Raw genomic sequence first — 57,671 nt, 5'->3', positions numbered from 1 at the left:
TGGCGTCGAAGTCATAGCACACCGACTCGCCAGCGGCTGGCAGCGCGAAGGTCCAGGCGGCCTTCTGTGTGAACTTGCTGGTCACGGCCGGCGGAGGGGCAGGGTCGTCGCTGGGTGAGCTGCCACCGCCACCGCCACCGCAGGCGGCAAGCGCCGCAGTAGCCAGCGCGGTCAGCAGGCAATGCAAGGGACGGGCAGGATGCATGGAAACAGTCTCCTCAAAGGGTTTAGACAAGGACGGGAAAAGGCAGGAGTCAACGGCCATGGCCGAACGAAACCTTGGCGCCGACATAGACGAAGCGCCCGGCGACAGGGCTGAAGTCGGCCGGGTCGGCGAAGTCGCGCTGGCGGCCCGCGAGGTTGTTCACGCCGGCGAACAGCGTGGTGGCGCGGCCGATACGGTGATTGATGGCCACGTCCAGTGCGGCCCAGCCGGGCGAGCGTGCGCGGCTGGCGCTGTCGGCCAGCTCGTCGCCCTGCCAGCGCGCGCGCAGCGTGAGCGTGGTGGCCGGCTGCATGCGCCAGTCCGCGCCCAGGCGCGCCATGTGGCGCGGGCGGCGCGTCAACTCCAGCCCCGTGGCGTCGTCGCGCGTGCGGGTATGGGTGTAGGCGCCGGTGAAGTCCCAGGCCGCGCTGGCGCGCCAGCGCCCGCTCAGCTCCAGCCCGCTGGTGCGCGCGCGTGCCACGTTGGCATAGCTGTAGTAGGTCAGGCCATCGATGGTGGTGGCGCGCGCCAGGTCGGTCTGGATCAGGTCGCGCACGGAGTTGTGAAAGGCGTTGGCTTCCAGAGCCAGGGCCTCGCCGCGCGTGAGCGTGCCGCCCAACTGCCAGCTGGTGGACGACTCAGGCTTGAGGTTGGGGTTGCCCACCACGCGGTAGCCCAGGGCACTGTGGTCGAACAGGTAGTGGCGCTCCTTCAGATTGGGCACGCGGTAGCCACTGCCAACGCTGGCGCGCAGCACGCCTTGCCAGTCCCCGCCGTCCCAAACGTTGCCGCGCACGCTGACTTTGGGCGCCCAGTGGCCGCCGAAGTCCGAGTCGTGTTGGCCGCGCAGTCCCAGCAGTAATTCCCAGCGGTCGCTCAACACGATGTCGTTTTGCACGAAGACTTCGTTACTGGTGCGCTCGGCATTGCCCACGCCCAGCAGCTCGGAGGCACCGTTGCTGGCCTGCGCCAGGCTCTCGCGGTGCCAGTCCGTGCCCAGCATCCACAGCTGGCGCCCCCAGGCAGGCAGGTCCACCTGGGTGCCTACATGCTGGGTGCGCATGCGAGCGCGCCGCATGGTGGCGAGCACATCATTGGAGTAGCCGTCAGAGCGACTGTCGTAGTCCTCGTGCACGCCCTGTACCTGCGCGCGCAGGCCGTTGCCGAAACGCCAGGACACGCCAGCGCTGGCGCGGTCGCGCGTGATGTCCTCACGCTTGTTCTGCGCCACGTTGACCGGGGGCACGAACCGGTAGTACCGCTGGGTGTCGTCCTCGGTGTAACGCGACAGTTCGGCCCAGGCCTTCCCATGCGGGCCGGGCAGCCATTCGCCACGCGCGCTGAGCTGGCGGCGGGCACTGGCATCGCCCTGGCGGGGATAGAGCGCCGGGTCTACACCAAAGCCGTCGTCGTCCACCATGTCGCCCGACAGCGCCAGACGCCAGTGCTCGCCACCGCCGCCTAGGGAAAAGCGCGCATGGCGGGCATTGGCGTCGGTGCCCCTGCCGCTGTCGTTCTGCCGACCGTAGCTGCCGATGTCCACGGAAGCCGTGCCGCCGAAACCCGCCGGTGTACGCCGGGTGATGACGTTGATGACGCCGCCCATGGCCGAGCTGCCGTACTGCGAGGAAGCTGCGCCCTTGACGACTTCGATGCGTTCCACCTCCGACAGCAGGTACTGGCTCAGGTCTACCGTAGAGCTCGTGCTGGCAGTGATCGGCAGACCGTCGATCAGTACCAGTACCTGGTCGGCGCCCAGACCCTGCAACGAGAGCTCGTAGCCCGACTTGCCCAGCACCTCGCGCAATTGCAGGCCGGGCACGTTCTCCAGCGCCTGCTTGAGCGTACGCGCGTGGGTGCGCTCAATCTCCTGGCGTGTGACCACCTCGGTGCGCACGGGGATTTCGTCAATGGCGCGCTCGCTGCGCGTGGCCGTGACAACCAAAGGTTGCAGGGTGGCGGCCTCATCAGGCTGCTGGGCCTGGGCGGGCAAGGCTGCCAGCAGAGGTAGAAGCCACAGCGGATTGTGGGCAGGGAGGGCTGGCATGAAAGAGTGAAAGAGGGTTGGCCGGATGCAAACGCTTATCTTAATGCAAATGATAATGATTCTTGATAAAAGTCCTGGGTTTGGATTCCCGGACGTTTGCCTGCCAGGTCCGCACTGGCTGGCTCCGCGCTTTTCCTCAATGCATGGATGCCCGAGCGCGCGCAGCAGGTCGAAAGGCCGCTGATCGCGGCGTTCGGCGCAGGAAGGCCAGCAGCCGGCGCTCGGCGGCCGCCAGGCCCCTGGGGCTGGAGCCGGTTCCAGCCAAGCGCTGCCACAGGCGCCGCAACCGGGGTGCGACGACTGCCTCGTCCAGTCCCTCGCCCAGGGCCAGCACGGCGGGGTGGATGTAGGCTTTGCGGCAGACCGCAGGCGTGTTGCCCAGGCGGCGCGCCACTTCGGTCACGATCCGGCGGGCTGCGCCACGCGCCGCTGCGGCGGCATCGGCCGTGGCGCGCAGGGCCGCCGCGCGCGTCAGCTCCAGCGCCTGCACCGTGCCATGCCAGGTGCGAAAGTCCTTGGCGGTGAAATGACCGGCGTCGCCCGCGATGTCGGCCAGATAGGCGTTCACGTCGCCCGAGCCCAGGCAGTGCAGGGCGCCGTCCTCGTCCTGGTAGCGAAACAGTTCCTGCCCGGGCAGCTGCCGGCAGCGGCGCACCACGCGCGCCACGCGCGGGTCGTCCAGCCGCGCCTGGTGCATGACGCCGCTCTTGCCGCGAAACTGCAGCAGCGTGCTGCTGCCCTTGACCTGCGCATGCCGGGCGCGCAGCGTGGTCAGGCCGTAGGAGCCGTTGGCGACGGCGTATTCCTCGTTGCCCACGCGCAGGAAAGTCGTGTCCAGCAGCCGCACCAGGGCGGCCAGCACCTGTTTGCGCGTCAGGGCCCGGCCGCTGCCCGCCAGGTCGCGCGCCACGCGGGCGCGGATGCGCGGCAGCACCTGGCCGAAGGCGCGCATGCGCTCGAACTTGGAGGCGTCGCGCAGCACGCGCCACTGCGGGTGGTAGCGGTACTGCAGCCGCCCGCGCGCGTCGCGCCCGGTGGCCTGCAGGTGGCCGTTGGGCTGGGTGCAGATCCACACGTCGGTGTAGGCGGGCGGAATGGCCAGGCGGCGGATGTGCGCGAGGTGCGCCTCGTCTCGCAGCCAGGCGCCGTCGGGCAGGCGGTAGTCGAAGCCGCCCTTCACGCGCACGCGGGTGATGCCGGGCTGACTGCGGTCGGCATGGACTAGGCCGGCGGGCAGGGGTGTGTCGGGAGCGGGCGGGGCGGCATCGGGCATGGCGCCGATCACACCCCAGGGTCGGGCGCGCGGCTGTCGGTGAGGATCAACCGCGCGCGTGGGCGCCTGGCCTGCGATGGGCGCGGGGCGGCCCAGGGGGCGGCGGCGTCAGCTGCCGGTTGCCGCGGCGCGGGCCTGCTCCAGCCAGCCGTCGAAGGTCTTCTGGTGCGCGCGGATCCACGCATCGGCGTGGCGCTCGATGTCGGCGGCGCTCTTCTCGCCCTGGTGGATCAGGCGGTTCTGCGCGCTGATGTCGGCCAGCGGGATCTGCATGACCTCAAACAGCTTGCCGGCGGCCGGGTTCTTCGCCACCCAGTCCTTGTTGGCGACGATGTATTCGTTGTTCAGCGGGAAGCCGTAGTTCTTGCCGTTGGGCAGCTGCGTGTCGGTGCCGGCCTGCACGCCCGGCATGGCCGAGTAGGGCACCTGCAGCCAGACCACGTCCTGGCCGGTCTTCAGCACGTTGCTCAGCCAGTGCGGCGTCCAGGCGTAGAACAGCACCGGCTTGCCGGACTCATAGCGCGCCAGCGTCTCTGTGATGAGCGCCGGGTAGTTGCCCTGCACATAGTTGACCGTGGAGCGCAGGCCGTAGGTGTCCAGATGGTGCTCGACCACGGCCTCGCCGCCCCAGCCGGCGTTGGGGCCGACCAGATCCGCCTTGCCGTCGCCGCTCATGTCGAAGAGCTTGGCGAGCTTCGGGTCCTTGAGCTGGTCGATGTGCGTGATGTTGTACTGATCGGCCGTCTTCTTGTCGATCATGTAGCCCTGCGCCGCGCCGGCCGAGTACACGCCCTTGCGCGAGAGCTTGGCGTCACCGCCGGCGGCCTTGTAGAACTCGGAGTGGTGCGGGTTCCAGTGGTTGGCGATCAGCGTGGCGTCGCCGTTGGCGACGGCCATGTGGGCCAGGGGGTATTCGACTTCCTTGTACGGAGCGACGTCGTAGCCCAGCGCCTGCAAGGCCTTCATGGCGACGACGGTCTGGAAGGATTCTTCGGCCAGCGAGCTCTTGAGGATGGTGACCTTGACGCCCTGGCCGGGCTGGGTGGTGTTGGCCAGGGCCGGGCCGGCGGTTGCCGCCGCCAGCGAGAAGGCTGCCAGCGCTGCGCCGCGGCGCAGCAGGGAGGGGAGGGAGGGGAGGGAGAAGAGGGTGGTTTGCTGAGTGATGTGCATGTGTCTTTCTAGGATTGGCGCGCTGCGTGCAATGGTTTCGGTAGCGTGCAACGCTTGATGGACGCTGGTTTTGGCCCCCTCTCCCGCGTGCGGGAGAGGGTTGGGGTGAGGGTCGACGAAACGGGTGCCGCCCTTGAACCGCCCCCTCACCCCTGCCCTCTCCCCCGAGGCGGAGAGGGAGTGAAAAGAGAGGGCGGGGCTTGCCGCGGCTTACTTGGCCGCAGCGCGCGCCTGCGCCAGCCAGCCGTCGAAGGTCTGCTGGTGCGCCTTGATCCAGCCGCTCACGTGCCGCTCGATGTCGGCCGGCTTGTTCTGGCCCTGGCTCATCAGGTGGTTCTGCGCGTTGATGTCGGCCACGGGCAGCTGCATGACCTCGAACAGCTTGGCGGCGGCCGGGTTGGCCTCGGCCCAGGCCTTGTTGGCCAGGATGTGCTGGTTGTTCACCACGAAGCCGTAGTTCTTGCCATTGGGCAGCTTGGTGTCCATGCCCTTCTGCTCGCCGGGCAGCGAGGAGAACGGCACCTCCAGCCACACGACGTCGCGACCGGGCTTGAGTTCGTTGCTCACCCAGTAGGGCGTCCAGGTGTAGTACAGGACAGGCTTGCCTTCGCGAAAGCGCGTGATGGTGTCGGCGATCAGCGCCGAGTACGAACCCTGGTTGTGCGTCACCGTGTTGCGCAGGCCGTAGGCGTCCAGCTGGTGCTCGATCACGCCCTCGCAGCCCCAGCCGGGGTTGCAGCCGGTGAGATCGGCCTTGCCGTCGCCGTTGGTGTCGAACAGCTTGGCGATCTCGGGCTGCTTCAACTGCTCGATGTTGGTGATCTTGTACTGGTCGGCGGTCTTTTTGTCGATCAGGTAGCCCTGCGCAGCATTGCCCGAGAAGATGCCCTTGCGGTAGAGCTTGGCCTCGCCGCCGGCGTTCTTGTAGTAGTCGGAGTGCAGCGGGTTCCAGTGGTCGGCCAGGAAGGTGGCGTCGCCATTGGCAATCGCGATGTGTGCCGTGGGGTACTCGACCTCCTTGATGGGCTTGACGTCGTAGCCGAGCTGCTCCAGGCCCTTCATGACCAGCAGGGTCTGGAAGGTTTCCTCGGCGATCGAGCTCTTGAGCGGCTGCACGGCGACGCCCTTGCCGGGCTGGTCGGCGGCAAAGGCCGAGCCGGCGAGGGCCAGGGCCAGGCCGGCGGCCAGGGTGGACAGGCGGGTGCGCAGGGCGGGGTGGGTGGTTGTCATCCTTGGGATTTCCTTTCGTGGGTGGGAAAAATGACTTGCGGGAGTTCAGCTCCCTCCCCCTCTGGGGGAGGGTTGGGGTGGGGACCGGCGACGGTGGCCGCGCGACACGGCGCGCCAGAACCCGCCGGCCCCCATCCCCGCCTTCCCCCAGTGGGGGAAGGAGCAAGACAGGGAAGGGTCAGACCGCCGGCTGGCGGCCCATGGCGGGCAAGTCGGACGTGGTAGGCTTGCCGGCTGGGGCCTGGGGAGGGGTGGCGGCAGCGGGCGTGGCCGGCTGGGCGGCGGTCTGCACCGGGGCGGTCGCCGGGCGGCGGCGCAGCGTGCGCGTCAGCAGGCCGGCCGGGCCGGTGTGCCACCAGCGTTCGCCACCGCGGCCGGGCTCGCCCATGGCCTGCGTCAGGCGGTCGAGCACGATGGCCAGCAGCACGATGCCCAGGCCGCCCACGGTGGCCAGGCCCATGTCGAGGCGGCCAATGCCGCGCAGCACCATCTGGCCCAGGCCGCCCACGGCGATCATGGAGGCGATGACCACCATCGACAGCGAGAGCATCAGCGCCTGGTTGATGCCGGCCATGATGCTGGGCATGGCCAGCGGCAGCTGCACCTTCCACAGCAGCTGCCAGGGCGAGGCGCCATAGGCGCGGCTGGCCTCGATCAAATCTGGGCGCACCTGGCGGATGCCCAGGTTGGTGAGGCGAATGAGCGGCGGCAGGGCAAAGACAATGGTCACGATCACTCCCGGCACGTTGCCGATGCCGAACAGCATGACCACCGGCACCAGATAGACAAAGGCCGGCGTGGTCTGCATGGCGTCCAGCAGCGGACGGGTGATGCGCTGGGCGCGGTCGCTGGCGGCCAGCAGCACGCCAGCGGGCAGGCCGAGCAGCACGCAGAACAAAAGCGAGGTCAGCACCAGCGCCAGCGTGACCATGGCGTCGGGCCAGATGCCCAGCAGCATGACCAGCGCCAGCGACACCGCCGTGCCAATCGCCATGGCGCGGCCGGCGAACTGCCAGGCGACGAGGGCCGCCAGCGCGATCATGGCCGGGGCGGGCACGACCAGCAGCGCGTCGGTCACGCCGGTCAGCGTGGTGTCGATGGGCGTGCGCACAGCCTGGAAGAAGGGGCGGAAGTTCTCCACCACCCAGTGCAGGCCGTCGTTGATCCAGCCCTGGATGGGCAGGCCGTCGGTCTGGATCTGGTGCCACAGGGCGGCGATGCTGTTGCCATCGCCGTCCGGCGCGGCGCTGGACTGCGCGGCGCTGCTGAGCCAGTCGGCACCGGCGGCCGGGTCGGCCGAGGCGGCGTCGCCGCCCCAGGGGTCGCTGGCCGCGGGGGCGGCGGCGTCACCGCCCCAGGGGTCGGCTTGCGCGGCCGTTGCCGCGGCATCGCCACTCCAGGGGTCGGCCGGGACGGCGGTGGCGGCGACGTCGCCGCTCCACGGATCGGCGGCAGGCGGCTGGGTGGCCGGCGCGGCGTCGGCCGACCAGGGGTTGCTGTCAGGGCGTTCAGGAATGCCGGTGGGGGGGGTCGTTGCGGTTTCTTGCATGCGGGGTCTCCTCCTCGGGTCAGTGCGCCGCCAGGGCCGGGGCCACGGGGTCGGCGGTCTGCGGGAAATGCGGATTCAGTTGCAGCGGGGCGCGCTCCTCCTGCTCGGGCGGCAGGGGCGGCGTGTCGCGGTCCAGGAAGCGCATCAGGCCGGTGCGGCTGACGACGCCCAGGTAGCGCCCGGATTCATCGACCACCGGCAACGGACAGGGCGCGCTGGACAGCGGGCCGTACAGGTCGGACACGGGCATGGCAGCCTCGATGGCCGGGGCGTCGGGCAAGAAGGCATGGCGCAGGCCCAGCGGCCCCTGATGGCCGTGCAGCGCGCGGCGCAGCGACGCGGACGACACCACGCCCAGGAAGCGCTGGTCGCTGGTCAGCACATAGGCGTGCTCGCGGTCCGAGTCCTCCAGGATGCGCAGTGCCGCGCGGCAGCCCCGGTCGCCCTGCGCCGAGACCACGGTGAGCGCCTGGCGCGCGATGTCGGCGGCCTTGAAGACGGCGGCGGCATCGACCCCGCGCACGAAGCTGCGCACGTAGTCGTCGGCCGGGCAGCGCAGGATTTCGTCGGGCGTGCCGACCTGCACCACCTGGCCGTCCTTCATGATGGCGATGCGGTCGCCGATGCGCATGGCCTCGTCCAGGTCGTGCGAGATGAAGACGATGGTGCGCCGCTGCTGCTCCTGCAGGCGCAGGAGCTCGGACTGCATCTCGGTGCGGATGATGGGGTCGAGGGCCGAGAACGCCTCGTCCATCAGCAGGATGGCCGGGTCGGACGCCAGCGCCCGCGCCAGACCCACGCGCTGCTGCATGCCGCCCGACAGCTCATCCGGGTAACTCGCGCCCCAGCCGGCCAAGCCCACCTGGGCCAGCGCCTGCTCGGCCGCCTGCTGGCGCTCCTGGCGCCCCACGCCGGCCAGCTCCAGCCCGAAGGCGGTGTTGTCGAGCACGGTGAGGTGCGGCATCAGCGCAAACGACTGGAACACCATGGAGATGTCTTTGCGGCGCAGGGCGCGCAGGTCGGACTCGCTCAGGCGCCCGATGTCCTGGCCATCGACCAGGATGCGCCCGCTGGTCGGCTCGATCAGACGGTTGAGCATGCGCACCAGCGTGGACTTGCCCGAGCCCGACAGGCCCATGACGACAAAGATCTCGCCGGGCTCGATGGTGAAGGTGGCGTCGAAGACGCCGATGGAATGCCCGGTGCGTTCCAGGATCTCCTGCTTGGACAGGCCCTGCTCGACCAGCTGCAGCGCCTGCTGCGGCTCGTCGCCGAAGACCTTGAAGACGTGATCGATGACGATCTGTTTGGCCATGTTGTGGCTCCTCCCTCATTCCAGTTCAATGCGCGCGAAGGTCCCCAGGGCTGCACAAGGCGCCCGGGGCACGAAGACCGAAGCACGGCATGGCGCACGTGCACACGCAAACCAACACCCCGATGCGACGGCGCAGCCCGTGCAACGCTACCCGGACGGATGGCGGCACGACGGACTTCGCCGCGAATGCGGACACAGGAAGAGACAAGCAACCAGTGACCTGGTCGGCCCGAATGGCACCCGAACATGGTGCGCAAGGGCCTCAGGGAACACGTGACAGCGAAAGTACCCCAAGGGGCTTTCGAAGCCAGTGCGGGCGCCGCAGCGCCGCGCTCAAGCGCGGCCGGGCACCACAAGCATCAGGGCCGAAACCTCGGCCAGGGCAGCAAAACGCCCGCATAAAAGACGGGCCGCTGCCGCGATCCCCTTCCGTCCGGCGGCTCCGATGGGGCGCCTGAAGAAGGGGATTACCTGCGTGGCAGGTTGTAAAACATCACGAAAGTATATAAATTGATGCTGTTTGAGTCAAAACAATGGTTATTGCTTCCGTGATAAGAGAAAAATGAAGATTGCAGTGCTTGCACTGCGTTATTCATAGCGCAGAGGCGAAGCTCCGCAAGGGCTTGGGCCTCATTTCATCCAAAAATCGGACGCGGTGGGTCCCCTCGCGCTGCAGCACCTGCCCGCCCTTCAGGGCGCGTCAGTGGCCTGTAAGTCCCGAGACGGACAGTTGCGTCCGAATTTTTCGCTTTGTGCAGGAGACAAGACCCATGAGTGCAACCCCTTCCGCGATCGAGTCCGTGCTGATCGAGAACCGCGTCTTCCCTCCGTCCGAGGAGACGGTGCGCGCTGCACGCGTCTCCGGCATGGAGGCCTACCAGGCGCTGTGCGCCGAGGCAGAGCGCGATTTCGAGGGCTACTGGGCGCGCCTGGCGCGCGAGAACGTGGTCTGGACCAAGCCCTTCACCCAGGTGCTTGACGAGTCCAACGCGCCGTTCTACCAGTGGTTTGCCGACGGCGAGCTCAACGCCAGCGCCAACTGCCTGGACCGCCACATGGGCACCGAGGTCGAGCACAAGACCGCCATCATTTTTGAGGCCGACGACGGCGCCGTCACCCAGGTCAGCTACCGCGAGCTGCTCGAACGCGTGGGCCGCTTTGCCAACGCCCTCAAGGCGCGTGGCGTGAAGAAGGGCGACCGGGTGCTGATCTACATGCCCATGACCATCGAGGGCGTGGTGGCCATGCAGGCCTGTGCGCGCCTGGGCGCCACGCACAGCGTGGTCTTTGGCGGCTTCTCGGCCAAGGCGCTGCAGGAGCGTGCCATCGACATCGGCGCCGTCATGGTCATCACCGCCAACTACCAGCTGCGCGGCGGCAAGGAGCTGCCGCTCAAGGCCATCGTGGACGAGGCCCTGGAGATGGGCGGCTGCGAGGCCGTCCAGACCGTGCTGGTCTATGAGCGCACCCCCACCGCCTGGAAGCGCGTGCAGGGACGCGACATCAGCTTTGCCGAGGCGCTGCAGGGCCAGCCGGCCGAATGCGCGCCCGAGCCCGTGGGCGCCGAGCACCCGCTGTTCGTGCTCTACACCAGCGGCTCGACCGGCAAGCCCAAGGGCGTGCAGCACTCCACCGGCGGCTACCTGCTGTGGGCGCGCCAGACCACGCTGTGGACCTTCGACATGCAGCCCTCGGACGTGTTCTGGTGCACGGCCGACATCGGCTGGATCACCGGCCACACCTACGTCGCCTACGGCCCGCTGGCCGCGGGTGCCACGCAGGTGGTGTTCGAAGGCGTGCCCACCTATCCGCACGCCGGGCGCTTCTGGGAAATGATCGAGCGCCACAAGGTCAGCATCTTCTACACCGCGCCGACGGCGATCCGCTCGCTCATCAAGGCGGCCGACTCCGACGAGCGCGTGCACCCAAGAAACTGGGACCTGTCGAGCCTGCGCATCCTGGGCAGCGTCGGCGAGCCCATCAACCCCGAAGCCTGGATGTGGTACTACCGGAACGTGGGCGGCGAGCGCTGCCCCATCGTGGACACCTTCTGGCAGACCGAGAACGGCGCCCATGTCATCACCCCACTGCCGGGCGCCACGCCCCTGGTGCCGGGCTCGTGCACGCTGGCGCTGCCGGGCATGCAGGCGGCCATCGTCGACGAGACCGGCCGCGACCTGCCCAACGGCGCCGGCGGCATGCTGGTCATCAAGCGCCCCTGGCCCTCGATGATCCGCACCATCTGGGGCGACCCGGAGCGTTTCAAGAAGAGCTACTTCCCCGAGGAGCTGGGCGGCACCATCTACCTGGCCGGTGACGGCGCGGTGCGCAGCGAGGACCGGGGCTACTTCCGCATCACTGGCCGCATCGACGACGTGCTCAACGTCTCGGGCCACCGCATGGGCACCATGGAGATCGAGTCGGCGCTGGTCGCCAAGACCGATCTGGTGGCCGAAGCGGCGGTGGTGGGCCGCCCCGACGACCTGACGGGCGAAGCCATCTGCGCCTTCGTCGTCCTCAAGCGCCCGCGCCCGAGCGGCGAGGAGGCGCAGCAGATCGCCCGGGAGCTGCGCGACTGGGTGGCCCGCGAGATCGGCCCCATCGCCAAGCCCAGGGATATCCGTTTCGGCGACAACCTGCCCAAGACGCGCTCGGGCAAGATCATGCGCCGCCTGCTGCGCTCGCTGGCCAAGGGCGAGGCCATCACGCAGGACACCAGCACGCTGGAGAACCCGGCCATCCTGGAGCAGCTGGCCGAGACCAACTGAGCCGGCAGCCGGCACGGGCGGCACCGCTGGACGCCGGCCCCGCCCAGGCCGCCCGACCGGGCGGCCTTTTTGCTGGCGCGCCGCGCGCCACTGTAGGAAGGGCGCGCGAATGCCGCCGTTCGCGCCGCCGACGCGCCAGGCTTCGGTTACAAACTGGGCTGCCGCGCCTGAACGCAAGCCGGCCCCGATCCCTTTCCCATGGAGCGCTTTCCCATGACCCTGCGCACACTCCTGCTGCTACTCATCGTGGTGGCCATCGCCGCGCTGGCGGCGCTGAACTGGCCCACCCTCACCCTGCCCACCACGGTCTCGCTGGGCCTCACCACCGTCCAGGCCCCGCTGGGGCTGATCATGCTGGCGCTGACCGCGCTGCTGGCCGTGTTCTTCATCGCCTACGTTCTGACGCTGCAGGGCTCGGTGCTGATGGAGACGCGCCGCCACACCCGCGAGCTGGCCGCGCAGCGCGAACTGGCCGACAAGGCCGAGGCCTCGCGCTTCACCGAGCTGCGCGGCTTCCTCGAAACCCAGCAGACGGCCGTGCTGGCCCGGCTGGATGCGCTGGAGGCGCGCATGAGCGCGCGCGCCCGCGAGTCGGAAAACGTCACCGCCGCCTATGTCGGCCAGCTCGAGGACCAGCTGCAGCGCCGGGGCCCGGCACCCGCGGCCGACCCTGCCGGGCGGATCGATCCCGGCCTGCACCCCTGACGCGCCCATGAAAAAAGCCGCTGCGCATGGAGCGCGGCGGCTTGGCCTGGCAAGCGGGCGCCCGGCCGGCACCCGGGCCCGGCGTGCTTACTTGAGCGTCAGCACCCAGCTGGCCAGCTTCTTGGCCTCGTCGGGCTTGACCTGGGGGTTGGCGGGCATGGGCACGGGGCCCCACACGCCGGAGCTGCCCTTCATGATGTGCTCGGCCAGCTTGTCGGCCGCGCCGGCTTGGCCGGCGTACTTGGCGGCCACGTCCTTGTAGGCGGGGCCCACCAGCTTCTTGTCCACGGCGTGGCAGGCCATGCAGTTCTTGGACGTGGCCAGGGCCTGGTCGGCCATGGCGGGCACGGCAACCGACAGCGTCATGGCGAGGGTGATGAGAGTGCGCTTCATGATGAGTTTCCTGTGGGGGTTGAAGTACATTTTGACCTTGATTGGATTGTAGTGTTCGCGGTTGACGGGAGGCCTCCAAAGCCCGCTCCGCAGAGGAGGATGTGACCGTGTATACGCTGCTTTTGGGCCTGCTGTTGATACTGCTCAAATACCTGGAGATCGACCCTGTGGCGCAGTGGTCATGGTGGTGGGTGCTGTCTCCGTTCGCCGTGACCGCGGCCTGGTGGGCCTGGGCCGATGCCTCGGGCTACACCAAGCGCCGCGCCGTGGAGCGCATGGACCAGCGCAAGCGCGACCGCATCGCCAAGCAAAAGGAAGGCCTCGGCATGGGCCCGCGCAAGCGCCGCTGAGCGCTGCTTGCCCATCAACGCTGTTAGCGGGCGACCTGCGCGGCTTGCTTCCAGGCGGTCAGTGCCTCGGCTTCGTCGCCGCGCTGCTCGGCCAGTTGCGCCAGGGCGCGCCAGGCGCTGGCACGCAGGGCCGGGTCGGCCAGTTGCGGCGCGGCTTGGCCCAGCAGCTGGCGTGCCTTGCCCCACAGCTCGCGCTGCAGGCAGGCCATGGCCGACAGGTACTGCAGACGCGCATCGCGCGGGCGTGCCTGGCTGGCGGCCTCGATACGGGCCAGCCAGGGCCCGTCCAGCCCGTCCAGGTTGTCCTGCAGCACACCGATGAGCTTGAGCGCCTGGTGCTCTGGCAGTGGCTCGGCCAGGCGCTCCCACACCGGCAGCAGCCAGGCGCGCACCTGCGCCGGCTCGCCGCCCAGGCGTGCCAGCTGCCGTGCCGCCTGCACCGCCACCTCGGGCATCTGGCGCTCGCTGGCATCCAGGCCCTGCCAGATGCGCTGCAGCTGCGCGCTGTCGTGCGCGCCGCCGATCAGCTCCAGCAGCAGCCCGCGCACGATGCTGGCGGCCGCCTGCGGTGAGAACGCCCGGTGCTTGGCCAGCAGGCGGGCGGTGTCCAGCGCCTCGGCCGTGCGGTACGACAGGCGCGTGGCCTTCAGGCGCGCGCGCAGCGCCAGCGTGCGGCGCGCGGCGCCCGAGGGCAGGGCCGCCAGGCGCTCAAGCGCCGTCTGGGCGTCGTGCTCGTCCAGGGCCCAGCGCGCGGCGCGCAGCTGCACGCCTTCGCGCAGCTCCACCTCGCTGCCCGTGGGGCGCTCGGGCAGGCCGTCCAGGGCCTGCTGCAGGTGGGCGTCGCGCGCGGCGCCGTCCTGCAGCGCATGCGAGGCCTCGGCGGCCACCAGTTGCGCGACCGTGCGCAGCGCGACCGCGTGCGGCACGCGCTCGGGCGCGCCCGCCAGCGCCTCCTGCTGTGCGATGGCCGACTGGGCGGCGCGCCGGGCGCGCAGGAAGCGGCCGGCCAGCAGCTGCGTGAGCGCCTCCAGCAGTGTCCCGTGCATGGCCCGCTCCTTTTGCTGCATTCGCCAGCGGCGCGCCCGCCCGGGCAGCTCTACCAGCGTCGCCATGCCGCGCAGCGCGGCGTGCAGCAGGGCAAAGGCGCCCAGCAGCAGAAGCAGCACCATGTTGAGCGACAGGTCGACGCGATAGGGCGGCCAGAACACCGTCACCGTGCCCTGGTTGTTGCCGGCGAACAGGGCGCCCGCGACCGCGACGCCGAACAGAGCCAGGAGCCAGAGTGCTGCGCGCATGGGGTTGTCGCCTGCCGTGCCTGGGCGCTCAGCGGCCCGCGGCCGCGGTGGACAGGGCTGCGAAGGTGTCTTCCAGCTGCGGCGTCCCGGCCGTCTGGATATGGCCCTGCAGCTGCTGCAGGGCATTCATGGCGCCTTGCGTGCGGCGCGAGGCCGGGTCGAAATACTTGCCCAGGGAGGCGCTGGCCAGCTGCAGGTCGGCGCGCGCCGAGTCCATGCGCCGCGCCAGCAGCGCCAGGCGGGCGTTGAGCAGCTTGAGCTTGAGGTTCTCGCGCAAAAAGAAGGCCTGGTCAGGGGCGATCAGCATGGCGTCCGGCTGGTCGATGCGGCTGACCCGCACCAGGCCGCGCACCTCCTCGCGCAGTCCCGTCCAGCCCTGGCGCAGCGCCGCCCGCCAGGCCGGCTCGGCCTGCGGCGGCGCGGTCTGCGCGCCCCCCTGGCCCGGCGCCGTGTCGCGCCCGTCTGCGGCGCGGTGCAGGCCGCTGCCCTGGCCGACGGCGGACGACAGGGGCAGCTCGTCCACTTGGCGCACCAGGTCATCCAGCCGCCCGAGCAGCCCCGCCGTGTCGGTGACGCTGGCGCGCGCAAGGCGTTCGAGGTCCTGCTCGATGGCGCGCTGCACCGGCACCAGGCGCGGCTGGGCGGCGCGCTCGATGCGCTGGTCGGCGCTGCGAAGGGCGGCCACCAGCGGCTGCAGGCTGCCGGTGAGCTGCGACTGCTGCTGCGCCAAGCGCAGGCTGGCCTCGATGTCCACCACCAGGTTTTCGTCGCGCGTGCGCGACAGGCTGTGCATGAGTTCCTCGAGCTGGCTGCGCTGCAGCGCCACCTCGCCCACGCGCGCCTCCATCAGCGCCAGGCGGGCCGAGGCCTCGCGGGTGGTCTCCTGCGCCTCGCGCGCCATGGTGCGCGCCTCGATGGCCTGGGCTCCAGAATCGGCGCTCTGGCGCGCCAGCTGCTCCTGGATGGCCGACAGCCGCTGCCACAGCAGCACGGAGCTGGCCAGCGCCGCGGCGGCGACCAGCCCGACCACCACCAGCGCCACACGGCCAGTGGCCGGCGCGGGCGGCAGGGGCTGCGCCGCAGGAACTGCGTTCGGCTCAGGGATGGGCTCGGTCGGCATGATCGAAGGATTTTATCGAGGCAGCGGCATCGTCCAGGGTGGGGCGGCATTCGCGCACTTGGCCAAACCCGGCGGCCCGCGCCGCCTGAGCGATGCGTGGGTGCGTGGCCAGCGCCCGCGCGGCACGCCAGTCCTGGTCGGGCAGCGCGGCCAGGAGGTGCCCAAGCGCCTCGGAGCTGCTCAGCAGCCACGTCGAGCCGTCGGCAGCGGCCCCGCGCGCCTGCGCAAGCAGGGCCGCGTCCCACACGGGCGCCGTGCGCTCGTAGGCGGCGACGAAGTCCACCGCCACGCCGGCGGCCCGCAGCTGCCGGCCCAGCCATTCGCGGCCGTTGCCGCCTTCGGCCGCCGGGTGGCCGGCGCCGCGCACGATCAGCACGCGGTCGCCCGCGCGCAGCTGTGGCGCCACCACAGGCCACAGCGCCTCGGAGTCGAACTGCGCGCTGGCCTCGGGCGGAGCGTCGATACGGCTGCGCGGCAGGCCGGCGGCCAGCAGCGCCTGCACCGTGCCGGGGCCGGGCGCCCATGCTCTGGTTTTAGTAGCGCAAAATCCTTGTCCTTCAAGGGCTGGATGGTGATTTGACTCAAAAAAATGGCGGGCTGCGTTACCGCTGACGAACATCACCGCGCGGTAGCTGCCCTGCTCACGCCTCGCCTGCGCCAGCCGCTCGCGCAGCTGGGGCGCGCGCACCGGGCCGATCGTGATCAGCGGCAGCGCCACGGCCTGCACCCCCCGGGCCTGCAGCTGCCGCGCCCAGTGCATGGCCTCGGATGCCGGGCGGGTCACGATGGCGCGCATGGCAGTTCGGGCTCAGGCAGCGGGGCCGGCACCAACGGCGCCGCCCTCGCGCAGGCACGCAGCCACCGCCAGGCCGAGCGCGTCGGCCTGATCGAGCGTCTGCACGGTGGCCGTCCGCTCGGCGCGCACCAGGGCCAGTCGCCCCTCCATGTCGCCCCAGGCGGCGCGCAGGCGCAGTGCATCGCCGTCCCACTGGCCGTGTGCGGCCAGCGGCATGGAGCAGCTGCCGCCCATGGCGCGGCTCACCGCGCGCTCGGCCGTCACCGTGAGCCAGGTGCGCTGGTGCGCCAGTGGCGCCAGCGCGGCGATGAGGTCGGCGCGGCCGGTGCGCACCTCGATGCCCAGGGCGCCCTGGCCGGCGGCGGGCAGCATCTGCTCGGGCGTGAAAACGCTGCGGATGCGCTCCTGCAGGCCCAGGCGCTTCAAGCCGGCGGCGGCCAGCACGATGGCGTCGTACTCGCCCTCGTCGAGCTTGCGCAGCCGGGTGTTGACGTTGCCGCGCAGCGGCTCGATGCGCAGGTCCGGGCGCAGCGCGGCCAGCAGCACCTGGCGGCGCAGGCTGGAGGTGCCGACCACGCCGCCCCGGGGCACCTCGTCCAGACTGGCCCAGCGCTGCGAGACGAAGGCGTCGCGCGGGTCCTCGCGCTCCATGACGCAGGCCAGGGCAAAGCCCTCGGGCAGCTCCATGGGCACGTCCTTGAGCGAGTGCACGGCAATGTCGGCGCGGCCTTCCTCCAGGGCCACCTCGAGCTCCTTGACGAACAGGCCCTTGCCGCCGACCTTGGACAGCGTGCGGTCCAGGATCTGGTCTCCGCGCGTGGTCATGCCCAGCAGCTCGACGGCGTGCCCGCGCGCGGCCAGCAGCTGCCGCACATGCTCGGCCTGCCACAGGGCAAGCTGGCTTTCGCGCGTGGCGATCACGAGGGAGGAGGGGGTGGCGGCAGCAGGGGTCTGGCTCATCGGAGAAGGGCTCTTTCACGGCCCCGGCCAGAGCGGCTGCGGGGCAGCGCAGGATGCTAGCATGCTGCGCTGCAGCACGACCGCCCCAGGCGTGCCGCCAGGCACCGCGGGCCGGCGCGGCGGGCTTTCCTAGAATGGCCGGACCATGATCCGCAAGAAGCTGCCCATCGGCATCCAGACCTTCGCCAAGATCCGCGAGGGCGACGCGTACTACTACGTCGACAAGACGCCGCTGGCCCTGCAGCTGGTGGCCCAGGGTTCGCACTTCTTCCTCTCGCGTCCACGGCGGTTCGGCAAGAGCCTGTTCCTAGACACGCTCAAGGAGCTGTTCGAGGGCAATGCCGCGCTCTTTTGCGGCCTGCATGCGCAAGAGCACTGGGACTGGTCGGTGAAGCACCCCGTGCTGCGCTTCAGTTTCGGCGGCGGCGTGGTGCACGACGCCGCCGACCTGCAGGCACGGCTCGATTCGCACCTGATGCGCCACGAGGCCGAGGCTGGCCTCAAGGCCGTGGACCAGACCAATCCGGAGCGCTTTCGCAGCCTGATCCGGCACCTGGCGCAGGCCACCGGCCAGCGCGTGGTGGTGCTGGTGGACGAGTACGACAAGCCCATCCTGGACCGCATCGAGGACAAGGAGCGCGCACGCGGCATCCGTGAGGCGCTCAAGGATTTCTATTCGGTCATCAAGGACAGCGATGCGGACATTCGATTCGTGTTCCTGACGGGTGTGTCCAAGTTCAGCAAGGTGAGCCTGTTTTCCGGGCTGAACAACCTGCGCGACATCACCCTGAGCCCGGAATTCAGCGCGATCTGCGGCTATACCGATGAGGACGTGGACAAGGTGTTTGCGCCCGAGCTGCCCAGCCTGGACCGGCAGGAGATCCGCCGCTGGTACAACGGCTACAACTGGACGGGCGAGGCGGTCTACAACCCCTTTGACCTGTTGCTGCTGTTCCAGGAGCGGCAGTTCCGCCCCTGGTGGTTCGAGACCGGCACTCCCACCTTCCTGATCAAGCTGCTGACGCAGCGCCAGCAGTTCACCCCCGACCTGGAGCGTCTGATCGCGCCCGAGACGCTGCTGTCCACCTTCGACGTGGACACCATCCCCACCGAGGCGCTGATGTTCCAGGCGGGGTACCTGACCATCGCGCGGGTGGACTACATCCCGGGCCTGACGCAGATCGAACTGCGCTACCCCAACCTGGAGGTGCGCACGGCCCTGAACGGCGCCCTGCTGCAGGCGCTCACCGACCACGGCAGTCACTACGCGGTGCAGATGGGCAGGCTGTACCGGCTGCTGCAGGCAGGCGACGTGGCGGGCATGCGCGAGGTGTTCCATGCCTTCTTCGCCACCATCCCGCACGACTGGCACCGCAACAACGCCATTGCCGGGTACGAGGGTTACTGGGCCAGCGTGTTCTACAGCCACTTTGCCGCGCTGGGGGTGGACATCGTGCTGGAGGACGTCACCAACCACGGGCGCATCGACATGGCCGTGCGCTGGGCCGGGCGCGTCTATCTGTTCGAGTTCAAAGTGGTGGAGTTCGCGCCCCAGGGCCGGGCACTTCAGCAGCTGCTGGAGCGCCGCTACGCCGACAAATACCGCGCCGCCGGCCTGCCCGTGCACCTGATCGGCGTGGAGTTCAGCCGGGACGAGCGCAACATCGTGGCCTTCGAGACGCTGGCGCTGTGAGCCTGGCGCCGGGCCTTGCCGGTGCTAGCATGCCGCGCCCACCCGCCCCGCTGCCGCGGGTGCTCCAGGAGACCTTTCGCGCATGACCGCTTCCACCCCACGAGCCGGCGCCACGGCCGAGCCTGACTCTCCCGCCGCGCCTCTTGCCACGTCATCTGCCGCGCCCGCGCGCCGCACCGACAAGGATCAGCCCCTGACGCAGGACATCCGGCTGCTCGGGCGCATCCTGGGCGACGTGATCCGCGAGCAGGAGGGCGCTGCCGCCTACGAGCTGGTCGAGCAGATCCGCAAGCTCTCGGTGGCCTTTCGGCGCGACGCCGACCAGGAGGCCAACCGGGCGCTGAAGAAGCTGCTCAAGTCGCTCACCGGCGACCAGACGGTGAGCGTGATACGCGCCTTCACCTACTTCAGCCACCTGGCCAACCTGGCCGAGGACCGGCATTACATTCGCCGCCGCGCCGTGCACGAGCGCGCCGGCAGCAGCCAGGAAGGCAGCATCGAGGTGGCGCTGGCGCGCCTGCGCTGGGCCGGCATCGCCCCGCGCGCGGTGGCCGAGACGCTGGCCGAGGCCTATGTGGCGCCGGTGCTCACGGCGCACCCGACCGAGGTGCAGAGAAAGAGCATCCTGGACGCCGAGCGCGAGATCGCCCAGCTGCTGGCCCGGCGCGACGAGATCGCCACGCGCGCGCAGCTCTACAAGAGCACGCGCGACACGCTGACCCCGCGCGAGCTTGCGGCCAACGAGACGCAGCTGCGCGCCCGCGTGGCGCAGCTGTGGCAGACGCGGCTGCTGCGCCCGGATCGGCTGACCGTGGCCGACGAGATCGAGAACGCGCTGTCTTACTACGAATACACCTTCCTCGGCGAGATCCCGCGCATCTACGCCGAACTCGAGCGTGAGCTGGGCGCGGCGCACCCGGTGGCGAGTTTTCTGCGCATGGGCCAGTGGATTGGCGGCGACCGCGACGGCAACCCCAACGTGAGCGCGGCCACGCTGTCGCTGGCACTGTCGCGCCAGGCCGAGGTGGCGCTGCGCCACTACCTCGAACAGGTGCACCTGCTGGGCGGCGAGCTGTCGCTGTCCTCGCGGCTGGTGGCCGTCTCGCCGGAAATGCTGGAGCTGGCCGAGCGGTCGCCGGACGCCAGCACGCACCGGCGCGACGAGCCCTACCGGCGTGCCTTCACCGGCATCTACGCGCGTCTGGCCGCCACCCTGCGCGCGCTCAGCGGCGCCGAGGCGGCGCGGCATGCCGTGGCGCCGCAGAACGCCTACGCCAGCGCCGATGAGTTCCTGGCCGACCTGCGCGTGGTCGAGGCCTCGCTGCGCTCGCACCGCGGTGCGCTGCTGACCGCCGAGCGGCTCGCGCCCCTGATGCGCGCGGTCGAGGTGTTCGGCTTTCACCTGGCGACGGTGGACCTGCGCCAGAGCTCCGACCAGCACGAGCGCGTGGTGGCCGAGCTGCTGGCCACGGCTCGCGTCGAGCCCGACTACGCACAGCTGCCCGAGAGCGAGCGGCGCGCGCTGCTGCTGCGCCTGCTGGCCGACGCGCGCCCGCTGCGCGTGGTGGGCGTGCACTATGGCGAGCACAGCGCGGGGGAGCTGGCCATCTTCGAGGCGGCGCATGCGCTGCGCCAGCGCTACGGCAGCGAGGCCATCCGCCACTACATCATCAGCCACACCGAAACGGTGAGCGACTTGATGGAGGTGCTGCTGCTGCAAAAGGAGGTGGGCCTGATGCGCGGCGCGCTGGGCGACGCCGATGCGCGCACCGACCTGATCGTGGTGCCGCTGTTCGAGACCATCGAGGACCTGCAGAGCGCCGCATCCATCATGCGCGAGTTCTATGCGCTGCCGGGCGTGGCCGAGCTGGTGCGCAACAGCGGCGCGCTGCAGGACATCATGCTGGGCTACAGCGACAGCAACAAGGACGGCGGCATCTTCACCAGCAACTGGGAGCTGTATCGCGCCGAGATCGCGCTGGTGGAGCTGTTCGACGAGATGAATGCCGGGGCGCGCACGCCGATCGCGCTGCGCATGTTCCACGGCCGCGGCGGCACCGTGGGGCGCGGCGGCGGGCCCAGCTACCAGGCCATCCTGGCGCAGCCGCCGGGCACGGTGCGCGGACAGATCCGGCTGACCGAGCAGGGCGAGGTCATCGCCTCGAAATACGCCAACCCCGAGATCGGCCGGCGCAACCTGGAGACCCTGGTGGCAGCCACGCTGGAGGCGACGCTCCTGCAGCCGACCAAGCCCGCGAGCGAGGCGTTTCTGGCGGCGGCCGAGGAGCTGTCGCAGGCCAGCATGGCGGCCTACCGGGGCCTGGTCTATGAAACGCCGGGTTTCACGCAGTATTTTTTCAACGCCACGCCGATCCGCGAGATTGCCGAGCTCAACATCGGCTCGCGGCCGGCGTCGCGCAAGGCCAGCCAGAAGATCGAGGACCTGCGCGCCATCCCCTGGAGTTTCAGCTGGGGCCAGTGCCGCGTGACGCTGCCGGGCTGGTACGGCTTCGGTTCGGCGGTGGAGGCCTTCGTGCGCGCGCCCGGCCAGGACGGCAAGGCCCGGCTGCAGCTGCTGCAGAAAATGTATCGCCACTGGCCGTTCTTCCACACCCTGCTGTCCAACATGGACATGGTGCTGGCCAAGAGCGACCTGGCGCTGGCCTCGCGCTACAGCGAGCTGGTGCCCGACGCCCGCCTGCGCCGGCGCGTCTTCGGCGCCATCGAGGCCGAGTGGCAGCGCACAGGCGAGGCGTTGGCGCGCATCACCGGCCAGCGCCAGCGCCTGGCGGGCAACGCGGCGCTGGCGCGCTCCATCCGCCACCGCTTCCCCTACATCGACCCGCTCAACCACCTGCAGGTCGAGCTGATCCGCCGCTGGCGCGCGGGCCAGGGCGACGAGCGCGTGCAGACCGGCATCCACATCTGCATCAACGGCATCGCCGCCGGCCTGCGCAACACCGGCTGACCCGCCCGCATGGACCACCTGGCACCGCAGTGGCTGCAGCGCCTGGGCGCCGAGATTGGCTGGGCCTATGCGCTGCGGCTGGCCCTGGCGCTGGGAAGTGTGCTCGCCCTGGGGGCCGCCACCGGGCAGGGCGAACGCATGGTGCCGCTGCTGCTCGGGGTTTTCGCCAGCGCCCTGGCCGAGGCTGACGACAGCTGGCGCGGCCGCCTCAAGGCCCTGGCCGTCACGCTGGCGTGCTTTGGCGGGGTGGGCCTGGCCGTGGCCGAGCTGGCCGACCAGCCCCTGGCCATGCTGGCGGCGCTGCTAGCCTGCAGCTTCGTCTTCACGCTGCTGGGTGCGGTGGGCGGGCGCTACCGGGCGATCGCCGCGGCCACCATCATCCTGGCGCTGTACGCCGCCATCAGCGAGCCGGCGCAGAGCCCGCAGCCGGGCGCGCCGCACGTGCCGGCACCCCTGGTCGCGGCGCTGCTGCTGGCCGGTGCTGCCTGGTACGGCCTGCTTTCGGTGCTGTGGAGCGCGGCCACGCCGCTGCTGCCGGTGCGCCACGCGCTGGCCGGGCTGTTCCTGGCGCTGGGCGACTACCTGCGGCTGAAGGCGGCCATGTTCGAGCCCGTGCGCGGCGTGGACCTGCGGGAGCGCCGCCTGCAGCTGGCGCGCTCCAACGCGCGCGTCGTGGCGGCCCTCAACAGCACCAAGGAGAGCATCGTCTCGCGCACCGCGCCGGGGCGCGCGCCCGAGGGGGCGCTCGCCGAGCTGCTGCGCCTGTACTTCATCGCGCAGGACATCCACGAGCGCGCCAGCGCCTCGCACTACCCCTACGGCGACTGGACCGAGGTGCTGTTCCACAGCGACGTGCTGTACCGCTGCCAGCGCGTGCTGCTGTTGCAGGGCGACGGCTGCAGCGAGCTGGGCCAGGCGCTGCGCCGGCGCGGCCCGCCCACCGTGCAGGCGCCGCATGGGCCGGCGATGGCCGACCTGCACGACTCCCTGGCCTGGCTGCGGCGCCAGGGGCAGCCCGAGTGGCGCCAGCCCCTGGGGTTCCTGCGCGCCGTGGCGCGCAACCTCGACAGCCTGGGGGCGCAGCTGGCGCTGGCCGCCGGCTCGCAGGCCAGCCCGCTGCGCGGCGACGTCGCCCTGCTGGACCAGGCGCCGCATTCGCTGGCCGAAGCCTGGGCGCGCGTGCGCGCGCAGCTGCACGTGCGCTCGGCACTGTTTCGCCATGCGGTGCGCCTGTCGCTGGCGCTGGCCGCGGCCTGGGGCGCCATGCAGTTCACCGACCCGGCGCACGGCTACTGGATCATGATGACCACGCTCATCGTCTGCCAGCCCACCTATGGCGCCACCGTGGCGCGCCTGGCCCAGCGCGTCGGCGGCACGGTGCTGGGCCTGGTGCTGGGCTGGGCGCTGATGCGGCTGTTTCCGCAGCCGCTGGTGCAGGCGCTGCTGGCAGTGGCGGGCGGGGTGGTGTTCTTCGTCACGCGGACGCAGCGCTACGTGGTGGCCACGGCGGCGGTGACGCTGATGGTGCTGATGCTGTTCAACCACGGCACGGGCGCGGGCTTCGCGCTCATCGTGCCGCGCCTGCTCGACACCCTGGTGGGCGCGGCCATCGCCGCCGCTGCGCTGCTGCTGGTGCTGCCCGACTGGCAGGGCCGGCGCCTGGGCGCGGCCGCCGCCGACGCGCTGGCCGCCAGCGCCGCCTACCTGCGCCGCATCGCCCCGCAATACGCCAGCGGCCGCAGCGACGACCTGGCCTACCGCATCGCGCGCCGCCGGGCGCATGACACCGACGCCGCGCTGTCGATGACCCTGTCGCACATGCTGCGCGAGCCGCCCTGGGTGCGCCGCCATGCACGCGCCGGGCAGGACCTGCTGGCCAGCACGCACACGCTGCTGGGCTACCTGTCGGCGCTGGGTGCGCACCGCGACCTGCGCGCCGGCCCGGCGAGCGATGCCGCCGCGGACGATCTGGCGGCACGCGCCGCCCAGGCGCTGGCCGGGGACATCGAGGCGCTGGCGCAGGCGCTGCGCAGCCACACCCTGCCGCCCCCGGACGGGGGCCAGGCGCAGGGCTGGCTGCAGCGGCTGCGGGCGCCGCCCGAGCCGAACGCCGACCCGCCCGTGCTGCATGCCCAGCTGGCCCAGGTCGCCCGCCAGCTGCAGGAGCTGCGCGCCGCCGCGGCGCAACTGGTGCAGGTGGCGCCCGCGCCGCTGCACGCGGCCCGGGTCAAATAGCAAAAAACATAGCTGCCTGCCCTTGCGTGGCAACGGTTTGGGGCGGTTTGGACCCCTGCCCCGCGCCTGAGCGCGGGGCGGGGCAGAGAGCCGTCGGCGCGCGCCTTCAGCCGGCGCGGCGCGCCGCCGTGCTGGCCACCGCCAGGGCCGTCATGTTCAGCACGCGGCGCATGGTGGCCGCCGGCGTCAGGATGTAGGCGGTGGCGGCGGTGCCCATCAGGATGGGGCCGACGGTGACGCCGCCGCTGGTCGTGGTCTTGAGCACGTTGTAGAGGATGTTGGCCGCGTCCAGGTTGGGGCAGACCAGCACGTTGGCCGCGCCGCTGAGGGTCGAATCCTGCAGGTAGGTGGCGCGGATGCGCGGCTCCAGCGCGGCATCGCCGTGCAGCTCGCCGTCGCACTCGATCTCGGGGTGCTGCTCGACGAACAGGTCGCGCGCCGCGCGCATCTTGCGCGCCGAGGCACGCCTGGACGAGCCGAAGCTGGAGTTGGACAAAAACGCCACCTTGGCCGGGATGCCAAAGCGCTGCACCTCCTGCACCGCCGCCCAGGCGATCTCGGCCAGCTGCTCGGCGCCGGGGTCTTCGTTCACGTAGGTGTCGGTGATGAACAGCGTGCCGTGCGTGCTGGTCATGACAGCGTTGAGCGCCGCGTACTGGCGCGCGCCCGGCGCGCGCCCGAGGATGCTGTCGATGCGCTCCAGGTGCGTCTCGTAGGTGCCGGCCAGGCCGCAGATCAGCGCGTCGGCATCGCCGAGCTTCACCATCAGCGAGCCGATGATGGTGTTGGAGCGGCGCACGGCGGCCTTGGCGACCTCGGCGGTGGCGCCGCTTCTCTTCATGAGCTGGTGGTAGGTCTCCCAGTAGGTGCGAAAGCGCGGGTCATCCGCCGGGTTGACGACCTCCACATCCACGCCCGGCTGCATGCGCAGGCCGGCCTTGGCGATGCGCGCGGCGATGACCTCGGGGCGGCCGATCAGGATGGGCCGGGCGATGTGGTCGTCGATCGCCACCTGCGCGGCGCGCAGCACGCGCTCGTCCTCGCCGTCGGCATAGGCCACGCGCTTCTGGTCATCGGGCAGGTGCTTGGCGGCATTGATGACCGGGCGCATCAGCATGCCGGTCTGGAAGACGTGGCGCGACAGGTGCTCCTTGTAGGCCTCCATGTCTGGAATAGGCCGCGTGGCCACGCCCGAATCCACGGCCGCCTGCGCCACGGCCGGCGCGATCTTCATGATCAGGCGCGAGTCGAATGGGGTCGGGATCAGGTAGTCGGGGCCGAACGCCAGCTCGGTGCCGGCGTAGGCGGCCGCCACCTCCTCGCTGATGTTCTCCTTGGCAAGAGCGGCGATCTGGCGCACGCAGGCGAGCTTCATTTCCTCGGTGATCTTGCTGGCGCCGCAATCGAGCGCACCGCGGAAGATGTAGGGAAAGCACAGGACGTTGTTGACCTGGTTGGGGTAGTCCGAGCGGCCGGTGGCGATGATGCAGTCCGGGCGCACGGCTTTGGCCAGTTCCGGGCGGATCTCCGGCTCGGGGTTGGCCAGCGCCAGGATGATGGGGCGCGGCGCCATGGTTTTCACCATCTCGGCCGTCAGCACGCCCGGCGCCGAGCAGCCCAGGAACACGTCGGCGCCGGCCACCACGTCGGCCAGCGTGCGCGCATCGGTGTCCTGCGCGTAGCGCGCCTTGGATTCGTCCAGGCTGGTGCGGCCGGTGTGGATCACTCCACGCGAATCCACCATGAAGACGTTCCTGCGCTGCACGCCCAGGCCGACCATGACGTCCACGCAGGCGATGGCCGCCGCGCCCGCGCCCGAGACGGCGACCTTGACGGCGCCGATGTCCTTGCCGACCAGCTCCAGGCCGTTGAGCAGCGCGGCGCTGGAAATGATGGCCGTGCCGTGCTGGTCGTCGTGGAACACGGGGATGTTCATGCGCTTGGACAGCTCGCGCTCGATATAGAAGCACTCGGGCGCCTTGATGTCCTCCAGGTTGATGCCGCCCAGGGTGGGCTCCAGCGCCGCGATGATCTCCACCAGCTTGTCCGGGTCGCGCTCGGCCAGCTCGATGTCGAAGACGTCGATGCCAGCGAACTTCTTGAACAGGCAGCCCTTGCCCTCCATGACCGGCTTGCCGGCCAGCGGGCCGATGTCGCCCAGGCCCAGCACGGCCGTGCCGTTGGTGATGACGCCCACCAGGTTGCCGCGCGCGGTGTAGTCAAAAGCCAGGGCGGGGTCGGCCTGGATGTCCAGGCAGGGGTAGGCCACGCCGGGCGAATAGGCCAGCGACAGGTCGCGCTGGTTGGACAGGGGCTTGGTCGGCGTGACGGACACCTTGCCGCGCACGGGGCTGCGGTGGTATTCGAGGGCGGCTTCGCGCAGGGCGGCTTCGGCGGCGGACAGGGTGGGCTGGGTCATGGCGGGCAATCTCGCGGGAAACTCTCTAGGCGGTCAATGCTAGCCCAGCGGCGCGGGGCGCCACCAGGGCCAAAAAAACCCCGCATGCCGGCGGGCGGGCGGGGCGGGGTGGTCTCGGGGTTCGACGGTGTCGGTGGGCGTCGGCCTGCCGGGCGGCGAGCACGGCCGCGGAGGTGTCGCGGCTGGCGCCATTGAAAAACACGTTCCATGCCACGGCGGTGAGCGAGGGCTGCAGGATACCGGATTCGGTGGCCAGGTGGAGGGTGCGCGGGGCCGATGGGCGCAAAGGGGCCACGGCCCTGCCGGGCCGTCGCGGGCTGTCAGGCCAGCAGGTCTGCCAGGCTGCGCGCCACGACCTGGGTCGCGCGGCGCAGGTCGTGCAGCTCGATGCGCTCGTCGGCGCGCTTGGCATGGCTCTCCAGCACGCTGCGCGGGCCGGCGCCGTAGATCACGCCAGGAATGCCGTGCTCGACGTACAGGCGCACGTCGGTGTAGAGCGGCGTGCCCACGGCCGGGGGCCGGGCGCCGAAGACCGCCTCGCCGTGCTGCTGGATGGCGTCCACCAGCGGCGCGTTGCCGGGCAGGGGTGTCATGGCGCGGGCCAGCAGCAGGCGGCGGATATCCACGCGCACGGCATCTTCGGCCCCGTAGCCGCCATCCTCATTGAATTGCTGCACCGCCTGGGCGATCACGGCGCGGAGGCTAGCTTCAACCTCGGCCGGATCCTCCTCGGGGATCATGCGCCGGTCGATCTTCAGCACCACCTTGCCCGGGACGACGTTGGTGTTGGTGCCGCCCTCGATGCGACCGATGTTCAGGTAGGGGTGGTCGATGCCCGCCACCTGCGAGCGCACGCTGCGGTACTTCCCGTTCTCGGCGTACAGCGCGGCCATCAGGGCGGTGGCCGCCTGCAGCGCGTCCACGCCGGTGTGCGGCACGGCGGCATGCGCCATCTTGCCGTGCACGGTGATCTCCATCTGCAGGCAGCCGTTGTGCGCCGTCACCACCTCATACGAAAAGCCGGCGGCGATCATCAGGTCGGGGCGGGTCAGGCCTTGCTCCAGCAGCCAGCCGGGGCCGAGCAGGCCGCCGAACTCCTCGTCGTAGGTGAAGTGCAGCTCCACCGCGCCCCGCGCCGGCCGGGCCACGGCTTCCAGCGCGCGCACGGCCCAGGTGAAGGTGGCAAAGTCGCTCTTGCTCACGGCTGTGGCGCGGCCATACATGCGGCCATCCTCGACCTCGGCGCCATAGGGGTCGCGCGTCCAGCCCTCGCCGGGCGGCACTACGTCGCCATGGGCGTTCAGGGCGATGGTCCTGCCGCCGTCGCCATAGGGGCGGCGCACGATGAGGTTGGTGAGCGACTGCAGGCCGTAGTCGCGCACCGCCTCGGGCGGCACGGCATGGCGCTCGGCCTCGAAGCCGAAGGCGGCGAGCAGCTCGGCCACTGCTTCAGCGTGCGGCGCGTTGTTGCCCGGCGGGGTGTCGGTGGGCACGCGCACGAGCTGCTGCAGAAATTCGACTTGCTCGTCGAAGTGCTGGTCGATCCATGCATCCAGTGCAGCGTAGGTGGCTTGGGCGTCGGGGTTCATGTCTTTTCCTTGAAGGGGCGGGCGTTCAGGTCTGCTCAGCGGCGAGCTGCTCCAGCAGGTGGCTGAAGGCTTCGACCGCCAGCTGCATGTCGTCGCTGGTCGTCGATTCGAGCGGGTTGTGGCTGATGCCGCTGTTCTGCCCGCGCACGAACAGCATGGCCTGGGGCATCAGTTCGTGCAGTTTCATGGCGTCGTGGCCGGCGCCGCTGGCCAGGCGATGCACGGGCACGCCCAGGGCCTGCACGGCTGCTTCCCAGCGCTGCTGCCAGACCGGGTCGCTGGGCGCAGCGGCCGCCTGCATCGCCAGCTCGGCCGTGTACTGCAGGCCGCGGCGCAGGGCGATCTGCCGCAGCTGCGCGAGCACGTCGGCGACCAGGGCGTCCTTCTGCGCATCGGTGGGCGCGCGCAGGTCCAGGGTGAACTGGCAACGCCCCGGCACGACGTTGATCGAGCCGCCGGGCACGGACAGCATGCCCATGGTGGCTACGCTGCCGGCGTCCTGGCGCGCGCGCTGTTCCATGTACAGGGCCAGTTCCGCCACGCCCAGCGCGGCGTCGCGGCGGCGGTCCATGGGGGTGGTGCCGGCGTGGCTGGCCATGCCCACCATTTCGCAGACGTAGCGCGCGCAGCCGTTGATCGAGGTGACCACGCCCAGCGGCAGGTCCAGCTCGGTCAGCACCGGGCCCTGCTCGATGTGCACCTCGACGAAGCCCAGGTAGCGTGCCGCGTCGCGCTTGAGCCGCGGGATGTCGTCCACGCACAGGCCGGCGTGCTGCATGGCGTCCCGCAGGCTGATGCCGTCGGCGTCCTGCTGCTGCAGCCAGGCCGGGTCGAAATGCCCGGTGAGCGCGCCTGAGCCCAGGAAGGTGGCCTTGTAGCGCTGCCCTTCCTCCTCGGCAAAGGCGACCAGCTCGATGCCGAAGGGCAGGCGCCGGCCCTGGCGGTGCAGCTCGCGCACGGCGGCCAGCGGCACGAAGATGCCCAGGCGCCCGTCGTATTTGCCGCCGTTTCTCACGGTGTCGTAGTGGCTGCCCGTCATCAGGTAGCGCGCGCCGGGCACCGCCGGGTGGTAGCGCCCCACGACGTTGCCGACGGCATCGATCTCGACCTCGTCGAAGCCGCCCTCGCGCATCCAGTGGCTGAGCGCTTGGGCGCAGGCCCGGTGCGCGTCGGTGAGATAGGTGACGGTGAGCTGGCCCTGCTCGGCATAGCCCGGGTCGCTGTGCTGCGCCAGGCGCTCGTGCCAGTCCCACACGTCGTTGCCCAGCGTGGGTTCGCAGCCGAACTTGTCGTTCAGGCGGATCTCGGCGATGCGGTGGATGTTGCGCAGGGCCTCCTCGCGCTCGAAGTCGGGCGGGTTGGCGAGGCGGCGGGCGAAGGTGTCGATGATCTCGCTGCGCGGCAGGCCCGTGCCGCGCGGGCCGCGCACGGCCAGGATGAACGGGAAGCCGAAGCGCGTGTTGTAGTCGCGGTTGAGCTGCTGGATGCGTTCGAACTCTTCGGGCGTGCAGTCGGTGAGTCCGGCTCGGGACTGCTCGTGGGTGGACTCGGCCGTGAGCTGGCGCGCCACGGCCGCCTTGCCGGCCAGCTCGGGGTGGGCCCGGATCAGGGCCAGCTGCGCGTCCTCGCCGGCGTCCCGCAGCACCTGCACCAGCGCATGCTTGAGGTGCGCCAGCGAGCGGAACGGCCGCGCGGCCAGGGCGGCCTCGGCGATCCAGGGCGAGTGCTCATAGACCCCGTCGAGCAGGGCCACGGCCTCGGGCAATGGTGCGGTGTTCAGTTGTTCCAGGGTCAGGGCCACGATGTCTCCGATATCGAAAAATATAGCTGCATGCCCTTGTCAGACAAGGGTTCTGGGCTGTTTTTATTCAAATTTGCGGAGCAGGGTGCTGCGCCGCCCAGTGCCGCGCCAGGTCGATGCGCCGGCAGACCCAGACGTTTTCGCGGCTCTGGATGTGGTCCAGAAAGCGCTGCAACGCCGTGATGCGCCCCGGGCGGCCCAGCAGGCGGCAGTGCATGCCGATGCTCATCATCCGGGGCGCGTTGTCGCCGGCAGGGTCGCCCTCGGCGTAGAGCACGTCGAAGCTGTCCTTGAGGTACTGGAAGAACGGGTCGGCGTGCGAGTAGCCTTGGGGCAGGGCAAAGCGCATGTCGTTGGCGTCCAGCGTGTAGGGCACGACCAGCTGGGTGTGGGCGCTGCCGTCAGACCTGGCCACGCGCATCCACAGCGGCAGGTCGTCGCCGTAGTAGTCGCTCTCGTAAACGAAGCGCCCGGCATCGGCCACCAGGCGGCGCGTGTTGGGGCTGTCGCGGCCGGTGTACCAACCCAGGGCATGGTCGCCCCCCTGGCCGTACAGCTCGTCGAAGATGGCCAGGCATTCGTGCATGTGGGCGTGCTCGATGTCTTCGGGCACGTTCTGGTAGTGGATCCACTTCAGGCCGTGGCAGGCAACCTCGTGGCCGAGCTCGTCGAAGGCCTGCGCGACCTCGCGGTGGCGCTTGAGTGCCGTGGCCACGCCGAACACTGTGAGCGGCAGGCCGCGCTTCTCGAACTCGCGCAGCAGGCGCCACACGCCCACGCGCGAGCCGTATTCATAGATGCCGTCCATGCTCATGTGCCGCGCCGGGTAGGCCGCCGGGTTGAACAGCTCGGACAGGAACTGCTCGCTGGCCGCATCGCCGTGCAGCACGCTGTTCTCGCCGCCTTCCTCGTAGTTCAGCACGAACTGCACGGCGATGCGGGCCTTGCCCGGCCAGCGCGGGTGGGGCGTGTGGCGGCCGTAGCCGACCAGGTCGCGGGGGTAGGGGGCGCGGGCGTCGTACATCGTGCTGCTGCTCGTTGCGGGGAATCGGGGGATTTCAGGAGGACAGGGCCATGGACAGGTCGCTGGTGGGCAGCTCGCGGTCGAACACCAGCCCGGCCTGCACGTTGTCCAGGTGCTCCTGCATCAGCAGCACGGCGGCTTCCTCGTCGCGCCGGGCCAGCGCCTCGACGATGCGGGAGTGCTCCTCGTGCGAATGCTCGGCGGCGCTGGTGGACTGGTACATCAGCGTGATCAGCGCGCAGCGCGAGATCAGCTCGCCCAGCAGTTCGCCCAGCACCTCGTTGCCCATAAGTTCGGCCATGCGCACGTGAAAATCCGCCAGCATGGTCGTGCGCTGACCCACGTCGCCCGCCTGCATGGCTTGCTTCTCGGCCGCCACGTGCTGCCTGAGCGCCTTGATCTGCGCCGGCGTGCTCTGCGCGATGAAGGCGCGCACCATCTCGACCTCCAGCATGCGGCGCACGGCAAAGACCTGGCGCGCCTCATCGACCGAGGGCGTGGCCACGAAGGCGCCGCGCGCCGGCTCCAGCCGGATCAGGCGGTTTTGCGCCAGCTGGAACAGCGCCTGGCGCACCAACGTGCGCGACACGCTGAAGTGGTCGGCCAGTTTCTGCTCGGCCAGCTTGGTGCCGGGCAGCAGCCGACGGGTGGCGATGGCCCGCGTCAGGCTGTCCACGATGAAGCCGGTGGTGGAGGTGTCCATGCGGCCATGATAGCCTGTGGCGACAAGATTTGTATACACTTTGCGTACACAACAAACCCGATCCAAGGAGGCAAACACCATGGGCCTGAGCACCCACGTCCTCGACACCATGCACGGCTGCCCGGCCGCCGGCATGGCCGTCGCGCTGTATTCGACCCAGGGCGACGAGGCCACGCTGGTGCGCCGCCTGACGCTCAACGCCGACGGTCGCACCGACGCGCCCCTGTTCGACAACGCCAGCCTGCGCCCTGGCACCTACCGGCTGACCTTCGACGTGGCCGGCTACTTCCGGGGCAAGGGCGTGCAGCTGCCCGACCCACCCTTCCTGGACCGCGTGAGCCTGGACTTCGGCATCGCCCATGCCGACCAGCACTACCACGTGCCGCTCCTGGTCAGCCCGTGGAGCCACTCGACCTACCGGGGCTCCTGAGTGCCCCCGCGCCGCGCCGGCACGGCGCGGCGCTGCCGGTAGGGCTCAGTAGCCCAGCGTCTGCCCGTCCGGGTTGCGCGGGTCGGACGCGCCGTACAGCATGCCGTCGCGGATCTGGATGGTCTGCGTGCGGCCCATCGAGGGCTTCACGACCACCTTGTGGCCCCACTGGCGCAGGAGGGCTACGGTGTCGGGCGAGAAGCCCTTTTCGATGCGCAGCTCGTCGGGCGTCCACTGGTGGTGAAAGCGCGGCGTGGCGGCGGCTTCAAACGGGTTCATGCCGAAGTCGATGGTGTTGACCACCGTCTGCAGCACCGTGGTGATGATGCGCGCGCCGCCGGGGCTGCCGGTGACCAGCACCGGCTTGCCGCCCTGCAGCACCATGGTGGGCATCATGGACGACAGCGGGCGCTTGCCGGCGGCCACGGCGTTGGCGTCGCCGCCCACCAGGCCGTAGGCGTTGGCCACGCCGGGCTTGGCCGAGAAGTCGTCCATCTCGTTGTTCAGCAGGATGCCCGTGCCCTTGGCGACGATGCCGCTGCCGAAGTTGGTGTTCAGCGTGTAGGTGACGGCCACGGCATTGCCGGTCTTGTCCACCACCGAGAAGTGCGTGGTCTGGTCGCTCTCGTAGGGCTGCGGCTGGCCCGGCTTGATGGACTTGGCATCACGCGCCTGCGTGGGCGCAATGCCGGCGGCCAGCTGCTCGGCGTAGCGCTTGGACGTCAGGCCCTTGAGCGGCACCGTGACGAAATCCGGGTCGCCCAGGTACTCGGAGCGGTCGGCATAGGCCAGCTTCATGCCCTCGGCCATGTAGTGCACGCTGCGGGCGCTGTTGGCGCCCCAGTCCTTCATGGGCCAGCGCTCCATCATGTTCAGGATTTGGATCAGGTGCGCGCCGCCCGAGGACGGCGGCGGCATGCTGACGATCTGGTAGCCGCGATAGGTACCGCGCACCGGCTCGCGCTCCACGACCTTGTAGTTCTTCAAGTCATCCAGCGTGATCGCGCCAGCGTGCGGCGCCATCTCGGCGGCTATCTTTTGCGCGATGGCGCCCTCGTAGAAGGCGCGCGCGCCCTGCTGGCCGATCAGGCGCAGCGACTGCGCCAGGTCCTTTTGCACCAGCAGGTCGCCACGCTGCAAGGGTGCGCCGTTCTTCCAGAAGATGGACGTGGTGGCGGGCCATTGGCCCATGTTTTTCTTTTCCTGCGCCAAGATCTTGGCCAGCGTCTCGCTGACCGGATACCCGCGCTCGGCCAGCGCGGCGGCGGGCGCTACGACCTGGGACAGCGGCAGCGTGCCCCATTTCTTCAGCGCATGCTCCAGCCCCGCCACCGTGCCCGGCACACCCACGGCGTAGTGCGTGTAGAGCGACTTGCCGTCGATCACGTTGCCCTTGGCGTCCAGGTACATGTCGCGCGTGGCGCGCGCGGGCGCCACCTCGCGGAAGTCCAGCGCAATGTCGCGCCCGGTGCGCGCGTCGTGCACCACCATGAAGCCGCCACCGCCCAGGTTGCCGGCGTTGGGCAGCGCCACCGCCAGCGCAAAGCCCATGGCCACGGCCGCGTCCACCGCATTGCCGCCGGCCTTCAGCACGTCCAGGCCGATGCGCGAGGCCAGCTCCTGCTCGCTGGCGACCATGCCGTTCTTCGCCACCACCGGATGGAACACGTCCATGTCGAAGTCGTAGGCGGCTGCGGCGGCCTGTGCGGCGCTGGGCTGGGCCTCCGGGGCGACGGTCGCTTGGGGCGCCGCGACCGACGCGGACGGCGGGGGAGTGCCGCAGGCCGTCAGGCTGGCCAGCGCCAGGGCGACGCTGCCAGCCAGCAGGGAGGTGCGCAGGTTCATGGGAAGTCTCCTCGGTTGTGGGGAACGGAAGGGGAGCGTAAACGCGACCGTGCCGGCTGAAAAGACCGTGAACAGGCTCTTACATCTGCCCTTCGGTCAGCGTGTCGAGCTGAAAGCGCCCCGACTCGTCCCACAGCCACGTGTCGGTATAGGTCACGCGGCCCAGGCGCAGCGGCAGCGGGTAGGGCGCCGCCGCGCGCACCGTGCGCTCGATCTCCAGCACCACCTCGGGCGCGTGGCGCGGCGGGCGCAGCCATTGCAGCCCGGTGACCTGGCCGCGCACATCGATGTCCACCTCCAGCACGCCGATGGCATAGAGCAGCGGGGGCAGCATGCCCGGGTAGATGCGGCCGGCATTCAGCCGGTAGAGGTGGGAGGCTGCGTCCTGCCGATAGGCCAGGTCGTTGTCGGCCACCGAGATGCCCGGCGCCGCCAGGGCGCCGCTGCCGGGCGGGGGCGCGGCGACGGGCGCTTCGGCCTCGTCACCGGCGCCTTCGTCCAGGGGTTCCTCGCGCTGCGGCGCCGTGGACCGCATCCAGGCGCCAAGCGCCGCGCGCAGGCGTTCAAGCCACCCGCCGGGCGTGCGCCGGGTCGTGGTGGAGTCGGGGGCAGGGGAGGTCATGGAAGCTCGCTATGCTGTGCGGCCGGCGCTGCCGCAGGAAGAGATGGACACGGAGACACAAGGATGACGACCCCCATGGGCCCGCCCCTGGCGCGCCTGCTGCACAGCCTGCACGCCGCGCCCGCCTGTCTGGTGGCGGTGGAGTCTACCCAAGGCTCGGTGCCACGCGAGGCCGGGGCCTGGATGGCGGTGCCGGGCGAGCCCGGCGCGGCGCTGATCGGCACCATCGGCGGCGGGCACCTGGAGCTGAGCGCCATCGCCCGCGCGCGTGAGTTGCTGGCCGAGCACCGGGCGGGCCGGCCCGCGGCGCCCGTGCGGGTGCGCCAGGCGCTGGGTCCCAGCCTGGGCCAGTGCTGCGGCGGGGTGGTGCAGCTGCGGCTGGAATGCGTCACGGCCCAGGATGCCGGGGCGCTGCGCGAGCGCCTTGCGCCGCGGCTGCAGCCCGTGGCGCTCTTCGGCGGCGGGCACGTGGGCCATGCGCTGGCGCGGCTGCTGACCACGCTGCCGTTCGCTCTGCACTGGATCGACAGCCGCGAGGGGGTATTCGACCCGCACGTCGCGCCCAGCGCCGTCTGCGAGCATTCCGAGCCCGTGCACGCCGCCGTGCCGGCGCTCGCGGCTGGCTCGCTGGTGCTGATCATGAGTTTCAGCCATGCCGAGGACCTGGACATCCTGGCGGCCTGCCTGGCACGTCAGCGCACCCGGGCAGACCTGCCCTACATCGGCCTGATCGGCAGCCGCACCAAGTGGGCCACCTTCCGCCACCGCCTGCAGGCGCGCGGCTGGAGCGATGCGGAGCTGGCGCACGTGACCTGCCCCATCGGCGTGCCCGGCATCGACTCCAAGGAGCCCGAGGCCATTGCCGTGGCCGTGGCGGCGCAGCTGCTGCAGCGGCTGTCGGCCCTGCAGCCGGCGGCGGAGGCGGGCCGGTCCGGGTGATTCCCAGGGCCGCTGGCACCCAAGACTGCATACACTTCGCGTCCACAAAACCGGGTCGCAGCGGTGCCGGGCAGGCAAGCCCTGGTGCGCGGCCTGCATGACTTTCCTGCTCAGAGCGCCCGCAGTGGTGAGCAGCTTGAGCGCCGACGCGCGACCGCCGGCGTGATCGGAACACGATGGAAAGCTATCTCCTGGACTGGGCCAACCTGCTGCTGCGCTGGCTGCACGTCATCACCGCCATCGCCTGGGTGGGGTCGTCGTTCTACTTCGTCTTTCTGGACAGCAGCCTCACGCCGCCGGTCGATGAGGACCTGAAGAAGCAGGGCGTGAACGGCGAGCTGTGGGCCGTGCACGGCGGGGGCTTTTATCACCCCGTCAAGTTCAACGTCGCGCCGCCGAAGCTGCCCGACCACCTGCACTGGTTCTTCTGGGAGAGCTACACCACTTGGCTGTCGGGCTTTGCGCTGCTGTCGGTGTCCTACCTCTGGAACGCCGGCATCTACCTGATCCACCCGGCCGATCCGCTCATGTCGCCGGCCATGGCGGTGGTGGCGGCGCTGGCCTTCCTGGTGGTGTTCTGGCTGCTGTACGACGCCATCTGCCGCGTCTTTGGCCAGCGCGCGGGGGGCGACGCCACCGTCGGCGCGCTGGTCCTGGTGCTGGTGTGCATTGCCGCGTACCTGGCCTGCCACCTCTTCCCCGGCCAGGCGGCGTTTTTGCTGATGGGCGCGATGCTGGCCACCTCCATGAGCGCCAATGTGTTCTTCTGGATCATCCCCGGCCAGCGCAAGGTGGTGGCGGCTCTCAAGGCCGGCCAGCCGGTGGACCCCATCCACGGCAGGCGCGGCAAGCAGCGCAGCGTGCACAACACCTATTTCACGCTGCCGGTGCTGTTCGCCATGCTGTCCAACCACTACGGCTGGCTCTACAACCATGACCTGAACTGGCTGGTGCTGATCCTGATGATGTTCGCCGGCGCTGCCATCCGCCAGTTCTTCGTCATGCGCCACGGCTTCAAGCTGGGCCGCAACGCCCACCCCTGGCCCTACGCCGCCGTGGGCGTGCTGGTGCTGCTGGGCGTGCTGGCCTGGCTCAAGCCGGTGCCGGCCCCGGCGGCCAGCGCCGCGCCGGCCGCCGCGGGCGCGCCGGCCCCGGGCGACGCCAGCTTTGCCACGGTGACCGCGCTGATCGGCCAGCACTGCGTGCTCTGCCATGGCGCCGCCATTGCCCAGAAAAACGTGCGGCTGGACTCGCCCCAGGGCGTGAAGGACCACGCCCAGCAGATCTATCAGCAGGTGGTGCAGCTGAAGAAAATGCCGTTTGGCAACCCAGGTGCCTTGAGCGACGAGGAGCGTGCCGTGTTCAAGCGCTGGTTCGAGGCCGGCGCCCCGGTCGCGCCCTGAGCGCAACCGTATAGGCGCCATGGCCCGCGCCGCATGGCGCCGTGCACCGCGTGCGCCTACAGTGGCGGCCATGCATCTGTACCGATCCGCGCTGCTGCGCTTTGCCGACGATGGCTCGGCCCTGTACGACGAAGACGGCCTGCTGGCCACCGCCCCTGATGAGCGCGGCGTGCAGCGCGTGGTGGCCGCCGGCCCCTGGCAGGCGCTGGCCGCGCGCCACGCCGGCCAGCCGGTGACGCACTGGCCCGGCCGCCTGATCGCGCCGGGCTTTGTCGACCTGCACATCCACTTCCCGCAGACGGACGTTATCGGCTCGCCCGCCGACGGTCTGCTGCCCTGGCTGGAGACCTACACCTTCCCGCACGAGTCGCGCTTTGCCGACCCCGCGTACGCCGCCGGCGTGGCGCGCTTCTTCCTGGACGAGCTGGCGCGCAACGGCGTGACCACGGCGCTGGCGTTTGCCACCTCGCACCCCGGCTCGGTCGATGCGCTGATGGCCGAGGCCCGCGCGCGCCGCCTGCGGCTGATCGGCGGCAAGGTGCTGCAGGACCGCCATTCGCCCGACGGCGTGCGCGACCAGACCGAGCAGTCGCTGATCGACACCGAGGCGCTGATCCACCGCTGGCACGGCGTGGACCGGCTGGGCTACGCCATCACGCCGCGCTTTGCCCCCACCAGCACGCCGGCCCAGCTGGCCGGCGCCGGCGAGATCGCCGCGCGCCACCCTGGTGTGTGGATCCAGTCGCACGTGGCCGAAAACGTGGACGAGATCCGCTGGGCGCGCGAACTGTTCCCGGCCTCCCGCAGCTACCTGGGCGTATATGGCGACTGCGGCCTGTTGCGCGAGCGGGCCATCTACGCCCACTGCATCCACCTGGACGACGCCGACCGCGCGCTGATGCGCGAGACCGGCGCCGCCGCCGCCGTCAGCCCGACCAGCAACCTGTTTCTGGGCAGCGGCTTCTTTGACTACGCCGCGGCCGAGCGCGCGGGCATGGCCTACGGCCTGGCCAGCGACGTGGGCGGGGGCACGTCCTTCAGCCCGTTCCGCACCATGCTGGCCGCCTACTACGTCGGCCGCGAGGGCCAGACCAGGCCCGGCCTGTCGCTGGCGCCCGAGCACTTGTGGTGGCAGCACACGGCCGGCGCGGCGCAGGCGCTGGGGTTGCAGGGTGTGGTCGGCAACCTGCAGCCGGGCTGCGAGGCGGACTTCGTCGTGCTGAACCCGCGCGCCACGCCGCTGCTGGCGCGGCGCACCCAGGCCGCGCAAAACCTGGCCGAGCTGCTGTTTGCCATGATCGTGCTGGGCGATGATCGGACGGTCGAGCGCACCGTCATTGCCTGATTTTTGGTCAAATCGGCCCTGCGCCCTTGTCAGGCAACCACCAACAGCTATCATTATGATAGTAAATCAACCGTTATCCAACCACATCCGCGCCAGGAGTTGAGCCCGCCATGAGCATCAAGAGCGACAAATGGATCCGCCGCATGGCCGAGCAGCACGGCATGATCGAGCCGTTCGAGCCCGGCCAGATCCGCGAGCAGGACGGCCGCAAGATCATCAGCTACGGCACCAGCAGCTACGGCTACGACATCCGCTGCGCGCGCGAATTCAAGGTCTTCACCAACATCCACAGCACCGTGGTGGACCCGAAGAATTTCGATGAAAAAAGCTTCGTCGACTTCGAGGGTGACTTTTGCATCATCCCGCCCAACAGCTTCGCGCTGGCGCGCACGATGGAGTATTTCCGCATTCCGCGCGACGTGCTCACCATCTGCCTGGGCAAGAGCACCTATGCGCGCTGCGGCATCATCGTCAACGTCACGCCCTTCGAACCCGAGTGGGAGGGTTATGTGACGCTGGAGTTCTCCAACACCACGCCGCTGCCGGCCAAGATCTACGCTGGTGAGGGCTGCGCGCAGGTGCTGTTTTTCCAGGGTGACGAGGAGTGCGAGGTCAGCTACCGCGACCGCAACGGCAAGTACCAGGGCCAGCACGGGGTGACGCTGCCCCGCGCTTGAGAGCCACGCGCCGAGCGGCCGCCGGCAGTGCGCTCGGCAGCCGTCCTACGCAGGCACGGGCTGTGGACTGCAGGGTGCGGCCCGGGGCGCTGCCTAGCATCGGCTCCAGACTTTTCGCCTCTCTGGAGCTCCCCATGGCCACCCCCGAAACCTTCGACTCTTCCTCCCATGCATCCTCGGACGTTCCTGTCGACCGGGGGCCTTCCGGCGGCCGCGTGGCCACCTGGGCGGTGCTTGCCGGCGTGGGGGTCATTGCCCTGCAGCTGCTGACCTTTGACATGGTCATGGAGCGGCATGTGCGCGATGCCGAGGCCCAGGCCGCGAAGTATGTGACCACCACGCTGCAGCCGCGCGACGTGCCTGCCTTGCAGGGCACGCTGCTGGCCTCGCAGTGAGCGCCGGGAGCGCGCCAGCGCGCTTCGCCTCGGCCAGTCCATTCCACCAGCCCGGGACCGCACCATGAGATGGGAAGGCAATCGCGAATCCGACAATGTCGAGGACCGCCGCAGTGGCGGGGGCGGCTTCATCGGCGGACGCAGCATCGGCATCGGCACCGTGGTGGTGGCCCTGATCGGCTGGGGCGTGTTCGGCATCAACCCGCTGACCACCATCGGCATGCTGTCGGGCGGCGGCGCCCCGCAGACGGAGCAGGCGCCGGCCCAGCGCCCGCCCGAAGGCGACCGGCAGGCGGCCTTCGTCTCCACCGTGCTGGCGTCCACCGAGGACGTGTGGAGCCAGGTCTTCCAGCAGGGCGGCGCGCAGTATCAGGCGCCGCGGCTGGTGCTGTTTCGCGGCGCCACGCCCACCGCCTGCGGCACGGGCCAGAGCGCCATGGGCCCGTTCTACTGCCCGGGCGACCACAAGGTCTATCTGGACATGGACTTTTTCGACACCATGAGCCGCCAGCTGGGTGCGCCGGGCGAGTTCGCCCGTGCCTACGTGGTGGCGCACGAGGTGGGCCACCACGTGCAGACGCTGCTGGGCACCACCGCGCAGGTGGACGGCCGGCGCGGCCGCGTGAGCCAGCGCGAGCAGAACGCCCTGTCGGTACGGCTGGAGCTGCAGGCCGACTGCTATGCCGGCATCTGGGCGCGGCACTCGCAGCAGGCGCGCAACTGGCTGGATGAAGGCGATATCGAGTCGGCCATCAACGCCGCGCAGCAGATCGGCGACGACACCCTGCAGCGGCGCAGCAGTGGCACGGTGCGCCCCGATGCCTTCACGCATGGCAGCAGCGCGCAGCGCGTGCACTGGTTCACGCAGGGTTACAAGACGGGCAGTGTGCAATCCTGCGACACATTCAACGCCGGCTCGCTCTGAGAGTCTCCTGAACTTGGCCCGTTTTTTGTTGCAGTGCGACAATAGCAGCTTGATGACACAAGCTTATTCCACACTGGCGCTTGCTGAACCGCTCAAGCGCGCCGTAGCCGAAATGGGCTACGAGACCATGACGCCGATCCAGGCGCAGGCCATTCCCGTCGTGCTGACCGGCAAAGACGTGATGGGCGCGGCGCAGACGGGCACCGGCAAGACGGCCGCCTTCTCCCTGCCCTTGCTCGAGCGCCTGCTCAAGCATGAAAACAGCTCTGCATCCCCCGCCCGCCACCCGGTGCGGGCCCTGGTGCTGCTGCCCACGCGCGAACTGGCCGACCAGGTCGCCCAGCAGATCGCCCTGTACGCCAAACACACCAAGCTGCGCAGCACGGTGGTCTTTGGCGGCATGGACATGAAGCCCCAGACGTTGGAGTTGAAAAAGGGCGTGGAGGTGCTGGTGGCCACGCCCGGCCGGCTGCTGGACCACATCGAGGCCAAGAACGCCGTCCTGAACCAGGTCGAGTACGTGGTGCTGGACGAGGCCGACCGCATGCTGGACATCGGCTTCCTGCCCGACCTGCAGCGCATCCTGTCGTACCTGCCCAAGCAGCGCACCACGCTGCTGTTCTCGGCCACGTTCTCGCCCGAGATCAAGCGCCTGGCAGGCAGCTACCTGCAGGACCCCATCACCATCGAGGTCGCGCGGCCCAACGAGACCGCCTCCACGGTGGAGCAGCGTTTCTTCAGCGTCGACGGCGACGACAAGCGCCGCGCCATCCGCAAGGTGCTCAAGGACCGCGAGCTGCGCCAGGCCTTTGTTTTCGTCAACAGCAAGCTGGGCTGCGCGCGGCTGGCCCGCTCCCTGGAGCGCGACGGCCTCAAGACGGCCGCCCTGCACGGCGACAAGAGCCAGGACGAACGCCTGAAGGCGCTCGAATCCTTCAAGGCCGGCGAAGTGGACCTGCTGGTATGCACCGACGTGGCCGCGCGCGGCCTGGACATCAAGGACGTGCCTGCGGTCTTCAACCACGACGTGCCCTTCAACGCCGAAGACTACGTACACCGCATCGGACGCACCGGCCGTGCCGGCGCCTCGGGCCTGGCGGTGACGCTGGTCTCGGGCAGCGACGCCCGCCTGGTGAGCGACATCGAAAAACTCATCAAGAAGAAGATCGAGCTCGAACCCATCGAGCTGGAGGAGGAGCGCCCGCGCGGTCGCTTCAACGACGGGCGCCGCGCCTGGCGGGAAGGCGAGGAAGGGGCCGCGGCGCCTGCATCCACATCTGCACCCGTGCCGCGCAGCACGCGCAGCAGCGGACACCGCCAGCCGTCCGCCTCGCGCGATCCGTTCTTCGACAGGCCCTACGAGCCGAGCGCCGCCCCCGCTTCGGCCACCTGGGAGGCCGCCCCTCGTGGCGCCGCCTCCACGCGCAACAATATCTCGGCCAACATCAAGCCCCGCCGCAAGCTCGCGGCGCTGTTCAAGGCCCCGGCCGCGGCTTCCACCGCGCCGCAGCAAGGGTAGTTCGGCTGCGCGGCGTCCGCCGTGCACCGCTTTCGCCGCTCACCACGCCCGGCATTGCATGGCCTGTGGGCCCCCACGGGCTGAGCGGATGAGTGACAGGCCCTCGATGGCCGCCTGCACCGGTTCTTTCGGTGAGGCGGCCATTTTTCATGGGGCGCCACCTCAATGCCGCGCAGGTCAATGGCCTCGGGAGGCACATTCCTATGGCCCGTTTTCGTCCTGTCTTACGAATGCGAGCCTCGATATGGAGGAACTTCTCTCTTGCGCGTCCCTGGTCCGGGCCGGGCTGGGGCGCACGGCGGGGTGTGCTGTCCCTCATGCATGGCGCATCGCCGATCCTGTAACCCACCGATCGACGGAAAGGCTTCCATGAACCACAAGATGACTCTCACGATGGCACTGGCCTGTTCAGCCGTGCTGCTGGCTGCCTGCGGCAAGAACGACACGTCCACCCCGGCCGCACCTGCGCCCATGTCGGCTCCAGCCTCCGGGCCGGCGACCACGGCGCCGGCCGACAGCAGTGCCAGCACGGGCAGCTCCACTTCGGGTGATGCCAGCTCCAGTTCCAGCACGGGCACTGGCACGGACACCAGCAGCACCGACACCGCCAGCATGGGCGTCTCCGGTTCGAGCAGCACCACCGGCACCGGCAGCACACCCGATGGCGCAACCACGACCACGGCACCGGCGGCGAGCGATTCCAGCTCCGCAGGCGCTCCCGGGACGGGAGCCGCCGCCGGCAGCGCGGCCGGTGCGAGCTCGCCCACAACGGGCGGAACGGGTGCCATGGGCACGAGCGGCAGTCCGGGTGCGGCGGGTGGCACCACCGGTGCCTCCTCGACAGGGGCAGCTGCCTCGGGCGCCGCTGCAGGCGGGGCGGCGACTGCCTCGGCCGATGCCGGCAAGGGCGTGTATGACAAGACCTGCTTCGCCTGCCACGGCGCCGGCATTGCCGGCGCACCCAAGTTGGGTGACAAGGCCGACTGGGGCCCGCGCATCGCGCAGGGTAAGGACACGCTGTACAAGCACGCCATCCAGGGCTACACCGGCAGCAAGGGCGTGATGCCCCCGAAGGGCGGCGCGACCAACCTGTCTGACGACGAGGTCAAATCCGCCGTGAACTACATGGTCGGCCAGGCAGGCTGAAGCCCGGCTTTCCACTGAAAGCCCCATCCGCCGGCGCGCTGCAAGGCAGCTGCGCCGGCTTTTTTTATAGCAAACAATCGTTGCCTGGAAAGGGATTGGCGTCAGAAACCTTGTGTTTTACTCAGGCGCCCGGCCTCTGGGCCTGAGGACAATCCACCTTGCAGTGTTCGCGTTCGGCCAGCGTCGCGCCAAAGCGCACGGCGCTCAGGCAGCCGCCCCAGACGCAGCCCGTGTCCAGCCCCAGCAAGTCGGGCCGGTCCAGCCACCCCAGGGTGGACCAGTGGCCAAACGCCACCAGCGTGCCGGCAGTGCGGCGCCCGGGCGCCTCGAACCAGGGCAGCAGCCCGGGAGGGGGCTGGTCGGCGCTCTCGGCGCTGTCGAAGTCCATGCGGCCTTCGGGCGTGCAAAAACGTAGCCGGGTCAGGGCGTTCACGACCACGCGCAGGCGGTCGGCACCTTGCAGGTCGTCGCTCCAGCAGGCGGGTTCGTTGCCGTACATCTGCTGCAGAAAGGCCGCCAGACCGGGGCCGCGCAGGCAGTCCTGCACCTCGGCGGCCAGGTGCAGCGTGCGGTCCGCGTCCCACTGGGGCAGCACGCCCGCGTGCACCATCAGAAGCTCCTGGCCGCCATGCCGCAGGCGCCGTGCCAGGGGCTGGCGCCTCAGCCAGTCCAGCAGGTCGGCCCGGTCTCGCGCCTGCAAAACCCCGTCCAGCGTGTCGCGCCTGGACGGCGTGCGCACGCCCTGGGCCACGGCGAGCAGATGCAGGTCGTGGTTGCCCAGGAGAGGCAGCACGCTGCCTTCCATTTGCCGGCAGCGGCGCAATACTTGGGCCGAGGCCGGGCCACGATTGGTGAGGTCGCCCAGCAGGTAAAGCGTGTCCCTGCTCGGTGAAAACCCGATGTGCGCCAGCAGGCGCTCGAATGCGTCGTCACAGCCCTGGATATCGCCCACGCAGTAAATGCTCATCTGCAGACCAGTTCGTTGAGGAGTGGAGGCGATTGTCGCGCACATTGCCGGGCCCACCATAAATGGAATGCAGAGGCTCCGTAGGTGATCGCCGCAATGGATATTCTTTCCCATCTGTTGCGCGCACCGCCGTTGGTGTGCATATAATCCGCGCCATTGCTTCAGTCCCATTACTTCAACCACCTCATATTCAACGCCATGGACTCCACCAGCTACAAAGACCTCCTGAAACAACGTGAAGCGCTGGATCGGCAGATCAGCGAAGCGCGCCAGCGCGAGTTGTCCACTGCCTTGACGCAGGTGCGCGATCTGATTGCCGAATACGGCCTGAGCCAGCAGGACGTGTTTCCCACCGGCCGCGCCGCCCGCGCCGGTACCGTCACGGGCTCGAAGGTGGCTCCCAAATACCGCAATCCCTCCACCGGCCAGACGTGGACCGGCCGGGGCAAGCCGCCGAAGTGGATCCAGAACCAGGATCGCGAACAATTCGCCATTTGAAGCGGCACCGGCCAAGCGCCGGTCCTGATTCGGCAAGCAAGACGGCGCACCTTTAGGTGCGCCGTTTTTCATGGGTTCCACTGCAACCTTCGCGCAGGGACGGATTTTGTTTCTCCATCCGCAATGCATGCGTATTTATACGGATGACTTGAAAGGCTGATGAAGATTGGAACGGGCCATCGAATCGCAGGGGGTGAAGGGTGAAAGCCAAAGAAACGGGTTGGGCCGTGGAAAGCCCATTGCACCCGCGCCCGGTGTTTCGAAGCGCCGCGCGCACGGTCATTTCCGGACCCGTGCCAGGGTCGCAGCCGGGTTGACCCGGGCCGGGGCGTGTCAGACAAAACCGCTTTTTGCCCCGGGGCGCTCCGCGGGGGGGCCATGGATTGGCGCAATCGCCCAGCGCTGCCAGAATGGTGCTCTGTCCCCATGAATCCGGAGTAACTACATGTCTGTGCCATCCCCCGAAACCCCCACGCAAGGCCGCGATACCGGGCACGCGTTCGCTCATACCGTCGAGAGTTTCACCACCGCATCGGGGAGGCAGGGCCATTTTTATTCCCTGCCGGCGCTGGCGCGGCAATTTCCGGGCATCGATCGTCTGCCGGTCTCGATTCGCATCGTTCTCGAATCGGTCCTGCGCAACTGCGATGGCCGCAAGGTGACTGCCGAGCACGTGGCCCAGCTGGCGCAGTGGAGCCCCACCGCGCCGCGCAAGGACGAGATTCCCTTCATCGTGGCGCGCGTCGTGCTGCAGGACTTCACCGGCGTGCCGCTGCTGGTGGACTTGGCGGCCATGCGCAGCGCCGCCGAGCGCCTGGGCAAGGAGCCGCGCCGCATCGAGCCGCTGGTGCCTGTCGACCTGGTGGTGGACCACTCCATCATGGTGGACCACTACGGCACGCCCGACGCGCTCGACCTGAACATGAAGCTCGAATTCCATCGCAACCGCGAGCGCTACGAATTCATGAAGTGGGGCATGCAGGCCTTCGACACCTTCGGCGTCGTGCCTCCTGGCTTCGGCATCGTGCACCAGGTCAATCTGGAGTTCCTCGCGCCCGGCGTGCACGGCGGCAAGGACGGCACGTTCTACCCCGACACCCTGGTCGGCACCGACAGCCACACCACCATGATCAACGGCATCGGCGTGGTGGGCTGGGGCGTGGGCGGGATCGAGGCCGAGGCGGCCATGCTGGGCCAGCCCGTGTACCTGCTGACGCCCGACGTGGTGGGCTTCGAGCTGACGGGCCAGCTGCGCGAGGGCGTGACGGCCACCGACCTGGTGCTCACCGTGACAGAGATGCTGCGCAAGGCCAAGGTGGTGGGCAAGTTCGTCGAGTTCTTCGGCGAAGGCACGCGTTCGCTGGCCGTGCCCGACCGCGCCACCATCGGCAACATGGCGCCCGAGTATGGCGCGACCATGGGCTTCTTTCCAGTCGACGAGAAGACCCTCGACTATTTCCGCGGCACGGGCCGCAGCGAGGAGGACATCGAGGCATTGGAAGCCTATTTCCGTGCCCAGGGCCTGTTCGGCGTGCCCGGGGCGGGCGAGATCGAGTACTCGCAGGTGGTGCGACTGGACCTGGCCAACGTCACGCCCAGCCTGGCCGGCCCCAAGCGCCCACAGGACCGCATCGAGCTCGACAACGTCTGCCGCCAGTTCACCTCGCTGTTTTCCAAGCCCATGTCCGACGGCGGCTTCAACCAGCCTGCCGAGATGCTCAAGACCCGCCACCACGTGCGCCACGGCGACGCCCCCCAGGAGCTGCCCCCGCGCGAGACGCCCACGCCCCCGGGCGCGCCACGCTTCCTGGAGGAGATGGAGAACAACAAACCCAAGCGCGAGCTGATGCACGACGAGGCGGCTGGGGCCACGGCGCTGCCCGAAGAGGAGGCCGATTTCAGTATCGGCAATGGCGACGTGCTGATCGCCGCCATCACCAGCTGCACCAACACCTCCAACCCCAGCGTGCTGCTGGCGGCGGGCCTGTTGGCCAAGAAAGCGGTGGAGGCGGGCCTGACCGTGCAGCCACACATCAAGACCTCGCTGGCCCCCGGCTCGCGCGTGGTGACCGAGTACCTGACCCAGGCCGGCCTGCTGCCCTACCTGGAAAAGCTCGGCTTCGCCCTGGCCGGCTACGGCTGCACCACCTGCATCGGCAACGCCGGCGACCTGGCGCCCGAGATCAACGACGTGATCACGCGCAACGACCTGGTGTGCGCGGCGGTGCTGTCGGGCAACCGCAACTTCGAGGCGCGCATCCACCCCAACATCAAGGCCAACTTCCTGGCTAGCCCGCCGCTGGTGGTCGCCTACGCCATCGCCGGCACCATGCTGCGCGACCTGACCACGCAGTGCCTGGGCAAGGGCAAGGACGGGCGCGAGATTTTCCTGCGCGACATCTGGCCCACCAGCGAGGAAATCCACGCGCTGATGAACTTCGCCATGAACGGCCAGGCCTTCCGCGAGAACTACGCGAAGGTCAAGACTGACCCCGGCGCGCTGTGGAACTCTATCCGCGGGGTGACGGGCGAGGTCTACTCCTGGCCGCAAAGCACCTATATCGCCGAGCCGCCGTACTTTGATAATTTTGCTATCATTTCAGGAGCTGGAAGCGCAGGTGTGGCGCGCGCTGGAGGCCAAAATGACACTGCATCAGTGCAGGGCGCGCACATCATGGCGCTGTTTGGCGACTCCATCACCACCGACCACATCTCTCCGGCCGGCGCCATCAAGCAGGACGGTCCCGCTGGCCGGTGGTTGATGGAGCACGGCGTGGAGCGCCTGGACTTCAACAGCTACGGCTCGCGCCGCGGCCACCACGAGGTCATGATGCGCGGCACCTTCGCCAACGTGCGCATCAAGAACCTGATGATCCCGGCCGCCGAGGACGGCTCGCGCGAGGAGGGCGGCCTGACCCTGTACCAGGGCGAGGGCCCCGACCAGGGAGCGAAGATGTCCATCTTCGACGCCGCCATGCGCTACATGGACAACGGCGCGACCACGGTGGTTCTGGCGGGCGAGGAGTACGGCACCGGCTCCAGCCGTGACTGGGCGGCCAAGGGCACTCAGCTGCTGGGCATCAAGGCCGTGGTGGCCAGGAGCTTCGAGCGCATCCACCGCTCCAACCTGGTGGGCATGGGCGTGCTGCCGCTGCAGTTCCGCGGCAACGACTCCTGGCAGAGCCTGGGCTTGAAGGGCGACGAGATCATCGACATCATCCCCGACCCCGAGCTGACGCCGCAAAGCGAAGCGCGCATGGTCGTGCGCCGGGCCGATGGCAGCGTGGCCCAGGAGGTGACGCTCACCCTGCGCATCGACACGCCCATCGAGGTGGACTACTACCGCGCCGGCGGCATCCTGCCGTACGTGCTGCGCCAACTGCTGGTGGGGTGATGGCCTGCGAGGTCTGCGTGGCGCCGGCAGCGCACGGGCCCGAGCCGTGCCCGGTGCAGCTCACCATGCATGAGCAACTGGCGCACCTGCGCACGGCGCTGGCCAGCATGAGCCAGGGCATCCTGCAGACCGACCCCGAGGGGCGGGTGGTCGTCTACAACGAGCGCGTGCTGGAGCTGCTCGGCTTCCCGGAGGCGCTGATGGCCACCCGACCCACCCTGGCCGAGCTGACCCGGCTGCAGCTGGGCCGGGGCGACTTCGGCGGGCACTGCACCCTGGTGGACCCGCGCGGGCGCGACTACATCCAGGAGGGCGCCGTCGCCGTCTCGCCCGACGTCTATCAGCGCCAGACGCGCGACGGCCGCATCCTGGAAGTGCGCACCAAGACCCTGCCCGGCGGCGGCCTGGTGCGCACCTTTGCCGACGTGAGCGACTACGTGCACGTGCAGACCGAGCTGCGGCGCAGCGAGGCGCGCTTTCGCAGCCTGTGCGACCTGTCCTCCGACTGGTACTGGGAGCAGGACGCCGAGGGCCGCTTCGCCGACATCGCCGGCGTTGCCGCGCGCGGGGACGCCCGGCTGCAGGGCCTGCGCGGGCGCACCCTGTGGGAGGTGGGCGCCGCCAACATGGACGAGGCCGACTGGGCCGCGCACCGGCACCTGCTGGCCGCCCGCAGCACCTTCCGGGAGCTGGAGCTCAAATACCTGGACGCGCAGGACGCCGTCTCCTGGATCGCCCTGAGCGGCGAGCCCATCGTCGATGGAATGGGCCAGTTCCTGGGCTACCGTGGCGTGGGCCGCAACATCTCCGAGCGCAAGCGCTCGGAGAGCGCCATCGCCCAAATGGCGTTCTACGACTCGCTCACCGGCCTGCCCAACCGCCGCCTGCTGCTCGACCGCTTGCAGCAGGTGCGCATGGGCCTGGAGCGCAGCGGTCGCCACGCCGCCCTGCTGTTCATCGACCTGGACAATTTCAAGGCCCTCAACGACACGCGCGGCCACGACCGGGGCGACGAGCTGCTCAACCGCGTCGCCCAGCGCCTGCGCGCCGCCGTGCGTGCCGGCGACACCGTGGCGCGCTTTGGCGGCGATGAATTCGTGGTGCTGGCCGAGGGACTGGCCACCGCGCCGCAGCAGGCGCGGCGCGATGCCGAGCGCCTGGGCTGCCTGATCGCCGAGGCGCTGTCGCTGCCGTACCGGCTGGGCGACCAGCTCAACTACCACACCACGCCCAGCATCGGCCTGACCGTGTTCGCGCATCCGGCGCAAACGGCCGAGGAGCTGCTCAAGCAGGCCGATTTCGCCATGTACCAGGCCAAGGCAGCAGGCCGCAACGCGCAGCGCCTGTTCGACCCGGGTCTGCTGGCGCAGATGCACGCGCGCACGCAGATGGAGTCTGAGCTGCGCAGCGCCCTGGAAGCCGGCGAGCTGGTGCTTCATTACCAGCCGGTGGTGGACAGCGCGGGCACCATCCGAGGCGCCGAGGCGCTGGTGCGCTGGAACCATCCGCAGCGCGGCCTGGTGCTGCCGGGCGAATTCATCGCGCTGGCCGAGCAGAGCGGGCTGATCCTGCCGCTGGGCGCCTGGGTGCTGCAAACCGCCTGCGCGCAGCTGGCGGCCTGGGCGCGCCAGCCGGCGATGCGCTCCATGGTGCTGTCGGTCAACGTGAGCGTGCGCCAGTTCCGCCAGGCCAGCTTTGCCGGGCAGGTGCGCGCCGCCCTGCGCGCCAGCGGTGCATGCGCCGAGCTTCTGTGCCTGGAGCTGACCGAAAGCCTGCTGCTGACCGATACCGAGGAGATGATCGCGCGCATGCAGGACCTGCGTGCCGATGGCGTGCGCTTTTCGCTCGACGACTTCGGCACCGGCTATTCCTCCCTGTCCTATCTCAAGCGGCTGCCGCTGGACCAGCTCAAGATCGATCGGGCCTTCGTGCGCGACGTGCTGACCGACCCCAACGACGCGGCCATCGTGCGCACCATCCTGGCGCTGGCGCACAGTCTCGACCTGGACGCCCTGGCCGAGGGTGTCGAGACGCCGGGCCAGCTCGACTTCCTGCGCGGCCAGGGCTGCCTGTCCTTCCAGGGCTATCTGTTCGGGCGGCCCATGCCGGTGCAGGCGCTGCAGCAGCTCCTGGAAGGCGCCGCCACGCAGGGTTGCTGATCGCGCAAAACGGCGCCACCGCCCAGTCCGGGCGCGGCGCAAGCACAATCGCGCCATGCAGCAAAGACAACGCATCCTGATCGCCGGCGGTGGCATCGGAGGGCTGGCCGCCGCCCTCGCCAGCGCGCAGGCCGGCTGGCAGGCCCGGCTCTACGAGCGCGCGGCCGACTTCACCGAAGTGGGCGCGGGCGTGCAGCTCGGCCCCAATGTCGTGCGGCCGCTGCAGGCCTGGGGCCTGCAGGATGCGTTGCAGGCGGTGGCCACCTTCCCCGAGCAGCTGGCCGTGCGCAGCGCCCACAGCGGGCGCCAGCTGGCCGGCATGCGCCTGGGCCGCAGCATCGCCGAGCGCTACGGCGCGCCCTACGCCACCATCCACCGCGCCGACCTGCACGGCCTGCTCTTGCGCGCCGTGCAGCAGCAGCCAGGGGTGGAGCTGCACACCGGCCACACCGTGGTGCAGCACCGGCAGGAGCCCGGCGGCGTCGCCCTGCAGCTCGAACGCGCCGGGGGCGGCGGGCTGCTGGACGTGGCGGGCGAGGCGCTGATCGGCGCCGACGGCCTGCGCAGCCGCGTGCGCGCCCAGCTGCTGGGCGAGACCCCGGCACGCCCGTCGGGGCACCTGGCCTACCGCGCCGTGGTGCGCCAGAGCGAGCTGCCGGCGGCGCTGCGCTCCATGCACGTGACGGCCTGGCTGGGCCCGCGCCTGCACGTGGTGCACTACCCGCTGCGCCGGGGTGAGCTACTTAACGTGATCGCCATCCGCCATGGCCAAGCGCCCGCAGACCTGGACGCCTGGGACCATGGCGCCAATGCCGCCGAGCTGGAGGACGCCCTGGCACGCACCTGCGCGCCGCTGCAGGACCTGGTGCGCGCCGTGCCGCAGACCGGCAGCGGCTGGCGGCTGTGGCCATTGCTCGACCGCCCCCCGGTGGCCGGCCCGCACGAGATGGCGGGCGGGCGCGTGGCGTTGCTGGGCGACGCCGCCCATCCCATGCGCCCCTACCTGGCTCAGGGCGCGGGCATGGCGATCGAAGACGCGGCCGAGCTGCAGCAGGCCCTGGCGCTGGCCGGCACCGAGGCGGCGCAGCAGCTGCGCCGCTACGCCCTCAACCGCTGGCAGCGCAACGCCCGGGTGCAGTCGCGCTCACGCCGCAACGGACTCATCTTTCACGCCCGTGGCCCCCTGCGCTGGGGCCGCGATGCTGCGCTCGGGTTGTTCGGTGAGCGGTTGCTGGACGTGCCCTGGTTGTATCGGGGGAGTTGAGCAGCGGCGGCGCCGGCAGCCAGGCGAAGGCAGCAGCGGCCAGCGCCAGCACGGCGGCGATGGCGGCCATCACGGGCAGGTACGGGTCGCCGGCGCCCAGGCTCCGCGCCAGCGAGGCCACCAGCCCGGTGAACCACTGCATGGCCGCCACGCCCAGGAACATTGCCATGGTGAACACCGCCATGGCGCGGCCGGTGAGCTCGGCCGGATAGGCGGCGCGCACGTCCGCGTACTGCAGCACGATGAAGCCCGACAACAGGCCGATGGCCAGCATCATCGCCACGTCCAGCCACGCCGCCAGGCCCAGCGCCAGCACGGCGAACAGCACAGCCATCAGCAGCGTGCAGACCACCAGCCAGCGCCGGCGCTGCGCCGGCCCCGGGTCCAGCCGGCCGAAAGCGAGGGGCCCGAACAGCGCCACCACCGACAGCGCCAGCGCCACGTTGCCGCTGTCCACCAGGGAAAAGCCGTGGCGCTCGATCAGCGCCGGCCCCAGCCACAGGCCGCGCAGCGACAGCAGGGCGGCATAGGTGGCGGCGCCCAGCACCACGATGCCCCAGGTGTGGGCCAGCGTGAACAGGGTGCCGAAACGCGCCACGGCTTGCAGCAGCGATTCGCGTGGCGCCGCGCCGGCTGCGGGGACCTGCATGGGCTCGTGCACGCTGCGCCACATCCACGCCCAGGCCGCCAGCGCCAGTGCCGCCAGCACGACGAAGCCCCCGCGCCAGGACCAGCCGGCCACCAGCCAGGCCAGCGGTGTTCCGGTGAACAGCATGCCCAGCGTGCCCACCGCCATGGCCATGCCCGAGACGGAGGCAAAACGCTGCGGCGCGAAGTGCCGGGCAATGAACACGGTGCAGACCAGGAAGGCCGGGGCGCAGCCCACGCCGAGCAGCACCTGCGCCAGCGTCAGCCAGCCGAAGCTGGGCGCCAGCGCCGACAGCACGGCGCCCGCGATGGCCAGCGGAAAGGCCGTGAGGATGGTGCGGCGCACACCGTACAGGTCGATGCCGATGCCCATGAAGATCTGCATGGCGCCGAAGGCCAGGTGAAAGGCGCCGGCGAAGACGCCCAGCGCCTGCGGCGACAGCGCGAACTCTGCCTGCAGCGGCGCGGCCATGATGGCGGCCACGGTCCGAAACGCATTGCTCAGGGCAAAGCCCGAGGTCAGCGCGACGAGCATCCAGAGGGCGGCGTGCTCGCTCGACAGGCGGCTCGGGGTGCGGGGCGGGGTGGCATCAGGCATGCGGGCTACAGCCTACAGGGGAAATGCCGCGCATGCAGGCCCGTGCCGCGCGGCGCCGGCCAGCCGGCGACAGGGCGGCGCGTGCCGCCAGGCCCTGGGGAATAATGCAGGCCCCCCATGCCGGGCGCATCGGCCTAGGTGCCGCCCGGTTGCTGCAAGGACTGCCATGAAGCTACATGCCTTTTTCGTCAACAGCGTGCGCTACAGCACGCTGGGCCTGTGCGTGCTGGTGGCGCTGGCCAGCGCGTTGTGGCTGCTGCTGGCGCCTTTCAGCCGCGTGGCGCTGGCGCTGTTGCTCGTCTCGGGGCTGCTCACGCTGGTGGGCCTGCGCGACCTGCGCCAGACGCGCCATGCCATCCTGCGCAACTATCCCATCCTGGGCCACATGCGTTTCTGGCTGGAGTTCATCCGCCCCGAGATCCGGCAGTACTTCATCGAGGGCGACGTGGACAAGGGCGAGCCCTTCACGCGCGCGCAGCGCTCGGTGGTCTATCAGCGCTCCAAGGGCGAGCCCGACGTGCGTCCCTTCGGCACCAAGCTGGACGTGGGCGCCAAGGGCTATGAGTGGATCAACCACTCCATGCAGACCACCAAGATCGACTCGCACGACTTCCGCATCTGGATCGGCGGGCGCCCGGGCGAGCCGCTGGAGGGCGTCGCGCCCTGCACCCAGCCCTACAACGCCAGCGTGTTCAACATCTCGGCCATGAGCTTCGGCGCGCTGTCGGCCAACGCCATCCTGGCGCTGAACCAGGGCGCCAAGATGGACGGCTTCGCCCACGACACGGGCGAGGGCGGCATCAGCCGCTACCACCGCGAGCACGGCGGCGACCTGATCTGGGAGATCGGCTCGGGCTACTTTGGCTGCCGCAACGAGGATGGCAGCTTCAACCCCGAGCGCTTCGCCGCCCAGGCGCGCCAGCCGCAGGTCAAGATGATCGAAATCAAGATCAGCCAGGGCGCCAAGCCGGGCCACGGCGGCATGCTGCCCGGCGCCAAGGTCACACCCGAGATCGCCGCGGCGCGCGGCATTCCGGTAGGGATGGACTGCATCTCGCCCTCGTCGCACAGCGCCTTCTCCACGCCGGTGGAGCTGATGCATTTCATCGTGCAGCTGCGCGAGCTGTCGGGTGGCAAACCGGTCGGCTTCAAGCTGTGCATCGGCCACATCTGGGAGTGGTTCGCCATCGTCAAGGCGATGCTGGAAACCGACATCACGCCCGACTACATCGTGGTTGACGGTGCCGAGGGCGGCACGGGCGCGGCGCCCATCGAATTTTCCGACCACATGGGCGCGCCGGTGCAGGAGGGCCTGCACCTGGTCAACAACACGCTGATCGGCGTGAACCTGCGCCACCGCATCAAGATCGGCGCGGCCGGCAAGGTCATCAACTCGTTCGACCTGGCGCGCATGTTCGCCCTGGGCGCCGACTGGTGCAACTCCGGGCGCGGCTTCATGATGGCGCTGGGCTGCATCCAGGCGCAGGTCTGCCACACCGGCCGCTGCCCGACCGGCATCGCCACGCAGGACGCGCTGCGCGAGCGCGCCCTGGTGGTGCCCGACAAGGCCACGCGCGTGGCGCAGTACCACGCCAACACGCTGCATGCGCTGAAGGAATTGCTGCAGGCCGCCGGCCTGATGCACCCCGACCAGCTGACCCCGCACCACATCGTGCGCCGGGTGGACAGCTCGCGCATCCGCCTGCTGTCGGCCGTCATGCCGACCATCCGCTTCGGCGCGCTGCTCGACGATCTGGAGAACCAGCACAGCGTCTACAAGCTGTACTGGCCGCTGGCCGACGCGCACAGCTTCTCGCCGCGCACGCCCAGCGAGGAAGAGCTGCAGGCCAGCCCGGGCATCCGTCCGACCATCGCCGGGCGGCCCGCGTCGGCCGTGCAGATCGCGCAGGAACTCACGCGCAAGCGCCCGCCGCGCCCGCAGCCGGTAAGCGCGCTGGTGCCGGACCAGGCGCGGCGCTTCAACCCGGCCACCACCCAGCCCTCGCAGGTGCCACCGCAGTGGACCGGCTCGGGCGCCGACCAGCGCCCGCCGGGCGACCCGCTGGCGGCGGCCGAGGACGGCGTGATGCGCACGCGCAAGCGCGAGCCTGGCGAGCAGTGAGCGGGGCGAAGGTCAGCCCGGCTGGGCGGTTGAGCCACGGGGCAGGCGGATAATCCGCGCTTTTTTGCCGGCCTGGCCGGCGCGGGCTCATCAGGAGAAGAAAGCGCGTGGATACCGTATTGCTGCTCAAGGCCGCCATCATGGGCGTGGTCGAGGGACTGACCGAGTTCTTGCCCATCTCGTCCACGGGGCACCTGATCCTGGCAGGCAGCCTGCTGGGTTTTGACGACGCCAAGGCCAAGGTCTTCGACATCGCCATCCAGACCGGCGCCATCTTCGCCGTCATCCTGGTGTACTGGCAGCGCATCCGCGAGACGCTGGTCCAGCTGCCCAGCCAGCGCCAGGCGCAGCGCTTTGCGCTCAACGTGTTGATCGGCTTCCTGCCCGCCGTGGTGCTGGGGCTGTTGTTTGGCAAAGCCATCAAGGAGCATTTGTTCACCCCCGTGGTCGTGGCCAGCACCTTCATCCTGGGCGGCTTCGTCATTCTGTGGGCCGAGCGGCGCCAGCAGGCGGCGGTGCGCATCCAGAGCGTGGACGACATGGCCCCGCTCGATGCGCTCAAGGTGGGCCTGGTGCAGTGCCTGGCCATGGTGCCGGGCACCAGCAGGAGCGGCGCGACCATCATCGGCGGCATGCTGCTGGGCCTGTCGCGCAAGGCGGCGACGGATTATTCGTTCTTCCTGGCCATCCCCACGCTGATCGGCGCGGGCGCATACAGCCTGTACAAGGAGCGTGCCCTCTTGTCGGCGGCCGATGTGCCGCTGTTCGCCGTGGGGCTGGTGTTCTCGTTCATCAGCGCCTGGGCCTGCGTGCGCTGGCTGCTGCGCTACATCAGCACGCACAGCTTCGTGCTGTTCGCCTGGTACCGCATCGCCTTCGGGCTGGTGGTGCTGGCCACGGCGTGGTCGGGCCTGGTGATCTGGGCGGACTAGAGGGTGTTATGCACTTTGAGCGCTCCAGCCGTGGGGAGGCTAGAGTGCGGCCATGCCCCGCAAGCCCTACCCGACAGATGTCAGCGACGAAGAATGGAGCTTTGCTGGCCCTTACCTGATGCTAATGGAAGAAGCTGCGCCGCAGCGCCGTCACGACCGGCGCGAAGTCTTCAATGCCTTGCGCTGGCTGGTGCGTGCTGGCGCGCCCTGGCGTTTGTTGCCCAATGATTTCCCGCCGTGGGAGGCGGTCTACCAGCAAAGCCGCCGCTGGGTGGAGGCAGGCTGCTTTGAAGCGATGGTCTCGGATCTGCGCTCCATCATCCGCGTGGCCCAGGGCCGGCAGGGCCAGCCGAGTGCAATCGTGCTGGACGGGCGCACCCTGCAGTCGAGCTGTGAGAGCGGGCCTCGGGCGGGCTATGACGGCTACAAGCGCAGGCGAGGCAGCAAGGTGCACATGGCCGTCGATACGCTCGGCCACCTGCTGGCGCTACACGTCACGCCGGCCGACGAACAGGAGAGGGCCCAGGTCGAACGCCTCTGCGCCGCAGCGCAGCAGGCCACGGGCCACACGGTCGAGATGGCATGGGCGGACCAAGGCTACACAGGAGAGAAAGCGCGCGAGGCTGCGCAGGAACACGACATTGCTCTGCAGATCGTGAAGCTGCCTGAGGCGAAAAAAGGCTTTGTGCTCTTGCCCAAGCGCTGGGTGGTGGAGCGCAGCTTCGGCTGGCTGGCGCGCTTTCGTCGACTCTCGCGGGATTACGAGCGGCTGCCTGAGGTACTCAGCGGGCTGCACTTCCTCGTCTTTGCCGTGCTCATGCTGCCCCAGGCCGCTCGGCTGCTAGCTTCCGCCAGTAGTTCATAACACCCTCTAAGGAGATTTTGTTTTCAGCGCTCGTGGAGCAGCGGCGGCCAGCTATTGAATGAAGGGTGAAATGTTCAGTTTGGCCCGAAAGGAAAAACCAAATTTCAATTTCCGTATCCGGTTGGTCAACTGTTCAGAATCTTGCTATGTACTTGCCTTTATATCGGCGCAAAATTTTTCATCTTGTTGCGATGAAGCGGCGGTGTTTGAGTGATCTGAGTGATAGAGATTTGAAGATCTGGCGCCATACCTAGCGATAATGGAGGAAGCGACGTTGGAAGGCAGGTAGAGCCTTATGCAAATTTTTATGATCTGCGCTGGCCGGCTAAACTGACACATTCTGACGCATCCTGTTGCATAGCTTTCTGCCCTGACCAATGACGGTCTATATTCTCTTTGTTAGAGCGTGGCTGGCTGCCCTGAAGTGTTGGTTTACAATTTATTACATTTTTCTAACGAAAAAAGGTTTGTATTGCTGTCTTAACATTGGGTAATGAGTTGGACTTCCAATTGTCTGCTGCTCTTTCGCAATATTACTGCGACATCGAGTACGTTCCTAATAAAATATCAATGCTAAATTTGCTAAAGGGTGGGCACGCTTACGCCACCTAAGTTCATGCTGCTCTTAATAATGGCATAAAAAGTACAATACGCCGCCAATATCAAGGCGGTGTATTTTTTGTGACTGAACTGGTGTTTGATGACGCGAAGCAAAAATTCAACCTTGGCGCGAAGCGCGATCTGATCTCCTTTATATGCCTGATTCTGTTTTAAGAAAATGGTTGATCGGTGACAGCCTTCCATATTGAATGACCAGCAATAGGCTCAATGCTAGTAGTGCTAAAACACTTCTTATTGTGAGAAATCCTGAGAGCACCTACTAAGGACGAAGACGAAGCGACTGGCACCTGAAGGAACGCTGTTATGGCGCTTCCGGCGCAACAAGCGTTTCAACAAACGGGGCTCCATAATGTAGGCCCATGCTCACGCGGTAGAGTGCGACTTCTTCGAGCTGCAGCGTAGCAGCAATAGGGCATTCGAAGCCAATCCGCAGCGTGCCCTGTCGATTCTGTTGCAGTGGTAGGATCAAAGCTGAAACGCCGATGGCGATAGCTGCGTCAGTTCGGCGACCGCGCAATATCACGCGCTGATAGGCCCTCTCGCCGTACTGGTTTTCGAAGTTTAATCTCAGCGACTCGCAGCGCGTGTCCAATGCGGCTATGCCGAGGTGCAGCGCCGCGCGTTCACCCTGAGTTAGATCTACGCCGCGCCAAACAACCTCAGCATCAGTCGCAGTAGTGCGTACCGGGCCCAGCCAGGGCGGGCCGCTCAGGTTGTGGTAGCTAAGCGCCTCGGGCCCCGCGCGATCC

General features: G+C 69.4%; 44 protein-coding genes and 1 pseudogene (1 of these 45 running past the window's edge). 22 read left to right on the top strand and 23 right to left on the bottom strand.

Going from position 1 to position 57,671, the window contains the following annotated elements; genetic code table 11:
• From RT051_RS02905 to proV, 7 genes are all read right to left on the bottom strand, one after another.
• Positions 1-205, bottom strand: the 5' end (the start) of a protein-coding gene (locus RT051_RS02905; RefSeq protein ID WP_313071334.1) for an HmuY family protein. The gene continues 1,064 nt to the left of window position 1, outside the view; the window shows 205 of its 1,269 coding nt (coding positions 1-205); it begins with the start codon at positions 203-205; the stop codon falls past the left edge of the window.
• Between the two features lie 49 nt (positions 206-254).
• Positions 255-2,198, bottom strand: a complete 1,944-nt coding sequence (locus tag RT051_RS02900; RefSeq protein WP_313071330.1) for a TonB-dependent receptor — start codon at positions 2,196-2,198, stop codon at positions 255-257.
• Between the two features lie 190 nt (positions 2,199-2,388).
• Positions 2,389-3,525 carry a DNA topoisomerase IB gene (locus RT051_RS02895; RefSeq protein ID WP_313071327.1) on the bottom strand — a complete coding sequence of 379 codons (1,137 nt, stop codon included), beginning with the start codon at positions 3,523-3,525 and terminating at the stop codon, positions 2,389-2,391.
• 108 nt (positions 3,526-3,633) lie between these two features.
• The gene (gene proX / locus RT051_RS02890; protein ID WP_313071323.1) at positions 3,634-4,695 is read right to left on the bottom strand and encodes a glycine betaine/L-proline ABC transporter substrate-binding protein ProX; all 1,062 of its coding nucleotides are present in this window, start codon (positions 4,693-4,695) and stop codon (positions 3,634-3,636) included.
• A gap of 210 nt (positions 4,696-4,905) precedes the next feature.
• A complete protein-coding gene (gene proX, locus RT051_RS02885) occupies positions 4,906-5,925 on the bottom strand; it encodes a glycine betaine/L-proline ABC transporter substrate-binding protein ProX (RefSeq protein ID WP_313071319.1) in 1,020 nt (339 codons plus the stop codon).
• A 178-nt stretch (positions 5,926-6,103) separates the two neighbouring features.
• A complete protein-coding gene (proW, locus tag RT051_RS02880) occupies positions 6,104-7,474 on the bottom strand; it encodes a glycine betaine/L-proline ABC transporter permease ProW (protein WP_313071315.1) in 1,371 nt (456 codons plus the stop codon).
• Positions 7,475-7,493: 19 nt separating this feature from the next.
• A complete protein-coding gene (gene proV / locus RT051_RS02875) occupies positions 7,494-8,789 on the bottom strand; it encodes a glycine betaine/L-proline ABC transporter ATP-binding protein ProV (protein ID WP_313071312.1) in 1,296 nt (431 codons plus the stop codon).
• Positions 8,790-9,559: 770 nt separating this feature from the next.
• Here proV and acs point away from each other — a divergent pair.
• Positions 9,560-11,557 carry an acetate--CoA ligase gene (gene acs / locus RT051_RS02870; protein WP_313071309.1) on the top strand — a complete coding sequence of 666 codons (1,998 nt, stop codon included), beginning with the start codon at positions 9,560-9,562 and terminating at the stop codon, positions 11,555-11,557.
• A gap of 213 nt (positions 11,558-11,770) precedes the next feature.
• Complete coding sequence (locus tag RT051_RS02865; RefSeq protein WP_313071305.1) at positions 11,771-12,262, top strand: LapA family protein; 492 nt, start codon at positions 11,771-11,773, stop codon at positions 12,260-12,262.
• A gap of 87 nt (positions 12,263-12,349) precedes the next feature.
• Here the strand turns inward: RT051_RS02865 and RT051_RS02860 are convergent, their stop codons facing one another.
• Complete coding sequence (locus tag RT051_RS02860; RefSeq protein WP_313071302.1) at positions 12,350-12,655, bottom strand: c-type cytochrome; 306 nt, start codon at positions 12,653-12,655, stop codon at positions 12,350-12,352.
• Between the two features lie 107 nt (positions 12,656-12,762).
• On the opposite strand from RT051_RS02860, the gene RT051_RS02855 reads away from it, so the two are divergent.
• Positions 12,763-13,005 (top strand): TIGR04438 family Trp-rich protein, encoded by a 243-nt coding sequence (locus tag RT051_RS02855; protein WP_312306353.1) that lies wholly within the window; start codon positions 12,763-12,765, stop codon positions 13,003-13,005.
• 23 nt (positions 13,006-13,028) lie between these two features.
• On the opposite strand, the gene RT051_RS02850 is transcribed toward RT051_RS02855, so the two are convergent.
• Genes RT051_RS02850 through hemC form a run of 4 tightly spaced genes read right to left on the bottom strand, consistent with a single transcriptional unit; the run spans position 13,029 to position 17,176 of the window.
• Positions 13,029-14,300: a heme biosynthesis HemY N-terminal domain-containing protein gene (locus RT051_RS02850; RefSeq protein ID WP_313071299.1), complete on the bottom strand. Its 1,272-nt coding sequence runs from the start codon at positions 14,298-14,300 to the stop codon at positions 13,029-13,031.
• A gap of 28 nt (positions 14,301-14,328) precedes the next feature.
• Positions 14,329-15,420, bottom strand: a complete 1,092-nt coding sequence (locus RT051_RS02845) for a uroporphyrinogen-III C-methyltransferase (protein ID WP_313071295.1) — start codon at positions 15,418-15,420, stop codon at positions 14,329-14,331.
• Positions 15,398-16,216 (bottom strand): uroporphyrinogen-III synthase, encoded by an 819-nt coding sequence (locus RT051_RS02840; RefSeq protein WP_313071291.1) that lies wholly within the window; start codon positions 16,214-16,216, stop codon positions 15,398-15,400. Before RT051_RS02840 ends, RT051_RS02845 begins: the two co-directional genes overlap by 23 nt.
• A 12-nt stretch (positions 16,217-16,228) precedes the next feature.
• The gene (hemC, locus tag RT051_RS02835; protein ID WP_313071287.1) at positions 16,229-17,176 is read right to left on the bottom strand and encodes a hydroxymethylbilane synthase; all 948 of its coding nucleotides are present in this window, start codon (positions 17,174-17,176) and stop codon (positions 16,229-16,231) included.
• A 145-nt stretch (positions 17,177-17,321) separates the two neighbouring features.
• Here hemC and RT051_RS02830 point away from each other — a divergent pair, with 145 nt between their 5' ends.
• The 3 genes from RT051_RS02830 (at position 17,322) to yccS (ending at position 24,072) form a co-directional block, all read left to right on the top strand.
• Positions 17,322-18,869 carry an ATP-binding protein gene (locus RT051_RS02830; RefSeq protein ID WP_313071284.1) on the top strand — a complete coding sequence of 516 codons (1,548 nt, stop codon included), beginning with the start codon at positions 17,322-17,324 and terminating at the stop codon, positions 18,867-18,869.
• Between the two features lie 82 nt (positions 18,870-18,951).
• Positions 18,952-21,837: a phosphoenolpyruvate carboxylase gene (gene ppc / locus RT051_RS02825; protein WP_313071281.1), complete on the top strand. Its 2,886-nt coding sequence runs from the start codon at positions 18,952-18,954 to the stop codon at positions 21,835-21,837.
• Positions 21,838-21,846: 9 nt separating this feature from the next.
• Entirely contained in the window at positions 21,847-24,072 is a 2,226-nt protein-coding gene (gene yccS / locus RT051_RS02820) for a YccS family putative transporter (RefSeq protein ID WP_313071278.1), read from the top strand.
• Between the two features lie 106 nt (positions 24,073-24,178).
• Here the strand turns inward: yccS and RT051_RS02815 are convergent, their stop codons facing one another.
• From RT051_RS02815 to RT051_RS02795, 5 genes are all read right to left on the bottom strand, one after another.
• The gene (locus tag RT051_RS02815) at positions 24,179-26,491 is read right to left on the bottom strand and encodes an NADP-dependent malic enzyme (RefSeq protein WP_313071273.1); all 2,313 of its coding nucleotides are present in this window, start codon (positions 26,489-26,491) and stop codon (positions 24,179-24,181) included.
• 320 nt (positions 26,492-26,811) lie between these two features.
• Positions 26,812-28,080, bottom strand: a complete 1,269-nt coding sequence (locus RT051_RS02810) for a M20/M25/M40 family metallo-hydrolase (protein ID WP_313071270.1) — start codon at positions 28,078-28,080, stop codon at positions 26,812-26,814.
• 25 nt (positions 28,081-28,105) lie between these two features.
• Entirely contained in the window at positions 28,106-29,881 is a 1,776-nt protein-coding gene (uraD, locus tag RT051_RS02805) for a 2-oxo-4-hydroxy-4-carboxy-5-ureidoimidazoline decarboxylase (RefSeq protein WP_313071268.1), read from the bottom strand.
• 67 nt (positions 29,882-29,948) lie between these two features.
• Complete coding sequence (gene puuE, locus RT051_RS02800; protein ID WP_313071265.1) at positions 29,949-30,905, bottom strand: allantoinase PuuE; 957 nt, start codon at positions 30,903-30,905, stop codon at positions 29,949-29,951.
• 34 nt (positions 30,906-30,939) lie between these two features.
• Positions 30,940-31,608: a GntR family transcriptional regulator gene (locus RT051_RS02795; protein ID WP_313071261.1), complete on the bottom strand. Its 669-nt coding sequence runs from the start codon at positions 31,606-31,608 to the stop codon at positions 30,940-30,942.
• A 79-nt stretch (positions 31,609-31,687) separates the two neighbouring features.
• Between RT051_RS02795 and uraH the strand changes: the two genes are divergently transcribed.
• Positions 31,688-32,038, top strand: a complete 351-nt coding sequence (gene uraH, locus RT051_RS02790) for a hydroxyisourate hydrolase (protein WP_313071258.1) — start codon at positions 31,688-31,690, stop codon at positions 32,036-32,038.
• 45 nt (positions 32,039-32,083) lie between these two features.
• Here uraH and ggt read toward each other — a convergent pair whose 3' ends face one another.
• Together ggt and RT051_RS02780 are read right to left on the bottom strand one after the other, a co-directional pair.
• Positions 32,084-33,883, bottom strand: a complete 1,800-nt coding sequence (ggt, locus tag RT051_RS02785; RefSeq protein ID WP_313071254.1) for a gamma-glutamyltransferase — start codon at positions 33,881-33,883, stop codon at positions 32,084-32,086.
• A gap of 79 nt (positions 33,884-33,962) precedes the next feature.
• A complete protein-coding gene (locus RT051_RS02780) occupies positions 33,963-34,505 on the bottom strand; it encodes a hypothetical protein (protein ID WP_313071249.1) in 543 nt (180 codons plus the stop codon).
• Between the two features lie 63 nt (positions 34,506-34,568).
• Here RT051_RS02780 and xdhC point away from each other — a divergent pair, with 63 nt between their 5' ends.
• The 7 genes from xdhC (at position 34,569) to RT051_RS02745 (ending at position 41,708) form a co-directional block, all read left to right on the top strand.
• Positions 34,569-35,444, top strand: a complete 876-nt coding sequence (gene xdhC / locus RT051_RS02775; RefSeq protein ID WP_313071245.1) for a xanthine dehydrogenase accessory protein XdhC — start codon at positions 34,569-34,571, stop codon at positions 35,442-35,444.
• Between the two features lie 176 nt (positions 35,445-35,620).
• Positions 35,621-36,847 carry a urate hydroxylase PuuD gene (locus tag RT051_RS02770; RefSeq protein ID WP_313071239.1) on the top strand — a complete coding sequence of 409 codons (1,227 nt, stop codon included), beginning with the start codon at positions 35,621-35,623 and terminating at the stop codon, positions 36,845-36,847.
• Positions 36,848-36,917: 70 nt separating this feature from the next.
• The gene (gene guaD / locus RT051_RS02765; RefSeq protein WP_313071235.1) at positions 36,918-38,192 is read left to right on the top strand and encodes a guanine deaminase; all 1,275 of its coding nucleotides are present in this window, start codon (positions 36,918-36,920) and stop codon (positions 38,190-38,192) included.
• 110 nt (positions 38,193-38,302) lie between these two features.
• On the top strand, positions 38,303-38,869 hold the full coding sequence (gene dcd, locus RT051_RS02760; RefSeq protein WP_313071230.1) for a dCTP deaminase: 567 nt from the start codon (positions 38,303-38,305) through the stop codon (positions 38,867-38,869).
• Between the two features lie 134 nt (positions 38,870-39,003).
• Positions 39,004-39,264 carry a hypothetical protein gene (locus RT051_RS02755; RefSeq protein WP_313071226.1) on the top strand — a complete coding sequence of 87 codons (261 nt, stop codon included), beginning with the start codon at positions 39,004-39,006 and terminating at the stop codon, positions 39,262-39,264.
• Between the two features lie 64 nt (positions 39,265-39,328).
• A complete protein-coding gene (locus RT051_RS02750; RefSeq protein ID WP_313071222.1) occupies positions 39,329-40,189 on the top strand; it encodes a neutral zinc metallopeptidase in 861 nt (286 codons plus the stop codon).
• A gap of 52 nt (positions 40,190-40,241) precedes the next feature.
• A complete protein-coding gene (locus RT051_RS02745; protein ID WP_313071218.1) occupies positions 40,242-41,708 on the top strand; it encodes a DEAD/DEAH box helicase in 1,467 nt (488 codons plus the stop codon).
• 224 nt (positions 41,709-41,932) lie between these two features.
• Here the strand turns inward: RT051_RS02745 and RT051_RS02740 are convergent, their stop codons facing one another.
• On the bottom strand, positions 41,933-42,496 hold the full coding sequence (locus tag RT051_RS02740) for a hypothetical protein (protein ID WP_313071213.1): 564 nt from the start codon (positions 42,494-42,496) through the stop codon (positions 41,933-41,935).
• On the opposite strand from RT051_RS02740, the gene RT051_RS02735 reads away from it, so the two are divergent.
• Positions 42,495-42,854: a c-type cytochrome gene (locus RT051_RS02735; protein ID WP_313071208.1), complete on the top strand. Its 360-nt coding sequence runs from the start codon at positions 42,495-42,497 to the stop codon at positions 42,852-42,854. The two genes, RT051_RS02740 and RT051_RS02735, sit on opposite strands and share 2 nt — an antisense overlap.
• 121 nt (positions 42,855-42,975) lie before the next feature.
• Here the strand turns inward: RT051_RS02735 and RT051_RS02730 are convergent, their stop codons facing one another.
• The gene (locus RT051_RS02730; protein ID WP_313071205.1) at positions 42,976-43,821 is read right to left on the bottom strand and encodes a symmetrical bis(5'-nucleosyl)-tetraphosphatase; all 846 of its coding nucleotides are present in this window, start codon (positions 43,819-43,821) and stop codon (positions 42,976-42,978) included.
• A gap of 198 nt (positions 43,822-44,019) precedes the next feature.
• On the opposite strand from RT051_RS02730, the gene RT051_RS02725 reads away from it, so the two are divergent.
• The 4 genes from RT051_RS02725 (at position 44,020) to RT051_RS02710 (ending at position 51,136) form a co-directional block, all read left to right on the top strand.
• Positions 44,020-44,319, top strand: a complete 300-nt coding sequence (locus tag RT051_RS02725) for an H-NS histone family protein (RefSeq protein WP_313071200.1) — start codon at positions 44,020-44,022, stop codon at positions 44,317-44,319.
• A gap of 445 nt (positions 44,320-44,764) precedes the next feature.
• Positions 44,765-47,713, top strand: a complete 2,949-nt coding sequence (locus RT051_RS02720) for an aconitate hydratase (protein WP_313071197.1) — start codon at positions 44,765-44,767, stop codon at positions 47,711-47,713.
• A 65-nt stretch (positions 47,714-47,778) separates the two neighbouring features.
• A complete protein-coding gene (locus RT051_RS02715; RefSeq protein ID WP_313071194.1) occupies positions 47,779-49,872 on the top strand; it encodes an EAL domain-containing protein in 2,094 nt (697 codons plus the stop codon).
• Between the two features lie 55 nt (positions 49,873-49,927).
• A complete protein-coding gene (locus tag RT051_RS02710; protein ID WP_313071189.1) occupies positions 49,928-51,136 on the top strand; it encodes an FAD-dependent monooxygenase in 1,209 nt (402 codons plus the stop codon).
• Here RT051_RS02710 and RT051_RS02705 read toward each other — a convergent pair.
• A complete protein-coding gene (locus RT051_RS02705) occupies positions 51,033-52,382 on the bottom strand; it encodes an MFS transporter (protein ID WP_313071184.1) in 1,350 nt (449 codons plus the stop codon). The genes RT051_RS02710 and RT051_RS02705 overlap by 104 nt on opposite strands.
• Positions 52,383-52,548: 166 nt before the next feature.
• Here RT051_RS02705 and RT051_RS02700 point away from each other — a divergent pair.
• The 3 genes and pseudogenes from RT051_RS02700 to RT051_RS02690 form a co-directional block, all read left to right on the top strand.
• Positions 52,549-54,276 (top strand): annotated as a pseudogene (locus tag RT051_RS02700) (FMN-binding glutamate synthase family protein); the annotation flags it as partial.
• 335 nt (positions 54,277-54,611) lie between these two features.
• Complete coding sequence (locus RT051_RS02695) at positions 54,612-55,436, top strand: undecaprenyl-diphosphate phosphatase (RefSeq protein ID WP_313071181.1); 825 nt, start codon at positions 54,612-54,614, stop codon at positions 55,434-55,436.
• A gap of 52 nt (positions 55,437-55,488) precedes the next feature.
• Complete coding sequence (locus tag RT051_RS02690; RefSeq protein ID WP_313071178.1) at positions 55,489-56,301, top strand: IS5 family transposase; 813 nt, start codon at positions 55,489-55,491, stop codon at positions 56,299-56,301.
• A gap of 922 nt (positions 56,302-57,223) precedes the next feature.
• On the opposite strand, the gene RT051_RS02685 is transcribed toward RT051_RS02690, so the two are convergent.
• Positions 57,224-57,671, bottom strand: a 448-nt coding sequence (locus RT051_RS02685; RefSeq protein ID WP_313071175.1) for a hypothetical protein, incomplete at its 5' end; no start/stop codon positions are given.

This window comes from Melaminivora sp., assembly GCF_032059615.1.
Taxonomy (GTDB): domain Bacteria; phylum Pseudomonadota; class Gammaproteobacteria; order Burkholderiales; family Burkholderiaceae_C; genus Melaminivora.
This window is presented reverse-complemented; position numbering and strand designations above follow the sequence as displayed.

Coding starts and splice junctions, on each gene's coding strand:
- RT051_RS02735 (WP_313071208.1), top strand. CDS start 42,495: ATGGGCACGAGCGGCAGTCCGGGTGCGGCGGGTGGCACCACCGGTGCC.
- RT051_RS02715 (WP_313071194.1), top strand. CDS start 47,779: ATGCATGAGCAACTGGCGCACCTGCGCACGGCGCTGGCCAGCATGAGC.
- RT051_RS02830 (WP_313071284.1), top strand. CDS start 17,322: ATGATCCGCAAGAAGCTGCCCATCGGCATCCAGACCTTCGCCAAGATC.
- uraH (WP_313071258.1), top strand. CDS start 31,688: ATGGGCCTGAGCACCCACGTCCTCGACACCATGCACGGCTGCCCGGCC.
- hemC (WP_313071287.1), bottom strand. CDS start 17,176: ATGAGCCAGACCCCTGCTGCCGCCACCCCCTCCTCCCTCGTGATCGCC.
- RT051_RS02840 (WP_313071291.1), bottom strand. CDS start 16,216: ATGCGCGCCATCGTGACCCGCCCGGCATCCGAGGCCATGCACTGGGCG.
- RT051_RS02780 (WP_313071249.1), bottom strand. CDS start 34,505: ATGACCTCCCCTGCCCCCGACTCCACCACGACCCGGCGCACGCCCGGC.
- RT051_RS02810 (WP_313071270.1), bottom strand. CDS start 28,080: ATGAACCCCGACGCCCAAGCCACCTACGCTGCACTGGATGCATGGATC.
- RT051_RS02845 (WP_313071295.1), bottom strand. CDS start 15,420: ATGCCGACCGAGCCCATCCCTGAGCCGAACGCAGTTCCTGCGGCGCAG.
- ppc (WP_313071281.1), top strand. CDS start 18,952: ATGACCGCTTCCACCCCACGAGCCGGCGCCACGGCCGAGCCTGACTCT.
- xdhC (WP_313071245.1), top strand. CDS start 34,569: ATGACGACCCCCATGGGCCCGCCCCTGGCGCGCCTGCTGCACAGCCTG.
- guaD (WP_313071235.1), top strand. CDS start 36,918: ATGCATCTGTACCGATCCGCGCTGCTGCGCTTTGCCGACGATGGCTCG.
- puuE (WP_313071265.1), bottom strand. CDS start 30,905: ATGTACGACGCCCGCGCCCCCTACCCCCGCGACCTGGTCGGCTACGGC.
- proX (WP_313071323.1), bottom strand. CDS start 4,695: ATGCACATCACTCAGCAAACCACCCTCTTCTCCCTCCCCTCCCTCCCC.
- RT051_RS02730 (WP_313071205.1), bottom strand. CDS start 43,821: ATGAGCATTTACTGCGTGGGCGATATCCAGGGCTGTGACGACGCATTC.
- RT051_RS02755 (WP_313071226.1), top strand. CDS start 39,004: ATGGCCACCCCCGAAACCTTCGACTCTTCCTCCCATGCATCCTCGGAC.
- RT051_RS02860 (WP_313071302.1), bottom strand. CDS start 12,655: ATGAAGCGCACTCTCATCACCCTCGCCATGACGCTGTCGGTTGCCGTG.
- RT051_RS02850 (WP_313071299.1), bottom strand. CDS start 14,300: ATGCGCGCAGCACTCTGGCTCCTGGCTCTGTTCGGCGTCGCGGTCGCG.
- dcd (WP_313071230.1), top strand. CDS start 38,303: ATGAGCATCAAGAGCGACAAATGGATCCGCCGCATGGCCGAGCAGCAC.
- RT051_RS02865 (WP_313071305.1), top strand. CDS start 11,771: ATGACCCTGCGCACACTCCTGCTGCTACTCATCGTGGTGGCCATCGCC.
- acs (WP_313071309.1), top strand. CDS start 9,560: ATGAGTGCAACCCCTTCCGCGATCGAGTCCGTGCTGATCGAGAACCGC.
- RT051_RS02895 (WP_313071327.1), bottom strand. CDS start 3,525: ATGCCCGATGCCGCCCCGCCCGCTCCCGACACACCCCTGCCCGCCGGC.
- proX (WP_313071319.1), bottom strand. CDS start 5,925: ATGACAACCACCCACCCCGCCCTGCGCACCCGCCTGTCCACCCTGGCC.
- RT051_RS02725 (WP_313071200.1), top strand. CDS start 44,020: ATGGACTCCACCAGCTACAAAGACCTCCTGAAACAACGTGAAGCGCTG.
- RT051_RS02710 (WP_313071189.1), top strand. CDS start 49,928: ATGCAGCAAAGACAACGCATCCTGATCGCCGGCGGTGGCATCGGAGGG.
- RT051_RS02795 (WP_313071261.1), bottom strand. CDS start 31,608: ATGGACACCTCCACCACCGGCTTCATCGTGGACAGCCTGACGCGGGCC.
- RT051_RS02720 (WP_313071197.1), top strand. CDS start 44,765: ATGTCTGTGCCATCCCCCGAAACCCCCACGCAAGGCCGCGATACCGGG.
- yccS (WP_313071278.1), top strand. CDS start 21,847: ATGGACCACCTGGCACCGCAGTGGCTGCAGCGCCTGGGCGCCGAGATT.
- RT051_RS02815 (WP_313071273.1), bottom strand. CDS start 26,491: ATGACCCAGCCCACCCTGTCCGCCGCCGAAGCCGCCCTGCGCGAAGCC.
- proV (WP_313071312.1), bottom strand. CDS start 8,789: ATGGCCAAACAGATCGTCATCGATCACGTCTTCAAGGTCTTCGGCGAC.
- RT051_RS02770 (WP_313071239.1), top strand. CDS start 35,621: ATGGAAAGCTATCTCCTGGACTGGGCCAACCTGCTGCTGCGCTGGCTG.
- RT051_RS02705 (WP_313071184.1), bottom strand. CDS start 52,382: ATGCCTGATGCCACCCCGCCCCGCACCCCGAGCCGCCTGTCGAGCGAG.
- RT051_RS02740 (WP_313071213.1), bottom strand. CDS start 42,496: ATGGCACCCGTTCCGCCCGTTGTGGGCGAGCTCGCACCGGCCGCGCTG.
- RT051_RS02750 (WP_313071222.1), top strand. CDS start 39,329: ATGAGATGGGAAGGCAATCGCGAATCCGACAATGTCGAGGACCGCCGC.
- RT051_RS02690 (WP_313071178.1), top strand. CDS start 55,489: ATGCCCCGCAAGCCCTACCCGACAGATGTCAGCGACGAAGAATGGAGC.
- ggt (WP_313071254.1), bottom strand. CDS start 33,883: ATGAACCTGCGCACCTCCCTGCTGGCTGGCAGCGTCGCCCTGGCGCTG.
- proW (WP_313071315.1), bottom strand. CDS start 7,474: ATGCAAGAAACCGCAACGACCCCCCCCACCGGCATTCCTGAACGCCCT.
- RT051_RS02745 (WP_313071218.1), top strand. CDS start 40,242: ATGACACAAGCTTATTCCACACTGGCGCTTGCTGAACCGCTCAAGCGC.